Below are 43,994 nucleotides of genomic sequence, written 5' to 3'. Positions count from 1 at the left end.
CATTTAAAATTAAGTTGACTAAGCCTGGTGACCATTCAAATAAATAGTAGGTAATAATCGTGATACCCGTTACCCCTCCTTCACCGAACTCGTTCGGGATAACAAACAAATTCACACCTAACGCAAAAAGGAATGCACCAATAATAATAAAAATAATGTCTATGGTTCTTTTTTTCATACACTACCTCACTTCTTATAAAAATATTTACTCAGGCATAAACCCTAACCATTATAACCTGGAACATTTAACTCAACCAGTAGTCTATTTTTATTTTAATACAGGATTTTAACTAAATCAGGAACAGCATTCAAACTACAATTACAAAATAATAGTACATCTAGTGCTTCTTTATCTGATGGACATGTTTTTAACTAAATTATTACATTTAAATTAAAATAAAAGGCATTAACCTCTACACTGTATGGGTTAATGCCTTTTATTTCTTGTCTAATGAAATTACGTATTATTTCCTCTCCGAAATTTCAATATTATAGTGTTCTAAATCAGAGTTAATTACATTCTTTTCCAAGTGTGTCAACCATTCCTTCTTATAGTCCATTTTTTCTGTTTCAATCCAAATTATTGGATCAGTGATACCAATTTGAAAACTAGCTAAATCATATTTGTCCCAAACGTTTTCAATTGCTGTTGCAATACGTTCTTCACGTAATTCTGTAGCACTTTTAGTTGTATCTACTTCACTAGCATAAACATTAAATACTAGTAATAGTACTACTAAAACGAAAGAAAGTTTTTTCACCTACAAAACTTTATAGTACCGTGATAACCCACTTTCACATTTAATTTCCAATAAAATTCATAAAAGTGCATCTGCGCTTTTAAAATAAATTCATTTTGTAGTGTAAAAGAACTTCCTTATTTTTGGTCTGTTCGGTTTAATTTGAAAGTAAACCTTTAAATATTAGTTCACATTCAATACCCCAAATTCATTGACTGCACAACAAATCTCCTAATATCCTCAAAACACAGATAATAAAAGATTTGTTAGCTTGTCTTTCCAATTGTACGAAAAAATATTTTGCATAACAATTTTATCATCCCCCTTATATATAAGAGTAATTCTCTTTCATACTTCGTAGACATAACAACTTATATTATGTAAAAAAGTCATTATCCTGACTAATAAACAATACTATAAGAAGAAAATATAATGGAGGTGAAGTCATGGGAGTTGTTAACGCTACAGATGCAGATATTGCACTTTTAGCAAGATTACTGAGAGCAGAAGCCGAAGGAGAAGGAACCCAGGGTATGTTGCTCGTCGGAAATGTAGGAATTAACCGAATAAGAGCTAATTGTTCCGATTTTAAAAACCTTCGTACCATTAGACAAATGATTTTCCAAGAACACGCGTTTGAAGCTGTTACTCACGGTTATTTCTATCAAAGAGCAAGAGAAAGTGAAAAAAGCTTAGCTCGTCGAGTAATCAATGGAGAGAGGTTCTGGCCTGGGAAATTTAGTTTGTGGTATTTTAGGCCACCAGGTGATTGTCCTCAACAATGGTATAATCAGCCTCTTGTGGGGCGTTTTAAAAAGCACTGTTTTTTTCAACCAACAGCCGCAACTTGTGAACAGGTTTATAACACATTTTAAACAATGATAAAAACAATCTGTAATTAAAGAAAGAATAAAAAAGCGTTCATTTAACACTTTTTTACTTGTTTTAGGGGTAGCGTCCATGCACATCAACTTAGGGAAACAAGTTATCCCCAAAACGATGGCAATGAATCTTATTACTATAAAAGCCATAAAATTCTTCGTTTTGGGCTGCAAAAAAATTTGAAGTTTATAGAGATAGGGCAGGACCTCTTTAAAAAGATAAAACCCTGTTTATCAAAACAGGGTTTCTCATATCAAATAATATTTGCTTACTTTCTAAATGGCTATACTACATTTAAAAATATATAGTTGTTCCTTAGCACTAGTGATTTTTATAAATAGGAACTCATGATAATTAAGGTTCTGGTGCAAAAATAAAACAAAAGAGAATAAAGCACGTATATTCCTAACGGATTCGCTTCTTTATAATGCGATGATCTTATCAAGTACTTTTGTTGTCTAAGTCGCATACCATTAGGTATGCTTTTTTCTTTTCTCAACTGTTCAATTGCTATAGGATTAGCTGGATTCTTATCGACTGTTATTACACGTGGCTTTGAAACATGAAAAGACCGTAAAGCTTTCTTGAAAAAGCGCCTTGCAGCCTTATGATCTCTTGTTTTGCTTAGGCAAAAATCGATTGTGTTTCCGTTCGAATCAACAGCACGATACAGGTACATCCATTGACCCTTTACTTTGATATATGTTTCATCGACTCTCCAAGAGTCATTTATTTGTTTGAGGTAACGTCGGATCCGTTTGTCCAATTCAGGACCATACTGATAAACCCAACGCATAATCGTTGTATGAGAAATGGATAAACCCCGTTCCTCCATCATTTCCACCAAATCACGAAAACTTAGGTTGTACCGTAGGTATCATCTTACCGTTAATAAGATAATATCAGGCTGATAGTGCTTCCATTTGAACCAATTTTTCTTTTCCATACCGATTACACACCTATTTAGAGCAATAGTATCTGTATGTCCAAGTTTTAGAGATGATTTGTAATTATCTTGAAGTTTTTGCACCAAAACCTGGATTAATGTGTTTCCGATAGTCCTACGCAGTAGACTACCTTTATTTAAAGAAATTACGGACAGGATCAATCTTAAACTTATAAAAACCAATACATCTAAAACGAGAGTGATTGGTCTCATCTACCAACCGGTGGAAAATGCTTGACTACCCAATACTTCAACTATCGGGTGCTAATGTTCAACAACGCGTACCGAAAATGATCAAACATTTTTATAATCCAATATAACGTACAGGAAATCGACTTTTCTCTTGTCGAAATTTACTTAGCGTACAGTGGTCATATATTTTTAAGAATAACGGAAGAATATATAGAAAATGCTACATAAATGTGAAGTTTGATCAACTTAGGAGGGACAACCTTGTTCAATCAGGTAGTAAAAGCTATACCGAATTTATTTACGATTGGAAATTTATTGTGCGGTGTTTTTTCAATTACCATGAATATGAGTGACTATTTGGTAGTAGCCTCCATTTTCATTTTCTTGTCAGCTGTTCTAGATCTTCTTGATGGAAGGATTGCGAGAAAATTAAAAGTGAACAGTGAGTTTGGTGTAGAATTAGATTCCTTAGCTGATATTGTTAGTTTCGGAGTTGCTCCTGCACTTTTATTTCATTCGATAGCAACACCATCTATTTTAACTTCTTTGGCATTTATCCTTTTCCCAACGATGGGTGCTTTAAGATTAGCTAAATTTAGTGTTAAACCAACTATTGGATATTTTAAGGGATTACCGATTCCAGCTGCTGGATTAACATTGGCTGGTATGGGATTGTTTTCATATAGCAATGCATGGATTACATTAATCCTCGCTCTCTTAATGGTAAGTCCAATTAGGTTTAAAAAACTTTAATTGGGATCCCGTCCATCGCCATTTAGACTTTATGGAATATCGTTTATTTGAGGAAGACTATAGAAATATTAAAGAGGAAGTATGACTTCAATAAGTAATTGCTAGAACATATTTCAGGTTCTGTTGCGAAGTTTGAAATAAGCATAAACAGGTTGGTAAATGAGGAACAATGTATAGGAGGTAGCTAGTAATTGTTGAAGTTCATTGTACGTTGCAAAGGCGGAGTCTCTTTGAAGACTTCGCCTTTGGTAGCAAGAATCCCACTGACATTAGTCAGCTTGCCCCTTTAGGGGGGATCATCATTAGGAATATATGCGCTTTATTCTCTGTTATTTTTGCACCAAAACCAATCATTATTTTTACTTTTCTTCACCTTTTGCCTGCATCGAGTTGAAAGTCCAATTTAAATGTAATGCATCTCCTTGGAACATATTTTGATCTTCGCCGTTATCTACAAATGTGAACATCACATAGAAGGTATCATCATCTCCTGGGGCAAGTCCGTTTTCTTCTCTGTCTAAAATACCTTTTTGCACAAGATCAGGAATATTCCCATTTTGTGTACCTTTCTTCAAATCAGATAATGTAGTCGACCATATTGGAACCTCATTTTTATCCAAATTCCACAAGAAATCAACACGGATATGATCACCCAAATCAGCATTTCCATTATCTCCTTTATCATCGATTACAGTGTAATCAGTCAGAAGCTTCACATCTCCTATCGCTAATGTACCTTTGTTAACTAGTTGAAACCCTCGTTCCATTTCGTCACCCGGTTTAAGATTATCTATATCAATAACAACTTTAGGATCAACACTCAAATCTAAAGTACCAGCTGCAAACGTGTTTTGTGATACTTCCTTATCACTGAAGTACGCATATGTACCTCCACCAATTAAAGATAGACCAAGAGCTGCAGTTACAACACCCATACCCAGTTTTTTCTTAATACTCATTTCACAAGTCCCCCCCATTTTTAAAGTTCAAACTACATATCCATCCCATAACCAATGATAATTAAGCAAATACCTTATCCAGTAACGCAAACTAACCATCTTTAAATTATTTACTTCATGTAGAGATTTAAGTATCCAAATAGCTATCGCTTTAAGACTACTTGAAGAATAACCGGTAATGTTACAATGAATCATTACCGGCCCAATATTAGTAACTCCCATTTGATTCTAAAATCATTATTTTATTGTTTAGTTTACTATAGAATTGTGCCCACTTATTTTTTTGGTTCTAATCCAATGGAACGCAAGATTTTATCTAACGTCACTGGCCCCACATTTTCTTTCGGTTTCTGATTTTCTTTGGCATCTGGACCCTTTTTCAAGAAATTCTTCTCTATCAAGCGAATATCCGTTTCATTTACAACACCATCTTGATTGACATCGCCATCTTTGACAGTCACTTTTCCTTTTCCATACGATAAAGCTGCTATTCTAGCATCTTGAATATCTACCACTTTGTCGCCGTTTACATCACCTGCAAGGTTGTCATCCATATCAGCTCTAAAGTTTTGTCCCACTAATTCTCCATCCTGCATTTTCCCTATTTTTGTTGTTAATTTACTATTTAAATGACCTGGCATTTCTACAAAAATATCGTATTCTTTATCACTTACAGGAACATTATGAATTTCGAATTGACCATGATCATCAATCGTTCCTGTATATTTCTTTCCATCCTTGCCAATTACGTACACTTTTGCTCCTAGTTTTGTGTAGTCGTTCTTACCTAAATACCCATCTTCATTCAAGAATGCTTCTGGTCCGATATACCCTCTAACTGTTGAATGCTTCGAAATAATAGAGAAGGATTTATCTTTAAATACAGGAATTTCAACACCTTCTGCTGCACCAGATTTTGTATAAGAGAATTTATTTACTCCAAATGCAGTTAAATCATTAAAATATTCATCACTCGTCATTTCAAATGTAACATCTAAAAATGGTGTGTCTCCATCTAACCCTTTAAATTCTTTTCCTTCTAACGATGCACCAACTTTCACCTTGTTTTCCCAAGCTCCTTCTGTATCTATTACCTTTGGATCTTCTAATTTAAGATTTAGTCCATGTTGTTTTACATATTCCGTAAGTGCTGGATTTGGTTTCACATCTGTAAATTTAAATAGCTGCTTGTAATAAGGAATCTCAAATGTACCTGACATAAGTTGTTTCACATTATTGAGATTTAAAGTTAATGTAATTTTCTCTCTTAATTTGATTTTATCTTTGTCATAGCTTGGAACAGCGTATTCCGTTCCCTCTTTAACAAAAACATAGTCTTTAAATCCTGCTGCCATATCCCCTGCAGTTGCAAGGTCATATCCAAATAATTTTAAAGTTAACGGTTCATTTATTTCCTCTGGAAGTACTCCAAATTTAAAATCACCATTTGCTTGAATTGTATTCAGCCAACCTGATGGAAAGGCCGAGTTTTGATAATATACAATTTGATTAGCTTTTTGGTCATACTGCAGGCCTTTTACCTTTAATGCATCCACTGTAGAATCATAAATATTACCATGTACCCATAATGCTCGCTGACCATCTTCTTCTTTAAACATGGAATCATTTACTTCATGTATACCAGGTTGTACATCCTTAAATTTCATTTCAGGTATTACATTATCAATGATAATGCTATCGCCTTTTGTATAAGATTTTCCTTCTTTATCATATCCAACGAAGTTCAATTCGTAATCTCCATCAGGCAACATAACAGGTTTATCCCCAATTGGATGAGCTGGATCTCCTGTGAATGGAAGTACATACCCTCCCATACCAGAAAACATCATATATTCAACATTTGGTGTTAAACCGCTTGCATTAAGTGTACCAACGACTCCTAATGCCTTTCCTGTTTTTCGATCCTTCACAACTGCATCAATGGTTTCAAGAGGACTATTTAATTTAAATGCCAACGGTGAACTTGGTCTTTCCATAAATGGATGGAATTTAGATGCATCTGTTGCCATTGCGTCTCTCAGTAAATCTACAGACGCAATCCCTTTTTCTGTGAATTTAACTGCAAATGGCACTTGATATACTTCTTTTTCATTGTTTTTATTTGAAATATGAATATATCCCTCATATCTACCGAATTCAGCGTTTTCTGGAATGATAATTTCAGGGCTAATTTCCCCTGATGTACCAGGAGCCACTTTAATAGAGTCTTGTACGTTCAGCTTCACACCATTCTTCGCTGCGTCCTGCACACCTACACTTGTTGTTGAAAACTCTACTTCTAATTTGAACTCTTTCCCGTCTGTTTTACTGCTGTTCTTAATTAAGACTTTTCGACTATCTTTAATAGGTTCATTTCCCAATTGATTTTTATACCCGAATGCAATAGAACCTGTTTTTTCTTCAATTTCTACTTCTTCATCATTTACAACATTTGATGTTTTATCGATAACCTCGATAGATGTATCTGCATGAACTGCACGATATGCATCAATTCGGCCTGAGCCTACCTCAAATACAGAGCGCTCTTCTTTTAAGTCAACTGCGGTATTCATAAGCGCTTCTTTTACTTCAAATGGGCTATAGTTTGGATGTTCTTGTAAAATGAGTGCTGCTACCCCTGCAGTATGAGGAGTTGCCATAGATGTACCTGACATACGTCCATACGCTACTGGATAATTTTCTCCATCCTTTGGATCATTAATATATTCAGGAACAGTAGAGAAAATAGACACACCCGGCGCTACAATATCCGGCTTAATATCATCTGTTTTAGTTGCAGGACCACGAGAGCTGAAATCAGCTAAGTGATCTCCCTCAGTTTTTATATTATTAAGTTCTCCAAATGCTAAAGCCACATCCCCTTGGACAGCTTTTGCTTGTAATTTCTCACCATCTACTTTTGTTAAGCGGAACGATGGAATAGATGAAGTACTTTCTCCAAGATAACTAGTGATTTCACCATCAACATTGTTATATACAATAACAGCCTTTGCGCCTGCTTCCTTCGCATTCTTAATTTTTTCATCAAATGTAATCTCACCGCGTTGGATAAGCGCTAATTTTCCTTTTACATCTTTTCCTTTAAAATCATCTGATTTCCCAAGTCCTGCATATACAACCGATAAGGATTGACCTTTTAAGTCTTCAAGCTTATCAGTAAAGCTTTTTCCAAGTAGCATCATCTTATCCACATGTAAATCACCTGCAGAGGCAGAAAACGTTGGGATAGACATCGCAGCGTCACTTGCTCCAACTGTAATTGGAAGTGCCGCCGCACTAGGTGATCCAATTGTCCCTTCTCCTGGACCACTATTACCTGCCGCTACTACTGTAACAACACCAGCTAACATGGCATTGTTCACTGCCACAGAAGTAGGATATAAAGGATCATTAATAGCCGCACCTAATGATAAATTGATAACATCCATATCGTCTTTCACTGCTTTATCAATCGCAGCAAGAATACCGCTTGTTTGACCACTTCCATATGGTCCTAATACACGATATGAGTATAAATCTACATCTGGAGCAACGCCCTTAACTGCATAATCTACATTATTCTTTTTGTCTGCAGCAATTGTCCCAGCTACATGAGTACCATGGGATGTATAGTATGCACTTCCATTATAAATTTCAGGATATCCTCCAGAATTTTGCCAATCCTTATACGTTGTCTCCATCGGATCAGCATCATTATTAACAAAGTCCCATCCTTTTATTGAGTTCGGATCTATTTTGCTTGGATCTTCACCTTGCTTTGCACGATATCCTTTATATGCATCTTTTAAATCAGGGTGGTTATAATCAATACCTGTGTCCAGTACCCCCACCTTAATTCCTTTGCCTGTTATTTTTTCATCGTGTAGCTTGTCCACACCAATTTGTGGTACACTATCTGCCATTTTTGGCTCGACACCCGCCTTAGCTGTTTCTTTCGGCAAATCAATTTTGACCTCACGATCTTCCCATACACGCTTAACAATACCAGTACGAACTAAGTCTTCAATCATATTTGCTGGTAACGACATTGCTACACCATTAAAAGCATTCTTATATTCTCTTGTTATTTTGGCAGATTTAAAATTCGTCCCTTTATCTTTCTTCTTTTGAAGTTGTTCAAGCTCTGTTTTAAATCCTTTATGAGATGCCTCTACCTTTTGTTCCGCATTTGAAAGAGCTAACTTTTTCCCTTTTGCCGCTTGTTTTAGCACCTCAATTTTGCTAGGCGCTTGCTTAAATTCTACAATTACATTCACATTATCAGGGCTAGCTGTATTGATGCCTGGTGAAATAACAAAACCTGGTTTTGTATCCAATGTTTTTAAAGCATTACGTTGTTCCTTTGTAAGTCCTTTCAATACAGCATTTGCATCATCAATACCTGGTAAAGTGGATGCATTCACATCTTCTGCCAGTACGTTATATGGAATTCCTTGAGACAATAGCATACCAACTGTTAGCGTTCCAATAAGAATCTTTCCAAATTTCCCTTTTTTCATATTGCATCTCCCCATTATAAAAATTATCTTTCTAAACAAATTGATTATCAAATTCCCATTTAGCATTGAAAATTCTATTAATCTTAAACCTTCATTTCGTATAATTAAGAATTTCCAACACTACTTCCATCCCACACCTCATATAGCTAACCACTCATTTTAATTTTTCTATAAAAGCCCCCCAAAATTTATTTTCAATAACAGATTTTCATAAAATGGATTATTAATAGAGTTAAACTATAATTCTGTTTTTATTATTTCACATTCTGATTTTTCTGGAAATTAATCAAAAGGAGTATTTTTATTCTAACTATTCTACGTTTAAATAGTACAAAAGAACTACCTTGCCCCTTATTCTTTGTAATATAGAATAAGGAAACACGATAGTTCTTTTAAAAATCTCTTATTTAATCCAGCGGAACCAATTGATTTCGAACAGCATAAATCACCGCTTGCGATCGACTTTTGACATTCAGCTTTTTAAAAATTTTATTGATGTGAATTTTAACTGTTTTATCACTAATATATAGAGCTTCAGCAATTTCTTTATTACTAAGTCCTTTTACTAGTTCAAAGAGAATTTCCTTTTCACGCTCTGTCAGTTCATTTTCATTTGGTTCTGATTTCATTTTTTGCTGATGATATGTAATTAATTTTTTCGTCATACGCGGATGAATAACCGAATCGCCTTGATATAACATTCGAATTGCAGCCACTACCTGTTCCGATGATGAATCTTTCAATAAATAACCATCAGCACCAGCTTGAAGGGCATCCATTAAATACTCATCATGCTCATACATTGTAAAAACAAGTACTCGGCAATTAGGATAATTCTTTTTCACTAATCCCGTAGCTTCAATTCCGTTCTTCCCTGGAAGATTAATATCCATCAAAATACAATCTGGTCTGCATTCCTCTACTTTTTCCAATACCTCATCCCCAGAGCTCGCTTCTCCAACCACTTTCATATCAGATTCAACCTCTAGTATGCTCCGAATTGCGTCTCGTAAAAAAGCATGATCATCCACTACTAATATTTTAATCATTTTACGCACCCCTTGTTTGTGAATCTGGAATTAACAGTGTAATTTCTGTCCCTTTCCCTACAGAACTATCAATCTGTAAAGTAGCCCCTAATTGTTCAGCTTGTTCATTCATATGTAATATACCATAATGTGGCTCACGTTTCGTTTTAACCATAGACTCAAATAGTGAGAAACCGACTCCATTATCCTTAACCTTTAAAAGCACGTGCTCACTTTGATAGCTTAGCAAAACATGAATTTTTTCTGCTTGTGCATGTTTAACAATGTTTTGTAAACTCTCTTGTAATGTATCAAAAATAACTCTTTCTTTCGAAAAGCTAAGCGCACGTGAATTACCTCTTTCATGATATGTAATATCTAGTTCATATTCTTGTTTTAAAGATTTTATTTTACTTGCTATCGCCTGCTTAAGCCCTAATTGCTGTGTCGGATACGGTTTTAAAGCATAAATAGAATAGCGGACTTCTCCTAAGCTTCCCCTTAAATCCTTTATACTTTTCTCGACTACTTGCTGCATATCGATTGGTTTATCACGGTATTTTTTCTTAGCGGATTCTAGTTGGAATATCACCCCCGCCAATGTTTGCGCGATGCCATCGTGAATTTCGCGTGCAATTCTATTTCTTTCTTCTAAAATCATTCTTTTTTCCTGTTCAGAAATCAATATCCTTGTTTTAACTACGTTAGCTAATTGGTTAGAAAACGTAGCTAAAGATTGTACATCCTCCGGAAAAAAACCCGCATTTCTACTTTTTCCTGCAACAAACATTCCAACTAATTCATCATTCACAATAAGAGGAAAATATACAAGTGAGCGTATGACATCATCAAATATTTCATCTCCAGGCGCCGTACCAGTTTTCCAATCATTAAAAACAAGATTTTTTGAGATTTCCTCAAACGCCTCAATTTTATCTGAATGATCAGAAATATCAAGTTGGACTTTCCCATCTTTTAATAGAAGATTCCAGTTTCCATCATCTTTTGTCCATATTACATATGCTTGTATGCCAAAAAAACCTTTGAGTGCTTGTTTGATATGTTTCAAGTTTCCTCCGGTTAGTCCACGACTAATTTCTGTTGTAATAAGAAACAGTTCGTATAACCTTTCCTTCTCCATCCTAATTCGTACAGAAAAAGAACTGATAACTGAAATTGCTACAAGTGGAAAAAAGAAAAACAGTACTGTAATCTCGTTTATTTCCACACTATATGTACTAATTAATACATGCATCAGAGCAGCATAAGATACACCAAAAGTTTCACAAAGAAATACTGTTACGGCTTTTTTATACCACTGATGTATCGAATACGGCTGTGGAAGGAGTACCATTAACAAATCGTAAAAACGGTTGTTGAAAAAACAAAAAAACACGCAAAATAATAACAAAGATATTAAATTCTCATACAGAGCTGACATATCCATTCCGCTAATCAATAACGACAGACATTTATTTGAAAACCATTCTGCCAAGATCAAACTAAGAGCATGCTGGGTACTATTAAATAGCATTCTTTGTACCGGTGAACGACGATGCAGGTGAATAATTAGTGTAACAAATACAATAGTAATAATAGTTATATGTATTCCGAACTGCCAACTCATAGCGTAAATTATCGGAAAGGTAAGCGAGCTAGTTCCTCTCCAAAATCGTACAGGAAAATACTCTGCAATCCCCATAAATATTAATAACAATATTAGTATTGTTGGATGAGAAGGGATTTTAATTTCAAGTAAAGATATAGTTATAGTAATCAAACCAAGAAAAGAAATAAAATAAAGATAAAAACTAGCAACTTTTTCTCTCATAGAAATAGAATTTACATCTTTCAAAACAGTCCCTTCTTTCTTTATAAGAATTCATTTTCTCTATTATCCAACAAAAAACCGGCACTGGCAAAATGGAAGAACTCCCACTAGCCAATCACCGGCTGTGTACTATACCTAAAGAGGCAAGACACAATACTAGTATAAATTTCTTTTCATACATTTTCTATTGATCAAATGATGTAATTATACATATCATTGGACGTAATCTTATAGTACAAAAGATATATGAAATATGAATCGTGAAATTACATTGTTGAATACTATTTGTTTGTAGATAAATCAAATTAACAAAAAAATAATAATTTTTATTTTTTTCTTTGTAATTTAATAAATTTCATGTTAATATGGCGAAGGCTATAAAATAGATATCGTCATTCACAGTCTTTTTACAGAATATTCACTCCTGTAAAAACGTAACTATTTCAGTAATTCACTTCATGTTTTACCTATACAAGAGCTACTTTCAATTTTTTGTACATAACTAAAAGTAGCTTTTTATTTCTATCTTCCTCATCGGTTCTAATATAAATAATAAAAAAGCACTTTTGCAAGTACCCTTCCCTTTCTTTTTAAAGATAGAAGGTTTAATAAAACCCAACACCTAGATTAAACTCATTCATAATCCTACTTATAAACTATCAGAGAGGCATAAACTATGGGAATTCTTACGCTCTTAATAAATACTTTTATTATTATTATTTGTATCCTTAGCTATCATGTATTTTGGCTGGAACATAAAGAAAAAATTGCATACAATAACATATTAATTTCTGTTCTTTCCTCCATTGCAATTATTTTTTGTATGACTTTTCCTTTTCATTTACATGCTGGATTTATTTATGATTTACGTTTTATTCCTATCATTTTAGTTTTTCTATATGGAAATACAAAAAGTATTATTTTTGTTGGGATTTTATATCTTTCTTATAGATTTTACTTAGGTGGAAGCGGAGTTCTCCCATCATTTATTATCTTTACTATTATTTCTGGTGTTACAATCATGTTTCGTTACTTGTCACCTATTTATTTCAAGGAAAAGAAGATATTATTAAGCATTCTACTTATTTTGATATGTACAACTTCCCTTTCTATTTGTGGTATTGTAACGCAAATAAATACAGGTGGGAAAATTGACTCTACTCTCATCGAATTTTTATTTAATTATATAGTCATAAATATTTTCACAGTATTATTATCAGTTTATTTAATAGAAGGAATGATCGAGAAATATAAAATAAAAGAAAGAATGCAAAGGGCAGAAAAATTTTATATAGCTAGCGAACTAGCTGCATCTATTGCGCATGAAATCCATAATCCACTAACCACGGTACAGGGATTCACTCAGTTATTAAATGAAAATGAAAGCTCTAAGTTACCTCAAGATAAGTACTTGGAAATCATGTTAATTGAAATGCAACAAATACAGGCTACTATAAATAACTATTTATCTTTAACCAAACCACAAAACATTATTAAAGAGAAACTAGATATTAATCACATTTTGAATCAGGTAATAGATACAATTTCACCACTCTCTCTATCATGGAATGTTGAATTAAAACTGAATAGTACAGACTCCCTTTTTATAAATGCTGATTCTGAGAAATTAAAACTGTGTCTAACCAACATAATACAAAATGGAATTGAAGCTATGAAAAATGGTGGAGTATTACAAATAAATATTCAAAAAATAAAAGATAATATTGTAATTGATATTATTGATACAGGAATTGGAATGTCTTCTCAACAAATAAAACGAATTGCTTTGCCATTTTATTCAACAACAGCAAAGGGGACTGGGCTTGGTACTATGATTGCGTACAGTATTATTAAAGAATTAAACGGAGATATAGAGATAGAAAGTGAACTAGGAAAAGGAACACACTTTTCTATCACTATCCCCTGCTAATATAATAGAAGATTTATATAATAGATGAAATGTTTTATCGAGCTGTATTTACTGACACCGTAAATACATTGAAGAATTTCAATCTTAGCATCTTAAGAAGGGTTTTAGCAGCAAAGGTTAGTAAACATAGTATCAAAGGACTGGAAGGGGAAGGGGAAGGGAAAGAAAAAGAAAATTACTAAAAAATACCAGATCATGAACACTTGACGGAAAAAGATATAATGTCTGGAACCGTTACGGTTTCAAATAGGTTTCTTCGGATTACTTGAAATCATACCTCCTCAAGTTTTTGCAGTTGGGCTAAGTTCTATCCAGGAAAAACCAGGGGTGTTTTTGAATCAGAATGGGAACAAGGAGATTGGTATTAGAAAAATACTGCCAATGTGCTTAGTTTTTAACCATAGAGCAGTTGATTTTAGCTCAATTGTCCCTCTTTTAAAAAGAATTGATGAAATATTTGCTGAACCAGCTATCATTCATAATTGGTGACTTAAATCCATAACTTATAATCTTTTTTAATGGTTCCATGGCCATTAATCTAAAGCGCAATTGTATCTATAAAATAAAAAAAACGTTATTCTTTTTGTAGAAATATACAGAAAGGATGACGTTTTGGCTATGAATTTATCGATTTTTGATGAACCCATCGCATAATCGTTGTGTGTAATCCTCTTTCCTCCATCATCTCCACCAAATCACGAAAACTGAGGTTGTACCGTTAACAAAATAATATCCGGCTAATAATGCTTCCATTTGAATGCATTTTCCTTTTCCATACCAATCACGCACCATTTCTAGAGTAATCGTATCAGTATGTCCAAGATTTATAGATTTATTGCAAGTGTCCTGAAGTTTTTGCACCAGAACCAAAAATCCGGTACTGATGATTCAGCACCGGATTCCTTATGAAAGAGTAATATGAGTAATGTACTTGCGACCTGTTGACTAAGCTATACACATTAAGCAACTAGCTCCTGTGCTTGATCTTGAAGGGCTCGCTCTCGAAATTCTCCATTCTTTTCAAAGTTATTCTTTTACAGGAATAACAGCACCGTTATATTCCTTATTAATAAAGTCTTCAATTTCTTTCGAATGCAATACTTCTACAAGTGCTTTAATTTCTTTCTTATCTTTATCACCTTTACGAACTGCAACTACGTTTACATATGGAGAATCATTACCTTCAATCGCGATTGCATCTTTCTTTGGATTTAATTTTGCATCAATTGCATAGTTAGCATTAATTAAAATAGCATCGCCTTCTTTATTTTTATACATTTGTGTTAATAAACCAGGTTCAATGTCTGTTTTGAATTTCAAATTTTTGGGGTTTTCTGCAATATCTTTTACGGTTGCTTTTACAGGGTCTACACCATCTTTAATTTTCAAAATACCTTCTTTTTGTAAAATCGCTAAACCACGTCCATGATCAGTAATTGCATTACTCATAATAATTGTTGCACCATCTGGAAGCTCTTTTAGGTTTTTATATTTTTGAGAATATAAACCGATTGGTTCAATGTGTATTTTTCCAGCTACTTCAAAATCATATTTTTTGTCTTTCATTTCTTTCTCCAAGTATGGAATACCTTGGAAATAGTTTGCATCTAATTCTTTATTCGCTAATGATTTATTTGGTAATACGTAATCTTGGAATTTTTTAATTTCTAGCTTTACACCTTTTTTCTCAAGTAACGGTTTTGCTTTTTCCAAAATAACTGCATGCGGTACATTAGAAGCACCAACAACAAGCTTATCTTCACTTTTTCCTCCACAAGCAGCTAAACCAAAAATCGTTGTTGTAATAAGTGCTGATAGTAATAGTTTTTTCATGTTGTAAACACCCTTCTTCTTTTTTATGTATTTATTTTTTTATCAATTCACGTTGTAACAAAATTACTAACCCATTGAATTAGAAAAACAATGAGTAATTCACAAATTGTTGCAATGATTGTCACATCGTTATTCCTGCACTGAAATCCTTCTAAACAATCAAGTTTCCCTTTTCTACCAGCACTGATAACACCAATAGTCGTTATGGTAATACCAACTACTGGTGTTAGTAAGGATTCTAGAATTAATACCTTCCCAATAATCGTGCTCGTTTTGCTCCTATTGCCTTTAAAGCTCCAATCATTAAAGCTGGCAGTTCTACACTTACCCCACGGAGAATCTTCATAAATGGGATCGCTAAAATAACCAAACGGGCAAAATATTGACTATATGACGGGATAGAATGAACTCATAAATATTACTTACCATCGGCTGTATAAATTGCTCTGTTTTCTCTCAGAATATCCTTCGCTCTCATTCGAACAACAAAAAACCTTTCTGCTTTTAGAATGAGCAGAAAGGTTTTTATGCATATATCAACAGTATCCCTTCCTCTCATCTCTCAAAGCATTTGCTTTGCAGGAATTAGCACCATTTCAATGTAAAAGTTGATGGTTGCTGGGTTTCACAGGGCACAGTCCCTCCACCTCTCTGGATAAGAGAAATCAGATTTAATTTTCATCTGATTTGAAATTTATTAAATTGTCTATATTTTATGAATTGAATTTTATCAATATACACTCGTTATGTCAATAAGGATTTACGAAAAAAAACTTCAAAATACTAGCTTGATGGGTGTGTGGTAGTACCTCTTATAAATCCCTCAATCAAAACCACTTATTTTATACTTTTTCTAGATTCATTGTTATACAGTAACACGATAATACTAGAAGGATCTGTTGCAAAGTTTGAAAAAAGCATAAACAGATTGGTGAATGAGGAAAAAGGATTAGGAAGTTGCTAGTATTTGTTGAAGTTCATTGTATGTTGAAAAAGCGGAGTCTCTTTGCAGACTTCGCCTTTGTTTATATAGCGGATGAATAGTCTCGATACCTTTTATACGTGCAGCATGGTGGTGATTTGTGTTTTTCCTTTTCCAAACTTGATAGATTAGACTGCCATTTTCATGAACCCATGGCATGATGATTGTTAGGCGAACGGAAATACCACGTTCTTTCAGGATCTCAGATACATCGCGATAGCTTAAAGAAAAACGACAGTAATAGCCAACGGCTACCAAAATAATATCTTGTTTGACGGTATTATTTAAAGAAGACCCTCAAAACGAAGGGAAAAGTTATTATCTTAGTAATTATTACATTTCTATTGTAAATTCGCCCTTTCCTAAGGCTACCCCACAAAGAACAATGTAAAAGAAACATCCATAATTTTGCACTCACCCTATTTTATGTTTACTCTGATTCTGTCATTTCATCCACATGAATCTGTTTTCCTGTGAATAGTTTGTAAAACAGATGTGTGCGAATATCTAACAATTTATGTAGCGCATGCCATTGGCTCCAATGGTGTGCGTTTTGATTTTATATATATGTTTGGAGTGCCGGTGGCACTTTTTCTTTATATCCTAATCAAAAAAACGTAGGCTCACGCCTACCGATATTCATCTCCCACCTAAAATTGGTGTTTCACACCTTCACATTTTTAAGGAAGGAGTCCTTTGTCAGAAAACAATAAAATCTTATTAATTTTTATAATTAGTAGAATTTTTATAGAAATAATCTTCTTAATCTATTAAAATAATATCGTATGATGTCAGATTATATCGTATGATGTCAGATTTTATTAAGGGGAGAGAAAATTTTATGTTGAAAAAAATCATTCCAGTTGCTTTAGCATTAAGTACAGTTACTTTTTCAAGTGTATTCGCTGCACCTCCAGCTCAAGCACCTACAGAACCAAACCGCTACATAGATGTACAAATGCTCGGTATTAACGATTTTCATGGGCAACTAGACACTGTAAAGAAAATTAACAATAAAGATGCAGGGGGAATTGAGTACTTAGCTGCATATTTACGTGATCGTGAAAAACAAAATCCGAATACATTAAAGGTTCATGCTGGCGATATCGTTGGAGCAAGTCCTCCTGTTTCAGCATTATTACAAGACGAACCCACGATTGAATTTCTAAATGATTTAAAATTTGATGTTGGAACCATAGGAAATCATGAATTTGATGAAGGCATTGAAGAAATGCACCGCCTTATTTATGGTGGATACCATGAAAAAACAGGGAATTTTAAAGGAGCAAAATTCCCATATGTTGCCGCAAATTTCTATAATAAATCCACTGGTCGTCTATTTTTACCACCATTTACTATAAAAAAGGTACAAGGAGTTCCTGTTGGCTTTATCGGAGTCGTAACAACAGATGTTCCTAACGTTGTTATGCCTACTATGCTAAAGAATGTAGAAATTACAGATGAAGTTGAGGCCATTAACAAATCCGTAAAGCAATTGAAAGAACTAGGCGTTAAATCTATCGTTGTTCTTGCGCATAACGGAGGTACAACAGATGCGAACGGCGTAACAAATGGTGATCTCGTCCGATTAGCAAATGAGACTGATCCAGAAGTCGATGTTATTTTTGGGGGGCATAGCCACACCTATGTAAATGGAACTGTTAATAATAAACTTGTCGTACAAGCAAATTCTTATGGAATGGCTTTTGCTGATGTTGATGTAAAGATTGATCGTAAGACAAAAGATATTGTTGAGAAAAAAGCAGAAATTGTTACAACCTACCATGATGGCATAAAGCCTGATGAAAAAATAAAGAAGAAGTTGGATAAATATCAAGAAAAAATCGCACCTCTTGTCAATGAAGTTCTTGGTAAATCTACCGCTCCACTAGATCGCAAACAAAATACGGCTGGTGAATCTACTCTCGGCAATTTAATCGCTGATGCCCAGCGTGCAACAATGCAATCCCAAATTGCTCTTATGAACCCTGGTGGTATTCGTAATGACTTAGATGCTGGTGATATTACATGGGGAGAGGTATATGGCATTCAACCATTCGGAAATCAATTAATAAAAGTTAATTTAACGGGTCAAGACATTCGTGATATTTTAAATCAACAATGGCAAAAAGACATAACAAGAATGCTTCAAATTTCAGGGATCCAATACACTTGGGATGCCAACAAGCCAAATGGAGAAAAAGTCACAAGTATTCGCTTAACAAATGGAGAAGAAATTATTCCTTCTAAAACTTACAGCGTCGTTGCGAACGCATTTCTAGCTTCCGGTGGAGATGGATTTGTGTCCTTTAAAAATGGGAAAGATGCTGAAACAGGACCAACTGATTTTGAAGCATTAGTAGATTATATAAAACAAGCAAAAGAACCAATTCAGCCTATTATTGATGGAAGAATTCAAAAAATAAATTAGTTTTTCATTAATCTCAAAACACCTAGATTACCTGTTCGCTATACTTTTTAGTGTGCAGGTAATCTAATTTTTCTTGTGTGGGTTTGAAATAAAGTCCTACCGTGATCAACGGATTTACCATCTATATGCAAAGTACCGAAAAAAAGTAAAGTTTATATTTAATTTTGGCATTTACGTTAATGTAGCTTTAATAGAAAAAATCAATAGAAATTTGAAAAATGGACATGTTGATAATAATAAAGCCATAAATAATTTAGAACAGGATATCCAGGAAGAACTTAATAAAAAATTACAACATATGTTGTATGAAATACAAAAGAATAAAATTGATCCAATTGGATTATCATTATATGCTAGAGCTTTTCAATATACAGAGTGGAAAAAACTAAAAAGAAATTGGCCGCAAGCATTAGCAGAGGCTAAAATAAATGTAAAAACTCCCGTCAAAATTAAAGATACTGGAACCATTAGAAATTAGACCAGACTATTCTTATATTTCATAAAATTTCTCCGTACATTTTTCCTTCCTCAATAATAATTATGTGAAGGTTGCTAACTCAAAGAAAGATCTATTGGTTAAATGCTAACCAATAAATCTTTCTTTTTTATTACTAATTATTATCAGATATCAAGTTGTATCCATAATAAGTTACAAAAAATAATATAATTACTATCCAAACACATATAAACACCTTATAAGAATGTTTCATTTTATATACCTCAATGATTATATATAGATTCATAATGAATTTAAATCTAAAAATTCATTTGTACGTATTATTAGATTCAATAAATAATGTAACTTTAAAGTTCCCCTATTAAAAATACCATCTAGGCATTTTTTTAGAACAAATAAAATGTCTAAGATGATATTATTAAAAGTTTAGTTTTTTAATATTGTTTTAAGTAATAATACTTTCTTTAATGCAGTTAAATTCATATGTATAAGGGTCTATGTAGCAATTAGACTAAACCATAAACATGTACTTAATTGTGTGGGAAAGGAAGTACATTTTATTTAATCTCATTACAAAAAAACCTAAATAGTTGGTATTCTTCTTTTAAGACAGAAAGGAAATTTTATAATTTGCATGTAGTTCTAGCTCAGACTTTTTACTACACACACCCTTATACACATTGATAAACCATTTTAATTTTACATTTCGTAACAAAAATAAACACAAAGAAAAACAAATGAAACAAAAGTAATTTTATGTAATGTTTTTGTAACATTAATGTAACATATAATATTTAAACATACAATATTTTTTATGGTTCTGGTGCAAAAAATACTGTCATTGTGTGCACTGAAAATATTCATAAATAAAGGACGTGTACGACGATGAAAAAACCAGTGGATTTTAAATGGAAGCATTATGAACCGGAGATTATTCTATTAGCAGTTAGATGGTACCTTCGGTACAGTTTAAGTTATCGAGATTTGGTAGAAATGATGGAGGAACGTGGTTTAACCATTTCTCATACAACGATTATGCGTTGGGTTCATCGGTATGGATCGGAACTAGATAAACGCGTTCGTCGTCATTTGAAGAAAACAAATGATTCCTGGCGTGTCGATGAAACATATATCAAAGTGAAAGGAAAATGGATGTACTTGTATCGGGCTGTGGATTCTGGAGGAAACACCGTTGATGTTTATTTAAGTACAAGTAGAAAAGCGAAATCAGCTAAACGTTTCTTCAAAAAGGCCTTATCTTCTTGTCATACCTCAAAACCTCGTGTCCTCACAGTTGATAAAAACCCAGCCTATACAAAAGCCGTGAAACAATCACAAAAAGCAGGAGACCTACCAGCAGGAATCAAGTTACGACAGATGAAATATCAAAACAACATTGTCGAGCAAGACCATCGTTTTATCAAAAAACGGGTCCGAAATATGCTAGGATTTCAATCTCTTCACACAGCAACCAAAACACTTGCTGGAATAGAAGCTATGCATATGATTAGAAAAGGACAGACTTTCAATGAAGGAAAGTCTGTCCAAAAGCAGATACAACTAATTAATATTCTCTTTGGTCTTAACGTATAAACAGTCATTCCGTTAGGAATGACTCATTCTTTTTACTCTTCATTATCTTTTTGCACCAGAACCCGTTGAATCATTTTCCTTCATCTAAATTCAATAAAAAGAGGCACAGACTTTTAAAGATTGTGCCTCAATTACCCTATTTACTTTAATTCCACACTATTCAAAACGTTGTTTAATGTCTTTAGTTCCTCAACAGTCAATGTAATGCCCTTACCCATCTTTTCATGATTTGGCGCCCAATCACGCAAATCATACTTTGCTTCTTTTCCATTCCAGCTAATAATATTTAATTCTTTTGTCCACCCTTTAGGTGATTGAGATAAAACGCCTACGTTTTCTTTAATTTCAAACTTTATATCTGCCATAGCTATGTCTCCTTTATAGTACATAGTCACCGCTTTGTTCTCCTGCCTGTTTTTCGACCTATATCAATAGAATCTGAATTTCCACACATAAACTCTGCTTTTCTCATGACTACTTCCAGTGCATTCCCCGCTTAAATTGGTGGGAAATCCCATTTCTTTAACAGCCTTTTAATGATTCTTCTCCTACCTGCTTGAGCGCTTTGTCTGAAACTCCAGTCAATAGTTATGTTGTTCTTAATCGCATTTATTAATTCATGTGCGATTTTCTTTAGCGTTTCATTATCCATGGATTTCTTAATGACATCATCAGCTGTAAACTCCTCAGAACAATATTGTAAAAAAGTCAGTAACTAAGTATTATAATATGAGTAGGAATATTGTACCAATATACTTTTTATCATCAGCCTTTTAAATAATTGAAAAGGAGGTAATTATGTCATTTTTTGTACGAAATGAAAATTTTAGCACCTTCATAAAAAGGAATCCAGTCACATTTATTATTGTTTTTATTACCACAGTAATATTTATTCTCACATGCATAGACGGAGGACCCACCAATATCCATACTGTAATTAAATATAGAGGACTATCTCAACCGCTTTTCTCAAATGGCGAATACTTTAGATTGGTTACATATTTATTTCCGCATGTTGGGGGAGTTACTCATTTCTTATGCAATATTTCATTTATCTTAATTCTTTCTCCTCCTCTAGAACGGATTATGGGGAGTTTCCGTCAAGGCATTATTTTTCTATTATCAGGTATAATTGATGGACTATTTGTAATATACTTTACTCCTGAAGTCATAGTAGGTGGAGCTTCTGGTGCAGGTTATGGTATGTTAGGAACATTTTTAGCTTTAATTTATAAAAAAATGCATATATTGATAACACGACAAAAAAGTATATTTTTGTCGTGTTATCAATATATGTAATTTATACTTTTACTAGGGAAAATATTAGTATACCCGCGCATTTCGGAGGCTTGATTACAGGTTTTCTTCTATCCACCTTATTAATAAATCACACAAAACCAAGAAATATTGCAACAAATTATCTCGCTCCTATTACAGTTACCCTTGTAATCTTTGTTGGATACATCATTTATCAAGACAACCATACAATTATAAGAAAAGTAACTAAGGCGTCAGATACTAATACAATAGAAATTATTAATGATGCGAATTGGTTTCATGAAAAATACAAGAACATTTATCCACTTATGGATGAATTAATAGACAGCTATAACCAAGGGATATCAAACCATGCAGAAAAAGAACAATTTTTAATCAAGATAGAAAAAAAGGAAGACAATATTCAAAAAATTATTAGTGAGATTTCTAAGAAAAAATTCAATCCAAATATGAACGAACTTCAAGCATTATTACTTGAAATTTTCAACAAATTAAATGAAGCTGCTGAGTATTCTAAATTAGCTATAAACAACAACGATGTAAGCAGTGGCAATAAATTTTCCAAATCTATTGACGATATTAATAAAAAAGCCGAAAAATATAATCAGTCGCTAACCCGTATATATGAAAAATCAGGTATACAGTGGACATCCAATGGAAAAAACTAAATTAATCCAGCTAGATGATTATCATCTAGCTGGATTTTTATTTTGGTTTGCTGATAGTTCTTGTACGGTTCACTATGATATGTCTAAGAGAGTTTTTTTCTTAAGCTGCTTTAGGAGTGATATCTCTCCTATGTTTAGCCCTACTAAAATGGTAAGTCTATTTCATCTTCAAAGGATGAATTAAAAATTGATTTTAAATGATTATATTTTTGTAAGTAATTTAAGCAAACAAAGGAATACTCCTCAGTTGAGGCCTTCCCCTTTACACGTGACATACTAATAGATAACGCATTTTTTATTTGTTTTGGATTAGCTGTCTGGGGAACGATTACATCATTTAAATGACGTGTTGATGGAGAATCTAACACTAAAATAACATTAGGTGCTTGCCAGCCTTTGTAGCTGTGGTATGAACATACTTATTTACCATCTCTGTAAAAAGGCCATTTTTCCAGCCTCTGACAAAGGAATGGATATTGTGGATGTAACATAAGAGATCACCTTATGATGATCTACTTTTAGTATTCCTAAAAAAACATCAGGTTAATTTCAAGGAACAAATGGACAGGTCTATGTCCCTTATTCTTTACTTTTTTTGATTTTTTTGAGCTCTTAATGCTATTTTTTCAAGTCCATTTTCTCCAGCAAGTTCTACATCTTCTTTTTGGAGAACGTTTTTATCATTCTTAAATTGATTTTTTTTATTTTTAGCCATTCTTTCACCACCCTTGTAGTTTAAATTTAGTTATTCCTTCAAAGATGCCAACAATTATACATACACCATTTACAGATAGCGAAGTAGTATCTTTTCGTTATCGGCACCCTTGATTTTAGTTTGCTTTCTTTTTTGTAGGCTTATGCTATTTGATTTTCTTCTGTAACTAAACTCCCCCATTAGCTCAATAAGAAAAAGAAAAATCCTGCAGTTTTACTACAAGATTTTGATCAAACTTTATTATTTCCAATTTCCATTCATCTTTTGCTCAATTATTTCGGTTCTGTTGCAAAATTTTCTACATGAAGCTACACTCTAGAAAACAGGATCTAGGAGAATCAGACATGAGATATTTTAAAGGAAAACAGTTCAAACAAGATATTATTTTAGTAGCCGTCGGCTATTACTGTCGTTTTTCTTTAAGCTATCGTGATGTCTCTGAAATTTTGAAAGAACGTGGTGTTTCAGTTCATCCTACAACCTTCATGCGCTGGGTTCATGAATACGGCCACCTGATCTATCAAATTTGAAAGAAGAAAAATAAGCATGTACATTTAACTTGGAAATTGGATGAGACTTATATCAAAGTCAAAGGAGAATGGTGTTACCTATATCGTGCGATTGATAAAGAAGGGCACACATTGGATATTCAACTTCGTAAAAAACGGGATCATCAGGCTGCCTATGCCTTCATGAAAAGATTAGTAAAACATTATGGAGAACCAACGGTTCTGACTACAGACAAAGCGCCGGCATTACTTTGCGCATTTAACAAATTAAGAAAACAAGAATTTTATCAAACTACAATCCATTGTACAGTTAAACATTTAAACAATCTTATTGAACAGGATCATAGGCATGTAAAGAGACGTTTTACCAAATCCGCAGGATTTCAAAATCTTCGTCATGCTTCACATACGATAAAAGGTATCGAGACCATTCATGCCCTATATAAACAAAGGCGAAGTCTTCAAAGAGACTCCGCCTTTTCAACATACAATGAACTTCAACAATTACTAGCTACTTCCTAAATATTATTCCACATTTACCAACCTGTTTATGTTTTTTTCAAACTTTGCAACAGAACCCTTTAGCTTTTATTCCATTATTTTTTCTTGCTTATCGACTTAAATGATCGCTTAATAACATCAAAGAAACTTAGAGAACGAACCATGTGATTTGGACTTACATATTCTCGTATGGTCCGAAGAACTTTTTTTGGATCCTTTGAAGAAAAGGTGAAGGTCCCGTTTCTCTTCGTTTCAATCGCATAACGTGGAATCCATTTCCCTTTAAACATCACAGAGGCAATAACGTGATCTACTTCTTCCCATGGAATTTGAATAAATTTACGTGTGTCACGAGAATTATAAAATTCAAACCCTTTATCACCAATCATAATTTCCCCATAATCTGCAAGTCCCATAAAAGAAGTGGCATCTATTACTAGATCTACCTTTGTATTAATTGACTGAACCATCAAATCCGCTCCATTTCTTTTATCTTATTTATTAATTGCTTCTTTAAGCAATTAATTCAACATAAAAAGTGGCCGAATCAATATCCTCCAACTACTTTTACAGCTTGCAATCTACATCCCAATGGTAAACATTAGGAATTGAGAGCATCGATACTTTCATTATAAAAGTCCAATTACGTGACCAACTATCCCAACTACGAAGAGGGAAAGAATAATAACAATTGGGCTGACTTTTTTCTTAAGCAACCACATACATAAGAATGTCAGAAGCAATGCAGCCAAACCAGGAATTAATTGATCCAAGTTATTTTGTAAGGTCGTTACTTTCGTAGGTGAAAGTGCCATTCCTGAGTTTACTTGTTCAAAAGCTTGACGTATTCCTTCCCCATTTAAAGGAAGTTTATCCCATTCAATATATGCACCTTTATCTAACTGAACTTTAGATATAACCGGCTGAAATTTAATCGATACCCACCGTTGCACTAAGGCAGCAAGTACGAACATACCAAGGATTGATGCACCTTTTGTAATATCTTGTAATAATCCACCTGAAAGATTATCAGTGATTTTAGAACCTGCTTTATAACCAAATTCTTGTGTATACCACATAAAGCCCCAACGAATCAGATTCCAAGCTAAGAAGAAAAGGATTGGCCCAAGGATATTTCCACCCATTGCTAATGATGCCCCTAAAGCACCTAACATCGGACGTAAGGTAAACCAGAATACTGGATCACCAACACCGGCTAAAGGACCCATCATCCCAACTTTAACCCCTTGAATTGCCACATCATCAACTTCAGCACCATTAGCACGTTCTTCTTCAAGTGCTAATGTAACTCCTAGAATTGGTGAAGCAATATAAGGGTGCGTATTGAAGAATTCCAAGTGACGTTTTAACGCTGCTTTTCGATCTTCTTTTGATTTATATAATTTTTTGATTGCTGGAATCATCGAGAAGGCCCAACCACCATTTTGCATACGTTCATAGTTCCAAGAACCCTGAATAAACGTAGAGCGCCATGCAACGGCTAAACGATCTTTTTTAGTTAATTGAATTTTTTCTGCCATTTCTTTTCTCCTCCTTCTGAATTAATAATCGTTTAAGATATCGCCAAGTGGGTCGCCAGAGTTGCCCCCACCACCATTTGAAGAACCGCCCATTTTAGAAAGTTTCAAGTAAATAAGAGCTAAAGCCACACCCAATGCACCAAGTGCAATAAGTGTTAATTGAGAGATTGCAGCTATTACGAAACCAATAATGAAGAATGGCCATACTTCTTTTGTTGCCATCATATTAATAACTAATGCATAACCAACAGCAACAACCATTCCACCACCAATAGCCATTCCGTCAGTTAACCATGCAGGCATTGATTCCAAGAATGCTTGAACGCTTTGTGCAGGGATAAATAAAAGTGCTCCTGCAGGAAGCGCAATTCGAATCCCTTGTAAACACACCGCAGCGATATGTAACATTTCGATTTTTTTTATATTTCCTTCTTCAGCTGCTGTATCCATCATATGTACGATAGGGACAGCTAGTGTACGAACGATCATTGTTAAGAAAAGGCCTGCTACTGCAAGCGGAACCGCTACTGCGATTGCTGATGCAACACCACTAACACCTTGTCCGCCTAATACTAAAATAATTGCTGATGCAACCGATGCCAATGCAGCATCTGGCGCTACGGCTGCCCCGATATTTGCCCATCCAAGCGCAATCATTTGAAGTGTACCACCAAGAACAATACCAGCCTCCAAGTTGCCTGTTACTAAACCAATTAATGTACATGCCACTAGTGGTTGATGAAATTGAAATTCATCTAATATTCCTTCCATACCAGCTAGAAAAGCAATTAGTATTACTAAAACTATTTCTATAATAGACATTATGGACCCCCCATTTCATTTAAATTTGCTATGTCACTATGCTAATTCAACTTTCGCTTTTTTTAGAATGTCATCCATGTTTGCACGATTATCATTCGGTACTTTACGTACATCAAACCGAACGCCTTTTTCTTCCATTCTCTCGAAAGCCTCAACATCTTCTCGTCCCATGGAAAGAACCTTACTAACGACAACTTTACCGGTTGAATGAGCCATAGAACCAACGTTAATTTCTTTAATGTCCACACCGCCCTCAATAACTTTTAGGACATCTAGTGGGTTTTCAAATAATAATAGTGCTTTAGTGTTACCAAAACGGGGATCTTTTGCAACTTCAATCATTTTGCTGATTGGAATAACATTTGCCTTAACCCCTGGTGGTGCCGCCTGTTCGATCAATTTCTTACGAAGATCGTCTCTAGACACTGCATCTGAAACTACGATAATACGATTTGGGTTTGTAGACTTTGTCCACGCAGTCGCTACCTGACCGTGCAATAAACGAGAATCCACACGGGCTAAAACGAACTTGATTTTCCCGTCACCAACTACTGTACCTGGAGCAAGCGGACCTTTTGCTTGTCCATCTTCAACAACTACGGTATTAGTATTTTCTTTCGGCTCTAGCTCTTCAGGTTTAATTCTAACCCCCTCTTTTGCCGTTTTAACGATATGTACTGCGATTTCTTGAGCAGACTCCATTGAGAAACGGGATGCATAGGCTTCAATCACCATTGGTAAATTCATACCAGCAACGATTGCCCAATTGTCTTTGTGTTCTTCATACAAGCTGTTAGCTTGATTGAATGGAGTACCGCCCCATAGATCAACTAAAAACAATACTTCATTTTGATTATCAAAAGATGCAACTGCTGCTTCCATTTTTGCTCTCAAATCGTCTGGACCTTCGCTTGGCATTAAGGTCACCGCTTTAACGTTTTCTTGTTCTCCAAAAATCATTGCGCCAGATTGTAAGATGCCTTCAGCAAATTCGCCATGACTTGCTAGGATAATCCCTACCATATCACTACCTCCTAAATGTTTCCTCCTGTTTTTTTGAGTAGACACAACTGTTGTGTCTCTTTTCGTCAATCTTTGTCTATTGAAAAGTTAACTTTTTCTTCTCTGAGAAAATCACCTCCTTTATCCCTAGTAAGGATCTCGGAACTCATTATTCCGTATCGGCTCTGTCCTGATAGCCAAGATCTATCATTTATTCACCCCCAGAACAAACCTGATTCTCGACATTTTTAAAGCGGTTTCAAAAATAGGCGAGGAGGCATTGTTGTTGCCTATCTCTTCGAAAATTGGGTGATTACTGTGGAACTTGTTTCTCATTCTCGTCAGGACTACTTGACCTTCTCGTGACAGACCGCCTGCTTTATTCTGTTCCTCTATGAGATTGCGATATACAGCGAGGCTGCGGATGGTGTACTATCGCTGAAGTAGTGTTAAAGCTGTCCCCCTCCACCTTACAGTACTGCGCCAGATTAAATGATTGATGAAAGCTTAGTCATAAAATTCATTTTGTTGTTCCATATATCACTTGTGATTTTATTCACAAATAGAAGTAGTAAATAAGGTGCTTTTATACAATGCCAGATTAACTAATCATTGACTTAAACCTATAAAGTCAATAAAGGGTCTGCTAAGTAATAAAATTCACTGCCATAACTTATATTACTAGAATGCCTTTCTATCATACATTCACTATCAGAATCTAATACTCAGTTGTCATTAAAAACGCTAATACCTCCTCTTCAAACCTTAATAAAAGCATCTACCATTACTGTATTTCAATATCAAACAGTTAAAAGTTTTATTTTTTACCGTAACTTCCGGAAAAATAGTAATTTTACCTTATCAAAACAAAAAGGTATGGACCTTCCGATCCTTACCTCATTTCATGACGTAAATAAGATAAAAACTTCATTACATTCGTTTATTTTGTAAGCTTTTGAATAAAAGACGGCTTTTCCATCGTTCTTAATAGCTAACAGAAATACGGCTCTGTTGCAAAGTTTGAAAAAAGCATAAACAGGTTGGTTAATAAGGAAGAATGTTTAGGAAGTAGCTAGTTAATGTTGATCCCCAAAAAAAGAGTAACAAAATGTTACCCTCATCAGAAAAAATCGGACTAATATTTTCTAAGATATACTCCAAACACAGTCATTCCTAGATAAACTAAAATATAACTAATTAAAGCATTTGTAAGAATCATACTTTATTCAAAGACTACAGCTGGTTAATTTGTGTTAAAATAAATAAACATCCTTTATACGTTATATATGTATAATTAAAATTATCGAAAACTTGAAACAATACAATTAGTGTTACCTACCAAATCGTATTCCCCAAAATTATTAGGTAATATAAAGTGGTCTCCTTTTTTAAAGAAAAAGTGTTCGCCATCTTTAATTAACTCACCTTCTCCCTCAATTACACTAACAAGAAGGAATGCTTTTTGTTGTTTCAAACTAGCTGATCCATCTAGCTCCCATTTTCTCACTGAAAAATACGGGCACTTGATAAAATTTGTTACGATCAAATCATTTACTTTTTCATGTTTTACAGTTAACTGATTCGATATAAATGGAATTTCGGTTACATCAATACTTTTTTCAAGATGAAGCTCACGTAAATTCCCTTCTGAATCTCTTCTATCATAATCATACAATCTATAGGTTGTATCAGAGTTTTGCTGTGTTTCTAATATCAAAATCCCTTTACCGATTGCATGAACAGTTCCACTTGGTACATAGAAGAAATCTCCCGGTTTCACCTTCACACGATGTAACAATTGATTCCATTCTTTCTGTTCAATCATAGCCATGAACTCTTCTTTTGTTTTCGCATGATGTCCATAAATAATTTCTGCGTCTTCTTTGGAATCGATTACATACCAGCATTCTGTTTTTCCCAGTTCTCCATTTTCATGTACACTGGCATACTCATCATTTGGATGAACTTGAACAGATAGGTCCTGATTAGCATCCAAAATTTTTGTAAGAAGAGGGAAACAATCTCCCTCCACATTTCCAAATAAATCTCGATGTTCTTCCCACAACTCACCTAAAGATAAACCTTTATATTTTCCGTTCTTAACAATACTTTGTCCATGTTGATGTGCTGCAAAAGCCCAGCACTCTCCAGTTTGATTTGATGGAATCTCATATCCAAAAGAGGTTAATTGCGTTCCACCCCAAATTCTTTCTTTAAAAACAGGTGCAAAAAATAATGGTTCAGTCATGATTATTATCCTCCATTCTATACAATTTCATCTAGTAGCTTGTACGCTTCTTCTTTTGTTTGGACGGATAATAACCGCTCTCTATAATTGTCATCCATTAGTTTTCGAGAAAGCATTTGAAGGATTTTTAAATGTTGATTTCCTTCACTTTCTTTTGGTACCGCAATCATAAATATTAATTTCGCTTCCGTTCCATCTAGGCTTTTCCAATCTACGCCTGATTGTTTAATCCCAAATACCACACTCGGTTTCTTAACAGCTTCTGATTTTCCGTGTGGAATCGCAATATTCATACCAATACCTGTTGTACTTTCTTGCTCACGATTCATAATCGCTTGTTTAAATTCTGTTTTGGAATGCAATGCACCGACATGGTTTAATTTTTGAATCATTTCATCAATGACGTCATCTCGTGTTTCTCCCTTTAGATCTGTTTCAATTAACTCTAAGCTTGTAATGTCTGTTAGTTTTTTTATTTCTACCTTATCTACTTGTTTGCTTTCTTTTTGCGTTTCTTGCTCCACTTGCAGCAGTTCTTTTGTTGCTGAAACTTCTTGTATTTGTTCAACTGCTTGTTTTTCTACCTTTGAAATGTCTTTTTTCAATACATTTACTAGAACAGCAGTCACAGCTGAACCTACAATTACAGCCACAAAGAACATAAATACATTATCTACTGCTCCTAGCACCGCAACAATTGGACCGCCATGTGCCACTCTATCTCCTACATGACCAATCATGGCAATCACAGCACCTGTCATTGAACCAGCCATAATACTTGGAATAACACGAAGTGGATCTTGTGCCGCAAATGGTATCGCACCTTCCGTAATTCCAAATAGCCCCATTGTAAATGATGCTTTACCCATCTCTTTCTCTGAATCTTGGAATTTCCCCTTACCTATGAAAGTAGCAAGTCCCATTCCAATTGGTGGAATACAGATTGCCGCAGCAATCGGACCCATAATCTCATAGTTTCCTTCTCCAATCATTGCTGAACCAAATAAGAATGCAACCTTATTGACTGGTCCACCCATGTCAAATGAAATCATTGCCCCTAAAATTAATGCTAGGAGAATTGAACTTGATCCCTGCATACCCGCCAACCAAGCAGTTAATGACTCGAAAGCTTGTGCGACAGGAACACCAATAATAAATATAAATGCTAAACCAACTACAAGCGAAGCGAACACCGGAATAATAATAATCGGCATAATTGGTTGAATCGCTTTTGGAACTTTTATTTTTTTAATTCCTAATGCTACATAACCTGCTAGGAAACCAGCGATAATTCCGCCAAGAAAACCAGCACCACTTTCACTTCCATAAAAACTTCCTGTTGCTGCAATATAACCACCAATCATACCAGGAACAAGACCAGGTTTATCGGCTATACTATACGCTATATATCCAGCTAAAATTGGAACCATAAACGTAAATGATGCACCACCAATTTGTTCAATTGTTTTCCAGAAGGATCCATCTGGAATCACTAGACCTCCAGGTGTTTTTTCTCCACCGAGCGTCAATGCAATTGCAATTAACAATCCACCAACTACAATAAATGGAACCATAAAAGATACACCATTCATTAAATGACGATATATCGGGTTTTGCTTTCTCTCCTGTTGATTACTATCAACTGTTTTGGCCTGTGAATGATAGACAGGTACATCGCCACTTGCTACTTTCTGAATTAATTCTTCTGGTCTACGGATACCATCTTGAACTCCGACAACCAACAATTTTTTGCCTACGAATCTATCTTTATTTACCGCTCTATCAGCAGCTATAATGATACCGTCTGCTTCTCGAATATCTTTTTCAGTCAGCTCATTTTCTACCCCTATACCACCTTGGGTTTCAATTTTCATCTGAATATCTAATTTATCCGCTGCTTTTTGCAAATTTTCTGCTGCCATATAAGTATGGGCAATTCCATTCGGACACGATGTAATCGCTAACAGTTTCATTTCTAATCCTCCTCACACTATCGTTGTAAGCGCCTACACATAATATAAATCAATATCATAATGACAAAAGTTTCATTTTTTACCGTAACTTCCGGAAAAATAAACCTTTTACCGTAACAAATAAAAAAGCGAAGTATTTAGGCCTTCACTTTTCGTTTAATTATGTAAATACGATAAAAATTTCATTACGTTTGTTTCTTTCGTAAGTTTTTGAATAAAGGATGGTTGCTGACTTATGAAGGATAGCTCATGAAATAACTGTTTCGTTACCTCTTTCCCATCACTTTTAACTGCTAGCATAAATACAAGTGATACCTTCTCTGATCCCCATTCAATTGGCTCCTTTAATGTAGCTATTGCAATTACCGACTCTTGAATAAATTTCGGATTGCCATGTGGAATCGCAATCCCTGCTCCAATCGTTGTTGCTGACATCTTTTCTCTTATAATTGCATTTTCTGCATATTCTTTATCTACATAGCCTTTGCTATGCAAAGCATGCGCTAGCTTTTCAATTAGCTCATATGGGTGCTGTACGTCCTGTTGTAAAAATACTAAAAATGGAGATGTATAATTGAGCATAACAAAGTCTTTTTGTTCTTTATAACTCGGTTCATCGCATTCTTTTATAAAGTCCCCTAACTTCTTTTCTTCCGCTCCCTCTAATAATGGGGATACCACAATATGAGGAATAAGTAATTTTGAAAGAGCAATGGTAGAAATAACGAGTTCCACATCATGATGTTTCATTAAATAATCTTGTAAATCAGCTTTTGCAATGCAGTCCATCACATGGATATGACGAAATTTCCGCTCAATTTTTGTCCGTAACAACTGTGACATCCCAATTCCCATATGACACACTATAATTACATTTTTTGATTTTTCCTGATGATCTAACCGTTCAACAGATGCTTCAAAGTGTAGAGTAAGATACGCCGCTTCTTCTTCCGGAATATATAGAACTAGAGATTCATTTATTTCTTCTAATACCTGAATCAACATATTAAATATATATGGATACATTCTTTTTATATCGTGTAGCATTGGATTGGATACAGAGAGATCATAGTTCAAACGATTCAACGTTGTGTATAGATGAATTGTTAATCCCTCAATTAAAACTTGGTCTCTACTGAAATCAATTTCATATAACTGTGACATTCGTTTTATTAATTGATGTACAACCCTAGAAAGGATTGGATTACTTTCAGTAAGTTTACTACCTTCTCCTGGCTTGTCTTGATAACGGAATTTCCCGCCCAAAATATGAGCTGTTAAATACGTCGCTTCTTCTTCTGTAAAATGAACAGCGAAAACACACTCTAATCGTTTTAAAAACTCCAATGTCCATTTATATTCTTTTGTTTCTTGTATGACTTTAATTTCCCTTTTAGAAGTTAAAATCGATTGCTTAAGCTTCATTCTCCGTACCATCAGCAACGTATGAACTAATAAACTTTCAAATGCATCATCTGTAAAAAATAATGCATGGCGTTTTTGTAGCGCTTTCAATTCATTCGTAACAAATTCAACCTCATGATATAAAAATTGTTCCTTAATAAATTGATTCGTTAGCTCTGAATTACGAATTAAATCTGATAATCTAGCCAAGGCTTTTCTTTTATTCTTTTCATTTCCCTTAACAATCAGTCCTATCCGCTGTTTTGAAACAACAGTTAAATCAAAATGATGTAACCACTTTTCAATTCTATCTAAATCTTTCTTTATAGTAGTACGATTTACAAAATGTTGAGAAGCCATATCCTGTGCAGTGACTGCCTTTACATTCATTAACAAGTTATAAGCAATTTGCAGGATTCTTTCTTCATCCGATTCATACTTTGTACGATTATTTATACAGTAAAGTTTATTAAACAAATCTACCTTTTCATATTCCTCAATCTCTAAGTAAACTCCTAAGCCCGGCTTCCTAACAAGAATTGCACTCGAATAATTCGTAAGGTGATTCTCAATTGCTTTAAAATCATTACGAATTGTTTTTTCCGAGCAATTTACTTGATCCGCAAGGTCTTGCACTAATAAATAATCATTAGATTCAGATAATAACAGAAACAAAATTTCTTTTTGTCTTGTATTCATGAATTTCACCTATCTCTTATATCCTTCTATGTTATATGCATTACTTCACAGGATATTTTTATTTTCCCTTATAACTAACACTTTAGATTATATGTGCTGATTTTAAAATTCCAACTATGTTATATATCTATATGTAATAACATGACACTAGATTGCCCTTACTAGTAAGCATCAAAATTCCCAAGAAGTTAAATCTATTGGGAATCTTGATGTTCTTTCAATACTTATTAATATATGATATACCGTTATATGTTATTGACTCAGGAGTTTCTAGATGATACGTTCTAGCGTTGGAAATTCCTTTTATTATGCAAATCATTCAAAACGGTACTTATTATCATGCACCAATACTTTGTACTTGCATTACTTTACTTACACTTTGAAGCACTTGTTCTTCATCTTCCCCTTTTGCAATCACTTTAATTTGTGCGCCTTTTGGAACACCAAGTGCCATAATACCCATAATAGATTTTAAATTCACTTGTTTTTCTTTATACTCAAGCATCACTTCTGATTTAAATGAGCTAACTGCATTAACTAATGTTGTTGAAGGACGCGCATGAAGTCCCCCATCTTCTAATATTGTAAATAATTTTTCTACCACTTATGATTCCCCCTTCAGTTTTCTAAATTCATTAAGGTCCCATTCTAAGTATCTTCGCCGAGAATAGAAACCGTTTACATTTAATATATAGTAAAGCAAACTAAGTAAAAATTTTATTTTTTACCGTAGCTTCTGGAAAAGCTGTTTTTATCTTTTTCCGACAGAAGACTCCTTCCTCTGATATTATGCGAGGTTAGAGGTATACAAGTTTCTCTAAAAAACATTAAAAGGATTATATTTAACTCTAAACATCCGAATGATTTTTAATGTTTTCTGGATACAATTCATCCATCCCTTCACTCCTATTCTATATAATTCCAATATAGAATAGGAGTGAAGATGTTACAATTTCGTTTCGAATGATTATTATTGCTTCTCCTTTATGCATCCAAGTCTTATCTGGTTCTTCTCTTAAATCCCACGGATTAATTTGACCTGGAAATGCTGCGTTTAGCATTTCATAGGTAGAACCGCTTCCAAGCTTATTATGGCGGTTATTTAACGAATTTAATGAATGAAATAAAGAAAGGCACTCATAAGAGTGCCTTTCTTTAACTGTAATTGTGTAAATATTTCCAAACCTCCAAAAAAAGTATATTATATAAATAAATCCAAAGGGGGAATTTTAACATGATGAAAATAGGGAAATTAGCACTTATTGGAACGTTAACATTTGGAAGTTTCACAGCTATAGAAATGATTATGCCAAATAAACAAGCTGCAGCAGCTTACACAGATCCATTTAATGATGATTGGGGATTTAAAACAATTATGGATTTGGAAAGTTCAGAGGAAAGTACATATCAACCTGATTGGAAGATTGGGAATTTAATAACAGGTGATACATTTTACTTAACACAGCATTTTGGTAGAGAACATTTTGGTGCAAAGATGAAAATTTTTAAAATCCACACAAATGGTTCCCTAGAACGATTCCAAACAATAGAACCAGAATTTATTCCTGGAACAGAAATTTGGCAAACCCCTATCACAGATACTTATACAAGTGGTACTTATGTAGCTGCGATTAAATATCGTGGTGAATTCACGTATTCAAATCAATTTAAAATCAATTAAAGATGTAATAAATTAGAAAAAGGCGCTCATTTGAGTACCTTTTTTCTGGAGTTCAGCCGAGATACGTGCAAAACTGGGCCATGTAGAAATAAAATACATACAGCCTACGCCCCTAAATTACTTGTATCTCGATTAAACGCCTATTTAAAAAAATTTACCAACATTTTTTATACTACTTACCTTCAAAAAGGGGCAATAAAAAAACAATAGTGCATAAAATCACTACTGTTTTTTATTGCCCCTTTTTGAAAGTAAACTTTTAAATATTAGTTTACTTTCAATACATCTGTTAACTAAATATTTTTTAGCAAAATAAAATGATTTTTTCTATCCCTCGTGAATTTCTTTAATACTTTTTCCTTCAAAAAACGCATGTCCCGTTTTAATTTTTTCTACTGTTTCAAATCCATACTTTGCATACACTTTTTCTACTGTTTCATTAATTGGGATCACCCAAAGATTATCTAGTCCTCTATTCATTACTTCACTTTGAATAAAGTGAATAAGTTCACCTATTAACCCCTTACCTCTAAACTTTTCAATTGTAGCAACACTTTCCATTCGGGCTTGTTTTTCATGTTCAAAAATACAAGCGATGGAACATGCTACTCCATTGTATCTAAGTAGATAGTGAGTGAATGCTGGATGTTGGAATTCATCTTGAAAAGCTTTTTTTCTAACTTCGCCTCCCAACTCTTTTATACTACATTCAATATCTAAAGCTTCTTCAAAATTTAATTCAGATACCTTTTCAATAGTAACTTTTTCATTTTTATCTTTTTTAGTTAATTCCTTATTCCATAATTGAACTGGACTTATTAATTCTTCAAATCCAAAATTCTTTATTTGTAATTCAGAAATCAGTTTTCCTTGCATATCTAAGTTGTATATATAAAATCTAGGTACTATATTTTTAGTCTTATAGAAATGGACTACTTCATCTACTATCATTTGTGGATTTAAACTTACTACACTTACATGTGCATGATTTGCATCATAATAATATGGGTTACTTTCATTACAAAATATAGAACCCCATGATTTCTCTATTCGGCTAGTAAAGGTTTCAAGATATGCAAAATCAAGCTCAAGAACATTTTTTAAACTAGTCATACGATATTCCCTCTTCTCTATTTATTTCTTTAATATCTTCTATACCTTATTATACATTTAAATATTTTAATTTTCAGTTTTTTAATTAAAATATTTCCAAGAAAAAATGAAAGTAAACTTTCAACTATTAGTTTACTTTCATTCCCGCTTAAACATTGACCTCTATCCAAATCCTCTGATATTCTCGAAATACATAACAAAAGTATACATTCAAAACGTTACAGATAAAGATACTAAAGCATCGCAAACAAAAAAAGCTAGATTCATGCTAGCTTTTTTATATAGCTTTCGAAATCGGAAACTGCTTATAAGTGATCAATTTTTATATTTTATAATAGTGTCGTTTGTATCTTTAAATTCTAAAACAGTTGTAATAGGATCGAACGACGTTAAATCATCATCTAATTTATTAGGAAGGATCACGTACCATAAACTCCATCCTTTATACTTTGTTTCTTTTGGTAAGAATTTATCTAAATCTACAATATGTCCTGAGATGGATTCATATGATACCTTAATAATAGATGAGTTCTTAAGATAACCAGAAATAACTTTTCCATTTGATATTCCCATAGTAGGTGATATACCAGAATCTTGTACTTCTAACTCACTCACATTTGCTCCTCCTGTTATCCCACTAACAGTCCATTTTCCATTTTCTATTTCTAAATCTGCTATTGAAATGTAATTATCAGGTGTAACAAAAAAAGCTATTTTTTCATCTATTTTTATAATACTTTTTAAAGCATTATATTTATCTAGCTCTGTATTATTTGTTGGTTTTAATCCCTGTTTTAATGCTTCTTGTGGTGTATCGTAACCATCATATCCTTTTGAAATCGAACAGCCACTAATGATAAGGGTTAAAAAAACTAATATAAGATATTTGCTAAGTTTTTTATGCAAAAATCTCCCTCCTATAACTTGTAAAAGTATGAATTTATTACATTTTATCACAGTGAAGTTAGAATAAGTCCTACATTTTTTGCTAAACATCCTATACATCTTAAGTTTATATACTCCTATTTACCTATAGTAAAAAAGCCCATTCCTCATATAAAAATAAATAAGGAGTGAGCTTTTTGCTATTATTAAATTCTAATTTATTTACCAAATAGACGACTCCAAAGTGATTTCTTCTGTTCTGAAGCTACTATTAGGCTTTTACTATCTTGTATTTCTCTTAATACTTGTATTAAGAGAATATCTCTTTGTTCTTCTCCTATTATTTTTTGAGCATCAGTTTCCTGTAAAAGTTTACTTTGTTGATCCAATCTTTGAGTTAACTCTAAATTAAGTTGTTCTAATCGTTCTATACGTTCTATTAATGTTTTTATGTGTTCTGTATCTGCTACGCTATCTGTAGCAACAGTTGCTATCTCACTTTCTGAAACACTTATCATTGCTAGATTTATAGCCTGTTCTAGTGTTATGTTCTTCTTGTTCATAGCTGTTACTATTCGTTCTATAGTTGCTACGTCTGTATGATAAAAAATTCTAGAATTATTATTGTCACGAAAAAACATATGGTACTTATGGTTGAACAGATAGTCGAAATAAACACAGAGCTCCATATGCAAAATGAGAATCTTTGTATTTTTTAATATATATTTACAATGATAAATAGTTTAAAATACAAAGTGGATTCGTGTTAAGTATTTTTATATTTTAATTGAAAAGGAAAGATAATAAGTGATAAAAAAAATACATCAATTTCTTGTGAATATGCATCCAATATCATTTATATTAATTATGGTAATCTTAAGCTATTTAATTACCAGACCATTTATTTTATTATTACCAGAAATACAAAGTAATCCTGCTCAGAATGAACCTATATATTTTCAAATTTTATCAGTTTTAATTATAGCTCCTATAGTAGAAACTTTAATTTTCCAAGTTTTTTTATTCTGGATTCTTCGTTGTATTCCCTGGATTCGTAAACATGATTTATTAATGGTGTTACTTGCAGCATTAATGTTTGGTTTATATCATCCATTTGGGATAACTTATATAATATGTATTTCAATAACAGGAATTCTTTATAATTATGCTTATTTGATTTATTATAAAAAAAATGAAAAAGCAAATGTTACAGTATCTGCATTTTGGATTGTGTTTTGGATACATGAGGTAGATAATATAATTTCTCTTACAATACAAAATCTATTTTTTTAATAAATTAGGCCTAGTAACAGAGTTCTTGCTATGAACCGCAAAGTAAACTATTTAAATCATTTGAACCACCTCCACTTTCACTTCGTTTAGAAGTGGGGGTAGTTCAATTATCCTTATCTTCCCTTAACAAATAAGACCAGAAAATTCTTGAACAAAAAAAGTGCTTTTCCTCAAAGCACTTTTCCAAAGGGATTTACCAATCTCGACGATCATCACGATCAAAATCACGATCACGGTTACGTCTGCGACGATCATCAAAATCGAAATCGCGATCATGGTCACGTCTGCGACGATCATCAAAATCGAAATCACGATCATGGTCACGTCTGCGACGATCATCAAAATCGAAATCACGATCATGGTTACGTCTGCGACGACATTCATCACAATCGCAGTCACGATTACGTCTACAGAACACTAAATCATCCCAAAATCTATCACAATCATCTCTCATGAATATAAATTCCCCCCTTATATTAAAAATAGGATTCCTTATATTCTATGTTTAAAAGTAGAAAGCAGCTTGTTTACTAGTCTATCTTCTTTATCTATTTTCAGCTTGTTCAGGTGACTGTTTAGATGTTCAGGTGTTAAACTATTTGAGACGTTATGTTAACTTTACATGAATAGGATATACAACTAATTTTTCTCACTTCAAACTATCATAATATGGTAAAATTTTAAAACATAGGGAAAATATTTCAAAATAAAGTAATACTGGATATGAATCAAATGTATGAATTACAAAGGAATTCCTTGTGAGATGGGGTGATAAATCGATATGAGCTGCCTTATTGCTTTGATACTTGCTGTTTTATTAGCTTTTTCATATAAACTTGTTGATATTCCAGTTCGCGTTATTATTGGAAAAACGTTGTACCGAAAGATAGAAAATGAAATTATTTATATATGGGGAACACTGCTGACAGTAATTAGTTATTTTTATGAAAATAATTATGTATTCCGTTTACCAATTCACTACGAACCAACTGTTCTATTAATCTTAATTGCCGCGATAACAAATATTTTCATTTCGCGATACTCAGGATATAAGCCGATCGGGAAAAAGAATATTTTAAACTTTGTAATTATGTATCCTATTTTTGAAGAAGTAATTTTCAGAGGGATGATTATACCAATACTTAACAATTCATTCCCGAAATACCCTTTTTATGAAATAGCTTACATACCAATTACGGTACCAATCATAATATCTTCCTTTCTATTCGCTGTAGCTCACTTACAATATTACAGTTTTAATCAGACTAGCATAAAATTTATGCTGTTCGCATTTGTCGGGGGAATCACATTTGGTGCGATTACGGATTACTCACTATCAATTGTTTTTCCACTGCTTTTGCATGTAGAGTTTAATTTACTTTCAGCATATTACTCAAAAAAGAGTACAGCAAATTAATAAATAAGTTATTATGCTCATAAATGAATTACTGAAATCTTATTTGAAAAAAGATAAGAATTGAGCTTTTTTACTACCATTAACGAAAATTATGTAAATAAGCTGTCCATATGGACAGCTTATTATATTTTTGGCTTAGCGTATATTTTCGTTAAAATGTTGGCGGTACGCCTACCTGAAGATTTCGTTGGATGGTTATCAGTAATAGCAAAATTCATTATACTTTTCGCTTTCCTATTTGGTATTCAATATTTTATTACAGTATTAGCATGGAATAAATCCAATAAAATTCAATAAGGATAGACAAAAAAGCTTATCTTTTAGCACTTAATGATAAGCTTTTTTATTATTTTTTTCATCTTTTTTTCGTTTTGGGGAACAATTAATTTCTTAAGTTGCTGGGTATAGGTGGCATCCCTATAACACCAAATACATGCTTTCACAATTCGTGTTAGTTAAATTAATGTTTTATCCGTTGTTTAATTTCTTTAAAACGAGCATGTATAAATTTCTTGATATCCGGGTGATCCTTATATAAGGTAACGGTATACATTATGGAAGATGCAAGGATAGTAGACCATATTAACCAATCTCCAGCATGAGAAAGAACTTTAATTATTTCACTCGTAAACTGTTCATGTCCCGCATGAAATGTCGATATGAGAGAGTTAAGGTCGAATAACAATAAAATAACAATTCTTCCCAAAAACATAATAATCCATCCGATAATATAGGTATAGCCTCCAACACTACATAATTGATTGTTATGATGAAAGACTTTCACCCTCTTAGCTTGCCAATAACCAACTATCGTTCCTAAGATAAGCAAGCTAATTAATTCAATTGTAATTATAAAGTCCAGTCTATTTGGAAGACCAATATAAGTTCTGATTATAGCCATGATTGGTATACCAAGAAGATCAAAGCTATCTACTTTCTTAGGAATAAGCTGCCTAATGATCAATACAATAACAACGACAAGAATAATAATGAAAACTTTATTCATGTGATTAATCCCTCTTTTTTTCTTTTAAATAATACTCAATAAGTTGATTTACTTTTTCTTCTGAATATGATTCTGGTGTTTGAAGGACATGAATTACTAGTCCATCGATAAATCCGTACAGTATCTCTAATTCAAAATCTCTATTGTAGCCTGGTGTGACGTATCCTAGATCCTTCATTAAATCTAGAATTATTCCCATAAGATATCTCGTATGGTCATCCATTTTCTTCCGAAGTTCTAGAAGCTCTGGGGAACTAAAGGATATACCCAGAAATGTAATCCAAACCTTCCCTTCCAACATTTCTTCTTTATTAGTAGGAATAATAAATTTCATTAATCTTCTAAGTGCTTCTTCTTTTGTTCCCTTAAAATCACTTGTACGAGTTTTTGCCCGTTCTTCCATTCGATTCAATACTAAATTCATTGCATAATGAATTAATTCATTTTTAGACGAAAAATGATGCTGAACAAGTCCAGCCGAAATGTTTGCTTCATCAGCGATTTGCTGTATGGAAGCTTTATCGATACCTTTTTCTAATATTACACGCCAAGTAGCGGTGGCTATCTGATTCTTCCTTTGTATTTGATCAACTATTTTAGGCATTCATATCCCCCTCCTTTTTATAATATGATTGTATTGTAAAAAAAGTACCTAAAACAATATGAACATATTGCTTTAGATGTAATAGGCGTCTTGCCCCATGCCCGCCCATCAAGCTAAAAAATTGTATCCATAAAATAAATTTCACATGCAACGGTCTTAATGTTATTTTCTCTAAACCTGCTTGAATAACTTGCATGGCTATACCAGGGAGAATTTCAGCCTTTGGCCAAATAATTCGATCTCCATCGAAGAAACCAATATTCCATATTGATCCTTCCGAAATGCGTCCTAATGAATCTAAAAAAAGAACATCATCAAATCCATTCATTCTTGCTATACGACCACGGTAAATTTGTCCAAATGACCCTACGTTTTTCACCTGAGGGATATCCCGTTCAAACTCAGTTATTTGTAAACGTAAAGAGGATAATGTTGGAATTTGAGCTTTCATTATCGTTACTAAATTGTGTTGCTAGTGAATAATTTTTTATAAACAGTTTAATCATTTTCTACTTGTGTTGCTCAATAATTACGCCCGATTGTGGAACAAGAAAAAAACCTGCACATTAACACAGGCTTTTTGATCAAACTTTTTTATAAATTATCAAACTTTGTTTTATGGCCAAAAAGTGACCTCTAAAAGTTAGACACGTTATCTCATTAGGCAGCTTCTTGGGCATGGGTCCGGTATTATACCGGGCTCATGCCTTTTAGTTTTGCCTTTGCTGTTGTGTATTTTATATTGTGGATCCATTGACAGTTACTTTTGCGTCTATAGTAAATCCTAATCCTGCATCTACAGAACCTGCAACATTATTATCCTGCCAATATGGAGAATCATAGAAACATAGGTTGTCCACTTTAGACACGACACGTTTTCCTACATTTGAATTGTTTCGTTCCAATCAACTGCAAAATGAACGAATACGTTTCTCCCTGTATCACCAGATTTCTTGGATTTAAAGCCATTTTCCCTTTTGGGGTGATATAGTCCTTAAGATCTTGTTAAACCTGTGCAATTACGGTTGGAACTTCATTCTGTTTGACACATATCCCCAGGCTATCTGGACATGATAAAAGATGAGGTGACTGACATGAAGGATAAAATATTAGAATTAGTACCAGGATCGGTAAAAAAGTTACTCCAGAAAAAAGTTAAAGATGGAAACCGATGCCTCATTGATTTGGTTGTCGATGATGCAACTGCTTATGGATTTGAACCGGAGCAAGTAGTCCCCTGTATCATGGCGGGTTATTATGTTTATGAATCCACCACCTATCCCAGTGAAATGGAGGAAGAATGGAAGCTGAACCTGGTTTTTCATGCGGCAAATCGCTCGGCAATGAAGCTTCTTTCTTATGGAAAGTATAAAGCGAAACAATCTGAAAGTGGATGGATGAGATATACAAATCCATAAGGTTTACTTAACATACACTAACTAGCTTGGTGAGCATGGGGCACCGTCACACATCCATCAACTTAAGGATTCAGACTATTCTTGAAGTTGAAAGTACGTTACTATTCTCTTATGTTAATGAGAAAGGGTGACGTGCTTTT

General features: G+C 33.7%; 36 protein-coding genes, 10 pseudogenes and 1 riboswitch. Of the genes and pseudogenes, 15 read left to right on the top strand and 31 right to left on the bottom strand.

What is annotated here, in order from left to right; genetic code table 11:
• On the bottom strand, positions 1-178 hold a 178-nt coding region (locus tag MR109_RS26005; RefSeq protein ID WP_242274409.1), incomplete at its 3' end, for a YitT family protein.
• Positions 179-464: 286 nt separating this feature from the next.
• Positions 465-761, bottom strand: coding sequence for a YolC/YozM family protein (locus MR109_RS26000; RefSeq protein WP_242274406.1), 297 nt, complete (start codon positions 759-761; stop codon positions 465-467).
• A 425-nt stretch (positions 762-1,186) separates the two neighbouring features.
• On the opposite strand from MR109_RS26000, the gene MR109_RS25995 reads away from it, so the two are divergent.
• Entirely contained in the window at positions 1,187-1,615 is a 429-nt protein-coding gene (locus tag MR109_RS25995; protein WP_048376309.1) for a cell wall hydrolase, read from the top strand.
• Between the two features lie 415 nt (positions 1,616-2,030).
• Here the strand turns inward: MR109_RS25995 and MR109_RS25990 are convergent.
• Positions 2,031-2,568, bottom strand: a pseudogene (locus tag MR109_RS25990) (IS6 family transposase); the annotation flags it as partial.
• 453 nt (positions 2,569-3,021) lie between these two features.
• Between MR109_RS25990 and pssA the strand changes: the two are divergent.
• Positions 3,022-3,513: a CDP-diacylglycerol--serine O-phosphatidyltransferase gene (gene pssA, locus MR109_RS25985; protein WP_098475432.1), complete on the top strand. Its 492-nt coding sequence runs from the start codon at positions 3,022-3,024 to the stop codon at positions 3,511-3,513.
• A 176-nt stretch (positions 3,514-3,689) separates the two neighbouring features.
• Here pssA and MR109_RS30305 read toward each other — a convergent pair.
• The 5 genes and pseudogenes from MR109_RS30305 to MR109_RS25965 all read right to left on the bottom strand — a co-directional run.
• Positions 3,690-3,761 (bottom strand): annotated as a pseudogene (locus tag MR109_RS30305) (IS6 family transposase); the annotation flags it as partial.
• 111 nt (positions 3,762-3,872) lie between these two features.
• Complete coding sequence (locus MR109_RS25980) at positions 3,873-4,472, bottom strand: TasA family protein (protein ID WP_242274405.1); 600 nt, start codon at positions 4,470-4,472, stop codon at positions 3,873-3,875.
• 275 nt (positions 4,473-4,747) lie between these two features.
• Positions 4,748-8,992: a S8 family serine peptidase gene (locus MR109_RS25975; protein ID WP_242274404.1), complete on the bottom strand. Its 4,245-nt coding sequence runs from the start codon at positions 8,990-8,992 to the stop codon at positions 4,748-4,750.
• 407 nt (positions 8,993-9,399) lie between these two features.
• Positions 9,400-10,041, bottom strand: a complete 642-nt coding sequence (locus tag MR109_RS25970) for a response regulator (RefSeq protein WP_002175152.1) — start codon at positions 10,039-10,041, stop codon at positions 9,400-9,402.
• 1 nt (position 10,042) lies between these two features.
• The gene (locus tag MR109_RS25965; protein ID WP_242274403.1) at positions 10,043-11,875 is read right to left on the bottom strand and encodes a GAF domain-containing sensor histidine kinase; all 1,833 of its coding nucleotides are present in this window, start codon (positions 11,873-11,875) and stop codon (positions 10,043-10,045) included.
• Positions 11,876-12,527: 652 nt separating this feature from the next.
• Between MR109_RS25965 and MR109_RS25960 the strand changes: the two genes are divergently transcribed.
• Positions 12,528-13,781 carry an ATP-binding protein gene (locus MR109_RS25960; protein ID WP_242274402.1) on the top strand — a complete coding sequence of 418 codons (1,254 nt, stop codon included), beginning with the start codon at positions 12,528-12,530 and terminating at the stop codon, positions 13,779-13,781.
• 327 nt (positions 13,782-14,108) lie between these two features.
• Entirely contained in the window at positions 14,109-14,270 is a 162-nt protein-coding gene (locus tag MR109_RS30300; protein WP_242274401.1) for a hypothetical protein, read from the top strand.
• 145 nt (positions 14,271-14,415) lie between these two features.
• On the opposite strand, the pseudogene MR109_RS30475 reads toward MR109_RS30300, so the two are convergent.
• The 4 genes and pseudogenes from MR109_RS30475 to MR109_RS25945 all read right to left on the bottom strand — a co-directional run.
• Positions 14,416-14,557 (bottom strand): annotated as a pseudogene (locus MR109_RS30475) (IS6 family transposase); the annotation flags it as partial.
• 250 nt (positions 14,558-14,807) lie between these two features.
• A complete protein-coding gene (gene metQ / locus MR109_RS25950; RefSeq protein WP_242274400.1) occupies positions 14,808-15,614 on the bottom strand; it encodes a methionine ABC transporter substrate-binding lipoprotein MetQ in 807 nt (268 codons plus the stop codon).
• Positions 15,615-15,661: 47 nt separating this feature from the next.
• Positions 15,662-16,173: pseudogene (locus MR109_RS30295) on the bottom strand (ABC transporter permease).
• Positions 16,167-16,276, bottom strand: a riboswitch (SAM riboswitch). Its footprint overlaps the pseudogene before it by 7 nt.
• A 422-nt stretch (positions 16,277-16,698) precedes the next feature.
• Positions 16,699-16,860, bottom strand: a pseudogene (locus MR109_RS25945) (IS6 family transposase); the annotation flags it as partial.
• Positions 16,861-17,437: 577 nt separating this feature from the next.
• Here MR109_RS25945 and MR109_RS25940 point away from each other — a divergent pair.
• The 3 genes and pseudogenes from MR109_RS25940 (at position 17,438) to MR109_RS25930 (ending at position 21,077) form a co-directional block, all read left to right on the top strand.
• Positions 17,438-19,027, top strand: a complete 1,590-nt coding sequence (locus MR109_RS25940; RefSeq protein WP_242274399.1) for a bifunctional metallophosphatase/5'-nucleotidase — start codon at positions 17,438-17,440, stop codon at positions 19,025-19,027.
• Positions 19,028-19,166: 139 nt separating this feature from the next.
• A pseudogene (locus MR109_RS25935) lies at positions 19,167-19,505 on the top strand (Ger(x)C family spore germination C-terminal domain-containing protein); the annotation flags it as partial.
• Positions 19,506-20,369: 864 nt separating this feature from the next.
• Positions 20,370-21,077 (top strand): IS6 family transposase, encoded by a 708-nt coding sequence (locus MR109_RS25930; RefSeq protein WP_242274398.1) that lies wholly within the window; start codon positions 20,370-20,372, stop codon positions 21,075-21,077.
• A gap of 140 nt (positions 21,078-21,217) precedes the next feature.
• Here MR109_RS25930 and MR109_RS25925 read toward each other — a convergent pair whose 3' ends face one another.
• Both MR109_RS25925 and MR109_RS25920 read right to left on the bottom strand, forming a co-directional pair.
• A complete protein-coding gene (locus MR109_RS25925; RefSeq protein ID WP_242274397.1) occupies positions 21,218-21,442 on the bottom strand; it encodes a YdbC family protein in 225 nt (74 codons plus the stop codon).
• Between the two features lie 131 nt (positions 21,443-21,573).
• A complete protein-coding gene (locus MR109_RS25920) occupies positions 21,574-21,741 on the bottom strand; it encodes a type I restriction enzyme endonuclease domain-containing protein (protein ID WP_308197301.1) in 168 nt (55 codons plus the stop codon).
• Between the two features lie 134 nt (positions 21,742-21,875).
• On the opposite strand from MR109_RS25920, the gene MR109_RS25915 reads away from it, so the two are divergent.
• Positions 21,876-22,376, top strand: a complete 501-nt coding sequence (locus tag MR109_RS25915) for a rhomboid family intramembrane serine protease (protein ID WP_242274395.1) — start codon at positions 21,876-21,878, stop codon at positions 22,374-22,376.
• A gap of 50 nt (positions 22,377-22,426) precedes the next feature.
• The gene (locus MR109_RS25910; protein ID WP_242274394.1) at positions 22,427-23,023 is read left to right on the top strand and encodes a hypothetical protein; all 597 of its coding nucleotides are present in this window, start codon (positions 22,427-22,429) and stop codon (positions 23,021-23,023) included.
• A 586-nt stretch (positions 23,024-23,609) separates the two neighbouring features.
• Here MR109_RS25910 and MR109_RS30120 read toward each other — a convergent pair.
• Positions 23,610-23,738, bottom strand: a complete 129-nt coding sequence (locus tag MR109_RS30120) for a hypothetical protein (protein WP_277931105.1) — start codon at positions 23,736-23,738, stop codon at positions 23,610-23,612.
• Positions 23,739-24,082: 344 nt separating this feature from the next.
• On the opposite strand from MR109_RS30120, the pseudogene MR109_RS25905 reads away from it, so the two are divergent.
• Positions 24,083-24,769 (top strand): annotated as a pseudogene (locus MR109_RS25905) (IS6 family transposase).
• Between the two features lie 74 nt (positions 24,770-24,843).
• On the opposite strand, the gene MR109_RS25900 reads toward MR109_RS25905, so the two are convergent.
• From MR109_RS25900 to MR109_RS25865, 8 genes are all read right to left on the bottom strand, one after another.
• On the bottom strand, positions 24,844-25,218 hold the full coding sequence (locus MR109_RS25900; RefSeq protein WP_242274393.1) for a DUF956 family protein: 375 nt from the start codon (positions 25,216-25,218) through the stop codon (positions 24,844-24,846).
• A gap of 159 nt (positions 25,219-25,377) precedes the next feature.
• Complete coding sequence (locus MR109_RS25895) at positions 25,378-26,289, bottom strand: PTS system mannose/fructose/sorbose family transporter subunit IID (protein ID WP_098473775.1); 912 nt, start codon at positions 26,287-26,289, stop codon at positions 25,378-25,380.
• A gap of 21 nt (positions 26,290-26,310) precedes the next feature.
• The gene (locus MR109_RS25890) at positions 26,311-27,111 is read right to left on the bottom strand and encodes a PTS mannose/fructose/sorbose transporter subunit IIC (RefSeq protein WP_048376089.1); all 801 of its coding nucleotides are present in this window, start codon (positions 27,109-27,111) and stop codon (positions 26,311-26,313) included.
• Positions 27,112-27,147: 36 nt separating this feature from the next.
• On the bottom strand, positions 27,148-28,134 hold the full coding sequence (locus tag MR109_RS25885; protein WP_242274408.1) for a mannose/fructose/sorbose PTS transporter subunit IIA: 987 nt from the start codon (positions 28,132-28,134) through the stop codon (positions 27,148-27,150).
• 1,279 nt (positions 28,135-29,413) lie between these two features.
• Positions 29,414-30,361 carry a mannose-6-phosphate isomerase, class I gene (manA, locus tag MR109_RS25880; RefSeq protein WP_242274392.1) on the bottom strand — a complete coding sequence of 316 codons (948 nt, stop codon included), beginning with the start codon at positions 30,359-30,361 and terminating at the stop codon, positions 29,414-29,416.
• A gap of 17 nt (positions 30,362-30,378) precedes the next feature.
• Entirely contained in the window at positions 30,379-32,334 is a 1,956-nt protein-coding gene (locus MR109_RS25875) for a PTS fructose transporter subunit IIABC (RefSeq protein ID WP_242274391.1), read from the bottom strand.
• A 156-nt stretch (positions 32,335-32,490) separates the two neighbouring features.
• Positions 32,491-34,437, bottom strand: coding sequence for a BglG family transcription antiterminator (locus MR109_RS25870; RefSeq protein WP_242274390.1), 1,947 nt, complete (start codon positions 34,435-34,437; stop codon positions 32,491-32,493).
• A gap of 337 nt (positions 34,438-34,774) precedes the next feature.
• Entirely contained in the window at positions 34,775-35,041 is a 267-nt protein-coding gene (locus MR109_RS25865; protein WP_242274389.1) for a phosphocarrier protein HPr, read from the bottom strand.
• A 633-nt stretch (positions 35,042-35,674) separates the two neighbouring features.
• Between MR109_RS25865 and MR109_RS25860 the strand changes: the two genes are divergently transcribed.
• Positions 35,675-36,118, top strand: a complete 444-nt coding sequence (locus MR109_RS25860; protein ID WP_242274407.1) for a DUF5065 family protein — start codon at positions 35,675-35,677, stop codon at positions 36,116-36,118.
• 327 nt (positions 36,119-36,445) lie between these two features.
• On the opposite strand, the gene MR109_RS25855 is transcribed toward MR109_RS25860, so the two are convergent.
• The 3 genes and pseudogenes from MR109_RS25855 to MR109_RS25845 form a co-directional block, all read right to left on the bottom strand.
• Positions 36,446-37,231 (bottom strand): GNAT family N-acetyltransferase, encoded by a 786-nt coding sequence (locus tag MR109_RS25855; protein WP_242274388.1) that lies wholly within the window; start codon positions 37,229-37,231, stop codon positions 36,446-36,448.
• A 315-nt stretch (positions 37,232-37,546) separates the two neighbouring features.
• Positions 37,547-38,137, bottom strand: coding sequence for a hypothetical protein (locus MR109_RS25850; protein WP_242274387.1), 591 nt, complete (start codon positions 38,135-38,137; stop codon positions 37,547-37,549).
• A 197-nt stretch (positions 38,138-38,334) separates the two neighbouring features.
• Positions 38,335-38,754: pseudogene (locus MR109_RS25845) on the bottom strand (DUF3967 domain-containing protein); the annotation flags it as partial.
• 169 nt (positions 38,755-38,923) lie between these two features.
• Here MR109_RS25845 and MR109_RS25840 point away from each other — a divergent pair.
• Positions 38,924-39,409 (top strand): CPBP family glutamic-type intramembrane protease, encoded by a 486-nt coding sequence (locus tag MR109_RS25840; protein WP_242274385.1) that lies wholly within the window; start codon positions 38,924-38,926, stop codon positions 39,407-39,409.
• Between the two features lie 123 nt (positions 39,410-39,532).
• Here the strand turns inward: MR109_RS25840 and MR109_RS25835 are convergent, their stop codons facing one another.
• The gene (locus tag MR109_RS25835; protein WP_242274411.1) at positions 39,533-39,808 is read right to left on the bottom strand and encodes a hypothetical protein; all 276 of its coding nucleotides are present in this window, start codon (positions 39,806-39,808) and stop codon (positions 39,533-39,535) included.
• A gap of 382 nt (positions 39,809-40,190) precedes the next feature.
• Here MR109_RS25835 and MR109_RS25830 point away from each other — a divergent pair, with 382 nt between their 5' ends.
• Both MR109_RS25830 and MR109_RS30575 read left to right on the top strand, forming a co-directional pair.
• Positions 40,191-40,826, top strand: coding sequence for a CPBP family intramembrane glutamic endopeptidase (locus tag MR109_RS25830; protein WP_098307460.1), 636 nt, complete (start codon positions 40,191-40,193; stop codon positions 40,824-40,826).
• A 168-nt stretch (positions 40,827-40,994) separates the two neighbouring features.
• Positions 40,995-41,123 (top strand): annotated as a pseudogene (locus MR109_RS30575) (DUF6773 family protein); the annotation flags it as partial.
• 163 nt (positions 41,124-41,286) lie between these two features.
• Here the strand turns inward: MR109_RS30575 and MR109_RS25820 are convergent.
• From MR109_RS25820 to MR109_RS25805, 4 genes and pseudogenes are all read right to left on the bottom strand, one after another.
• Positions 41,287-41,832 (bottom strand): hypothetical protein, encoded by a 546-nt coding sequence (locus MR109_RS25820; protein ID WP_002175079.1) that lies wholly within the window; start codon positions 41,830-41,832, stop codon positions 41,287-41,289.
• A gap of 4 nt (positions 41,833-41,836) precedes the next feature.
• Positions 41,837-42,436 carry a TetR/AcrR family transcriptional regulator gene (locus MR109_RS25815; protein WP_242274384.1) on the bottom strand — a complete coding sequence of 200 codons (600 nt, stop codon included), beginning with the start codon at positions 42,434-42,436 and terminating at the stop codon, positions 41,837-41,839.
• Positions 42,429-42,887: an aminotransferase class IV gene (locus MR109_RS25810; protein ID WP_277931104.1), complete on the bottom strand. Its 459-nt coding sequence runs from the start codon at positions 42,885-42,887 to the stop codon at positions 42,429-42,431. The genes MR109_RS25815 and MR109_RS25810 overlap by 8 nt, the downstream gene beginning before the upstream one ends.
• Positions 42,888-43,088: 201 nt before the next feature.
• Positions 43,089-43,332, bottom strand: a pseudogene (locus MR109_RS25805) (hypothetical protein); the annotation flags it as partial.
• 198 nt (positions 43,333-43,530) lie between these two features.
• Between MR109_RS25805 and MR109_RS25800 the strand changes: the two are divergent.
• Entirely contained in the window at positions 43,531-43,854 is a 324-nt protein-coding gene (locus MR109_RS25800) for a hypothetical protein (protein ID WP_002116589.1), read from the top strand.
• Positions 43,855-43,994 lie beyond the last annotated feature (140 nt).

The sequence above is a fragment of the Bacillus cereus group sp. BfR-BA-01310 genome, assembly GCF_022664325.1.
Lineage (GTDB): Bacteria > Bacillota > Bacilli > Bacillales > Bacillaceae_G > Bacillus_A > Bacillus_A paramycoides.
The sequence above is the reverse complement of the archived record's forward strand: the minus strand, read 5'-3'. Positions and strand labels throughout refer to the sequence as shown.

Coding starts and splice junctions, on each gene's coding strand:
- MR109_RS25855 (WP_242274388.1), bottom strand. CDS start 37,231: ATGACTAGTTTAAAAAATGTTCTTGAGCTTGATTTTGCATATCTTGAA.
- MR109_RS25970 (WP_002175152.1), bottom strand. CDS start 10,041: ATGATTAAAATATTAGTAGTGGATGATCATGCTTTTTTACGAGACGCA.
- MR109_RS25960 (WP_242274402.1), top strand. CDS start 12,528: ATGGGAATTCTTACGCTCTTAATAAATACTTTTATTATTATTATTTGT.
- MR109_RS25860 (WP_242274407.1), top strand. CDS start 35,675: ATGAAAATAGGGAAATTAGCACTTATTGGAACGTTAACATTTGGAAGT.
- manA (WP_242274392.1), bottom strand. CDS start 30,361: ATGACTGAACCATTATTTTTTGCACCTGTTTTTAAAGAAAGAATTTGG.
- MR109_RS25980 (WP_242274405.1), bottom strand. CDS start 4,472: ATGAGTATTAAGAAAAAACTGGGTATGGGTGTTGTAACTGCAGCTCTT.
- MR109_RS25915 (WP_242274395.1), top strand. CDS start 21,876: ATGTCATTTTTTGTACGAAATGAAAATTTTAGCACCTTCATAAAAAGG.
- MR109_RS25995 (WP_048376309.1), top strand. CDS start 1,187: ATGGGAGTTGTTAACGCTACAGATGCAGATATTGCACTTTTAGCAAGA.
- MR109_RS30120 (WP_277931105.1), bottom strand. CDS start 23,738: ATGGCTAAAAATAAAAAAAATCAATTTAAGAATGATAAAAACGTTCTC.
- MR109_RS25900 (WP_242274393.1), bottom strand. CDS start 25,218: ATGGTTCAGTCAATTAATACAAAGGTAGATCTAGTAATAGATGCCACT.
- MR109_RS25930 (WP_242274398.1), top strand. CDS start 20,370: ATGAAAAAACCAGTGGATTTTAAATGGAAGCATTATGAACCGGAGATT.
- MR109_RS25870 (WP_242274390.1), bottom strand. CDS start 34,437: ATGAATACAAGACAAAAAGAAATTTTGTTTCTGTTATTATCTGAATCT.
- metQ (WP_242274400.1), bottom strand. CDS start 15,614: ATGAAAAAACTATTACTATCAGCACTTATTACAACAACGATTTTTGGT.
- MR109_RS25890 (WP_048376089.1), bottom strand. CDS start 27,111: ATGTCTATTATAGAAATAGTTTTAGTAATACTAATTGCTTTTCTAGCT.
- MR109_RS25815 (WP_242274384.1), bottom strand. CDS start 42,436: ATGCCTAAAATAGTTGATCAAATACAAAGGAAGAATCAGATAGCCACC.
- MR109_RS25830 (WP_098307460.1), top strand. CDS start 40,191: ATGAGCTGCCTTATTGCTTTGATACTTGCTGTTTTATTAGCTTTTTCA.
- MR109_RS25885 (WP_242274408.1), bottom strand. CDS start 28,134: ATGGTAGGGATTATCCTAGCAAGTCATGGCGAATTTGCTGAAGGCATC.
- MR109_RS25925 (WP_242274397.1), bottom strand. CDS start 21,442: ATGGCAGATATAAAGTTTGAAATTAAAGAAAACGTAGGCGTTTTATCT.
- MR109_RS25820 (WP_002175079.1), bottom strand. CDS start 41,832: ATGAATAAAGTTTTCATTATTATTCTTGTCGTTGTTATTGTATTGATC.
- MR109_RS25940 (WP_242274399.1), top strand. CDS start 17,438: ATGTTGAAAAAAATCATTCCAGTTGCTTTAGCATTAAGTACAGTTACT.
- MR109_RS25875 (WP_242274391.1), bottom strand. CDS start 32,334: ATGAAACTGTTAGCGATTACATCGTGTCCGAATGGAATTGCCCATACT.
- MR109_RS25895 (WP_098473775.1), bottom strand. CDS start 26,289: ATGGCAGAAAAAATTCAATTAACTAAAAAAGATCGTTTAGCCGTTGCA.
- MR109_RS25975 (WP_242274404.1), bottom strand. CDS start 8,992: ATGAAAAAAGGGAAATTTGGAAAGATTCTTATTGGAACGCTAACAGTT.
- MR109_RS25810 (WP_277931104.1), bottom strand. CDS start 42,887: ATGAAAGCTCAAATTCCAACATTATCCTCTTTACGTTTACAAATAACT.
- MR109_RS25800 (WP_002116589.1), top strand. CDS start 43,531: ATGAAGGATAAAATATTAGAATTAGTACCAGGATCGGTAAAAAAGTTA.